Origin of the sequence: Paenibacillus whitsoniae, assembly GCF_003955665.1 — a bacterium.
Classification (GTDB): Bacteria; Bacillota; Bacilli; order Paenibacillales; family NBRC-103111; genus Paenibacillus_E; species Paenibacillus_E whitsoniae.
In genome coordinates this window covers 1-57,671 of the sequence record NZ_RXHU01000110.1, presented here as the reverse complement: position 1 = coordinate 57,671, position 57,671 = coordinate 1, and the positions used below count along the sequence as shown (strand labels likewise).

The 57,671-nt window shown below is 53.4% G+C and carries 43 protein-coding genes (1 of these 43 running past the window's edge); 34 read left to right on the top strand and 9 right to left on the bottom strand.

Features of this window, described 5'->3' with window-relative positions:
• The 9 genes from EJQ19_RS28890 to murI all read left to right on the top strand — a co-directional run.
• Positions 1-201, top strand: partial view of a response regulator gene (locus tag EJQ19_RS28890; RefSeq protein ID WP_126144700.1) — the 3' portion only. Its footprint begins 1,398 nt before the window's first position; only the last 201 of its 1,599 coding nucleotides appear in the window; its start codon lies beyond the left edge, outside the window; its stop codon occupies positions 199-201.
• A 106-nt stretch (positions 202-307) separates the two neighbouring features.
• Positions 308-1,732 (top strand): ABC transporter substrate-binding protein, encoded by a 1,425-nt coding sequence (locus tag EJQ19_RS28885; RefSeq protein WP_126144699.1) that lies wholly within the window; start codon positions 308-310, stop codon positions 1,730-1,732.
• Positions 1,733-1,838: 106 nt separating this feature from the next.
• The gene (locus EJQ19_RS28880; protein ID WP_126144698.1) at positions 1,839-2,741 is read left to right on the top strand and encodes a carbohydrate ABC transporter permease; all 903 of its coding nucleotides are present in this window, start codon (positions 1,839-1,841) and stop codon (positions 2,739-2,741) included.
• Positions 2,742-2,753: 12 nt separating this feature from the next.
• Positions 2,754-3,653: a carbohydrate ABC transporter permease gene (locus tag EJQ19_RS28875; RefSeq protein WP_126144697.1), complete on the top strand. Its 900-nt coding sequence runs from the start codon at positions 2,754-2,756 to the stop codon at positions 3,651-3,653.
• Positions 3,654-3,661: 8 nt separating this feature from the next.
• Positions 3,662-5,560, top strand: coding sequence for an alginate lyase family protein (locus EJQ19_RS28870; protein ID WP_126144696.1), 1,899 nt, complete (start codon positions 3,662-3,664; stop codon positions 5,558-5,560).
• Positions 5,561-5,671: 111 nt separating this feature from the next.
• Positions 5,672-9,349, top strand: a complete 3,678-nt coding sequence (locus tag EJQ19_RS28865; RefSeq protein WP_126144695.1) for a 3-keto-alpha-glucoside-1,2-lyase-like domain-containing protein — start codon at positions 5,672-5,674, stop codon at positions 9,347-9,349.
• A 164-nt stretch (positions 9,350-9,513) separates the two neighbouring features.
• A complete protein-coding gene (locus EJQ19_RS28860; protein ID WP_126144694.1) occupies positions 9,514-10,044 on the top strand; it encodes an ATP-dependent Clp protease proteolytic subunit in 531 nt (176 codons plus the stop codon).
• 138 nt (positions 10,045-10,182) lie between these two features.
• A complete protein-coding gene (locus EJQ19_RS28855) occupies positions 10,183-10,953 on the top strand; it encodes a Cof-type HAD-IIB family hydrolase (RefSeq protein ID WP_126144693.1) in 771 nt (256 codons plus the stop codon).
• Between the two features lie 31 nt (positions 10,954-10,984).
• Entirely contained in the window at positions 10,985-11,767 is a 783-nt protein-coding gene (gene murI, locus EJQ19_RS28850; protein WP_126144692.1) for a glutamate racemase, read from the top strand.
• 71 nt (positions 11,768-11,838) lie between these two features.
• On the opposite strand, the gene greA is transcribed toward murI, so the two are convergent.
• Positions 11,839-12,309, bottom strand: coding sequence for a transcription elongation factor GreA (gene greA, locus EJQ19_RS28845; protein WP_126144691.1), 471 nt, complete (start codon positions 12,307-12,309; stop codon positions 11,839-11,841).
• Positions 12,310-12,555: 246 nt separating this feature from the next.
• Between greA and EJQ19_RS28840 the strand changes: the two genes are divergently transcribed.
• The 6 genes from EJQ19_RS28840 to cysI all read left to right on the top strand — a co-directional run bounded on the left by EJQ19_RS28840 (position 12,556) and on the right by cysI (position 19,074).
• The gene (locus EJQ19_RS28840; protein WP_126144690.1) at positions 12,556-14,301 is read left to right on the top strand and encodes a sensor histidine kinase; all 1,746 of its coding nucleotides are present in this window, start codon (positions 12,556-12,558) and stop codon (positions 14,299-14,301) included.
• A 79-nt stretch (positions 14,302-14,380) separates the two neighbouring features.
• Positions 14,381-14,647 carry a late competence development ComFB family protein gene (locus EJQ19_RS28835; protein ID WP_126144689.1) on the top strand — a complete coding sequence of 89 codons (267 nt, stop codon included), beginning with the start codon at positions 14,381-14,383 and terminating at the stop codon, positions 14,645-14,647.
• A 240-nt stretch (positions 14,648-14,887) separates the two neighbouring features.
• A complete protein-coding gene (locus EJQ19_RS32055; protein ID WP_164716792.1) occupies positions 14,888-15,055 on the top strand; it encodes a hypothetical protein in 168 nt (55 codons plus the stop codon).
• Positions 15,048-15,215, top strand: a complete 168-nt coding sequence (gene sda / locus EJQ19_RS28830; protein ID WP_126144688.1) for a sporulation histidine kinase inhibitor Sda — start codon at positions 15,048-15,050, stop codon at positions 15,213-15,215. Before EJQ19_RS32055 ends, sda begins: the two co-directional genes overlap by 8 nt.
• 261 nt (positions 15,216-15,476) lie before the next feature.
• Complete coding sequence (locus EJQ19_RS28825) at positions 15,477-17,306, top strand: assimilatory sulfite reductase (NADPH) flavoprotein subunit (RefSeq protein WP_126144687.1); 1,830 nt, start codon at positions 15,477-15,479, stop codon at positions 17,304-17,306.
• Positions 17,307-17,352: 46 nt separating this feature from the next.
• Positions 17,353-19,074 (top strand): assimilatory sulfite reductase (NADPH) hemoprotein subunit, encoded by a 1,722-nt coding sequence (cysI, locus tag EJQ19_RS28820; protein ID WP_126144686.1) that lies wholly within the window; start codon positions 17,353-17,355, stop codon positions 19,072-19,074.
• A 422-nt stretch (positions 19,075-19,496) separates the two neighbouring features.
• Here the strand turns inward: cysI and EJQ19_RS28815 are convergent, their stop codons facing one another.
• A complete protein-coding gene (locus EJQ19_RS28815; protein ID WP_126144685.1) occupies positions 19,497-20,789 on the bottom strand; it encodes a PASTA domain-containing protein in 1,293 nt (430 codons plus the stop codon).
• Positions 20,790-21,021: 232 nt separating this feature from the next.
• Between EJQ19_RS28815 and EJQ19_RS28810 the strand changes: the two genes are divergently transcribed.
• The 6 genes from EJQ19_RS28810 (at position 21,022) to EJQ19_RS28785 (ending at position 34,212) form a co-directional block, all read left to right on the top strand.
• Positions 21,022-23,163 (top strand): methyl-accepting chemotaxis protein, encoded by a 2,142-nt coding sequence (locus EJQ19_RS28810; protein ID WP_126144684.1) that lies wholly within the window; start codon positions 21,022-21,024, stop codon positions 23,161-23,163.
• A gap of 168 nt (positions 23,164-23,331) precedes the next feature.
• Positions 23,332-24,975: a hydroxysqualene dehydroxylase gene (locus EJQ19_RS28805; RefSeq protein ID WP_241243127.1), complete on the top strand. Its 1,644-nt coding sequence runs from the start codon at positions 23,332-23,334 to the stop codon at positions 24,973-24,975.
• A 38-nt stretch (positions 24,976-25,013) separates the two neighbouring features.
• Positions 25,014-30,209, top strand: a complete 5,196-nt coding sequence (locus EJQ19_RS28800; RefSeq protein ID WP_126144682.1) for an AAA family ATPase — start codon at positions 25,014-25,016, stop codon at positions 30,207-30,209.
• A gap of 166 nt (positions 30,210-30,375) precedes the next feature.
• Positions 30,376-31,542 carry an iron-containing alcohol dehydrogenase gene (locus EJQ19_RS28795; protein WP_126144681.1) on the top strand — a complete coding sequence of 389 codons (1,167 nt, stop codon included), beginning with the start codon at positions 30,376-30,378 and terminating at the stop codon, positions 31,540-31,542.
• Between the two features lie 11 nt (positions 31,543-31,553).
• Positions 31,554-32,483, top strand: coding sequence for an EamA family transporter (locus tag EJQ19_RS28790; RefSeq protein ID WP_241243126.1), 930 nt, complete (start codon positions 31,554-31,556; stop codon positions 32,481-32,483).
• Positions 32,484-32,742: 259 nt separating this feature from the next.
• On the top strand, positions 32,743-34,212 hold the full coding sequence (locus EJQ19_RS28785) for an RICIN domain-containing protein (RefSeq protein ID WP_241243125.1): 1,470 nt from the start codon (positions 32,743-32,745) through the stop codon (positions 34,210-34,212).
• Positions 34,213-34,276: 64 nt separating this feature from the next.
• Here the strand turns inward: EJQ19_RS28785 and EJQ19_RS28780 are convergent, their stop codons facing one another.
• Positions 34,277-34,696, bottom strand: a complete 420-nt coding sequence (locus EJQ19_RS28780) for a hypothetical protein (RefSeq protein ID WP_126144680.1) — start codon at positions 34,694-34,696, stop codon at positions 34,277-34,279.
• 472 nt (positions 34,697-35,168) lie between these two features.
• Between EJQ19_RS28780 and EJQ19_RS28775 the strand changes: the two genes are divergently transcribed.
• Together EJQ19_RS28775 and EJQ19_RS28770 are read left to right on the top strand one after the other, a co-directional pair.
• The gene (locus tag EJQ19_RS28775) at positions 35,169-36,974 is read left to right on the top strand and encodes a CBM96 family carbohydrate-binding protein (protein WP_206438502.1); all 1,806 of its coding nucleotides are present in this window, start codon (positions 35,169-35,171) and stop codon (positions 36,972-36,974) included.
• 261 nt (positions 36,975-37,235) lie between these two features.
• On the top strand, positions 37,236-38,024 hold the full coding sequence (locus EJQ19_RS28770) for a pentapeptide repeat-containing protein (protein WP_338143352.1): 789 nt from the start codon (positions 37,236-37,238) through the stop codon (positions 38,022-38,024).
• Between the two features lie 50 nt (positions 38,025-38,074).
• On the opposite strand, the gene EJQ19_RS28765 is transcribed toward EJQ19_RS28770, so the two are convergent.
• The gene (locus tag EJQ19_RS28765; RefSeq protein WP_126144678.1) at positions 38,075-38,659 is read right to left on the bottom strand and encodes a GNAT family N-acetyltransferase; all 585 of its coding nucleotides are present in this window, start codon (positions 38,657-38,659) and stop codon (positions 38,075-38,077) included.
• Positions 38,660-38,857: 198 nt separating this feature from the next.
• On the opposite strand from EJQ19_RS28765, the gene EJQ19_RS28760 reads away from it, so the two are divergent.
• On the top strand, positions 38,858-39,367 hold the full coding sequence (locus tag EJQ19_RS28760; protein WP_126144677.1) for a methyltransferase: 510 nt from the start codon (positions 38,858-38,860) through the stop codon (positions 39,365-39,367).
• Between the two features lie 67 nt (positions 39,368-39,434).
• On the opposite strand, the gene EJQ19_RS28755 is transcribed toward EJQ19_RS28760, so the two are convergent.
• Entirely contained in the window at positions 39,435-40,508 is a 1,074-nt protein-coding gene (locus EJQ19_RS28755; RefSeq protein WP_126144676.1) for a bifunctional 3-deoxy-7-phosphoheptulonate synthase/chorismate mutase, read from the bottom strand.
• 531 nt (positions 40,509-41,039) lie between these two features.
• A complete protein-coding gene (locus EJQ19_RS28750) occupies positions 41,040-41,927 on the bottom strand; it encodes an AraC family transcriptional regulator (RefSeq protein ID WP_126144675.1) in 888 nt (295 codons plus the stop codon).
• Between the two features lie 189 nt (positions 41,928-42,116).
• Here EJQ19_RS28750 and EJQ19_RS28745 point away from each other — a divergent pair, with 189 nt between their 5' ends.
• On the top strand, positions 42,117-44,828 hold the full coding sequence (locus EJQ19_RS28745; protein WP_126144674.1) for an alpha-L-rhamnosidase: 2,712 nt from the start codon (positions 42,117-42,119) through the stop codon (positions 44,826-44,828).
• Between the two features lie 175 nt (positions 44,829-45,003).
• On the opposite strand, the gene EJQ19_RS28740 is transcribed toward EJQ19_RS28745, so the two are convergent.
• Together EJQ19_RS28740 and EJQ19_RS28735 are read right to left on the bottom strand one after the other, a co-directional pair.
• Positions 45,004-45,315, bottom strand: a complete 312-nt coding sequence (locus tag EJQ19_RS28740; RefSeq protein ID WP_126144673.1) for a hypothetical protein — start codon at positions 45,313-45,315, stop codon at positions 45,004-45,006.
• Positions 45,299-46,336, bottom strand: a complete 1,038-nt coding sequence (locus tag EJQ19_RS28735; protein WP_126144672.1) for a LacI family DNA-binding transcriptional regulator — start codon at positions 46,334-46,336, stop codon at positions 45,299-45,301. Before EJQ19_RS28735 ends, EJQ19_RS28740 begins: the two co-directional genes overlap by 17 nt.
• A 126-nt stretch (positions 46,337-46,462) precedes the next feature.
• On the opposite strand from EJQ19_RS28735, the gene fucU reads away from it, so the two are divergent.
• The 7 genes from fucU (at position 46,463) to EJQ19_RS28700 (ending at position 55,668) form a co-directional block, all read left to right on the top strand.
• Positions 46,463-46,888 carry an L-fucose mutarotase gene (gene fucU / locus EJQ19_RS28730; protein ID WP_126144671.1) on the top strand — a complete coding sequence of 142 codons (426 nt, stop codon included), beginning with the start codon at positions 46,463-46,465 and terminating at the stop codon, positions 46,886-46,888.
• Between the two features lie 81 nt (positions 46,889-46,969).
• Positions 46,970-48,760 carry an L-fucose isomerase gene (locus tag EJQ19_RS28725; RefSeq protein ID WP_126144670.1) on the top strand — a complete coding sequence of 597 codons (1,791 nt, stop codon included), beginning with the start codon at positions 46,970-46,972 and terminating at the stop codon, positions 48,758-48,760.
• Positions 48,761-48,976: 216 nt separating this feature from the next.
• The gene (locus tag EJQ19_RS28720) at positions 48,977-50,302 is read left to right on the top strand and encodes a response regulator (protein ID WP_164716790.1); all 1,326 of its coding nucleotides are present in this window, start codon (positions 48,977-48,979) and stop codon (positions 50,300-50,302) included.
• Positions 50,303-50,413: 111 nt separating this feature from the next.
• On the top strand, positions 50,414-51,844 hold the full coding sequence (locus EJQ19_RS28715) for an ABC transporter substrate-binding protein (protein WP_241243124.1): 1,431 nt from the start codon (positions 50,414-50,416) through the stop codon (positions 51,842-51,844).
• 114 nt (positions 51,845-51,958) lie between these two features.
• A complete protein-coding gene (locus EJQ19_RS28710; protein WP_126144668.1) occupies positions 51,959-52,870 on the top strand; it encodes a carbohydrate ABC transporter permease in 912 nt (303 codons plus the stop codon).
• The gene (locus EJQ19_RS28705; protein ID WP_126144667.1) at positions 52,867-53,748 is read left to right on the top strand and encodes a carbohydrate ABC transporter permease; all 882 of its coding nucleotides are present in this window, start codon (positions 52,867-52,869) and stop codon (positions 53,746-53,748) included. The genes EJQ19_RS28710 and EJQ19_RS28705 overlap by 4 nt, the downstream gene beginning before the upstream one ends.
• 147 nt (positions 53,749-53,895) lie before the next feature.
• Positions 53,896-55,668 (top strand): sensor histidine kinase, encoded by a 1,773-nt coding sequence (locus EJQ19_RS28700; protein ID WP_126144666.1) that lies wholly within the window; start codon positions 53,896-53,898, stop codon positions 55,666-55,668.
• A 59-nt stretch (positions 55,669-55,727) separates the two neighbouring features.
• Here the strand turns inward: EJQ19_RS28700 and EJQ19_RS28695 are convergent, their stop codons facing one another.
• The gene (locus EJQ19_RS28695; protein WP_126144665.1) at positions 55,728-55,922 is read right to left on the bottom strand and encodes a hypothetical protein; all 195 of its coding nucleotides are present in this window, start codon (positions 55,920-55,922) and stop codon (positions 55,728-55,730) included.
• A 174-nt stretch (positions 55,923-56,096) separates the two neighbouring features.
• Between EJQ19_RS28695 and EJQ19_RS28690 the strand changes: the two genes are divergently transcribed.
• Both EJQ19_RS28690 and EJQ19_RS28685 read left to right on the top strand, forming a co-directional pair.
• Positions 56,097-57,101, top strand: a complete 1,005-nt coding sequence (locus EJQ19_RS28690; RefSeq protein ID WP_126144664.1) for an LLM class flavin-dependent oxidoreductase — start codon at positions 56,097-56,099, stop codon at positions 57,099-57,101.
• A 393-nt stretch (positions 57,102-57,494) separates the two neighbouring features.
• Positions 57,495-57,671, top strand: a 177-nt coding sequence (locus EJQ19_RS28685; protein WP_164716788.1) for a heme-binding protein, incomplete at its 3' end; no start/stop codon positions are given.

The window sequence follows — 57,671 nt, the reverse complement described above, 5'->3', positions numbered from 1 at the left end:
AAAAAAGTGACAGGCACAACCCTCATTCATTACATGACCGGGCTGCGGATCGATAAAGCCAAGGAGATGCTGCTGGGGGACAAGCAGGTGCAGGAAGTGGCAACGGCGCTCGGCTATGAGGACCGTTCTTATTTTACCGACGTGTTCAAAAAGCATACCGGCATGACGCCGTCCGAATTTAAAGGCGCCTATAGACCGTAAGATTTTCCTCTCCGAAAGTTGTTTTGCCCTCCTCTCATCCATTCTGAATTCGCTTACACTTAGGGTGTCACCAAATGGCACGATATAAAAGGGAGGCTCCTCAACAATGCAAAAGAAACCGTTCCATCTTCTACTGTCGGCGGCTTTGCTGACAACGTTATCCGCTTGCGGCAGCGGCGCGTCGGACACAACCTCAGGTTCACCGGTTCCATCCGCTCCAGCCTCGCCGGCTGCGAACGCTTCGGCTGCTCCTGCGGCAGCGACAGGCGCCAAAACCAAGCTTACTTACTGGACGAACGATCGCGGGGCAGCAGATCATATCAAGGCGGAAGTCGCCAAGTATAACGCTGAGAACAAAGACAATATCGAAGTCGAAGTCACGATTATGGCTGACAATTACGAGCAGTCGCTCGACGTCGCGTTCGCTTCCAATCAAGCACCGGATATCATCAGGACGTCAGGCGGAAACTTTGCGCAGTTTGTCAAAAAAGGCTATCTGGAATCCTTAGACAGCTACATGACACCGGAGTTCAAGAAAAGATTTGAGAAGCTGATTGTGGACGACGGCAATCGCATCGATGGCAAAATCTACTCCCTGCCGAATTACGGCATCACCTGGCGGCTGATTTACAACGTCGATTTGTTCCAAAAAGCGGGCATCACAGAACCGCCAAAAACGTTAAATGAATTGGTCGAAGACGCGAAAAAAATTACCGCTGCAGGCAAGGACATCGGCGCTTATGGCTTTGCCGGCAGCTTCAAGAACAACGGAGGCTTCTCGAGAACCGCTGATTCAATTAGCGCGCTAAGCACGGGCATGCTAGCCGGCTTCAATTTCAAAACGGGTAAATTCGACTTCACCAGCCAAATCCCGATGCTGGAAGCGCTGCGGAAAATGAAGCAGGACGGCAGCTTGATCCCAGGCTTCGAACTGCTGGACATCGATCCGCTGCGCGCCCAATTTGCTGAGGGCAAGATCGGCATGTACATCAATCACGCGAGTGAACCCGGTGTCTACAAGAACCAGTTCCCCGCAAAAATCAAGTGGAGCGCAGCGCCGGTGCCGACGGCTGACGGCACGATTAATGGCGCGTCTCCGTTCTTGAACGCCACAGTCTTTCTGGCGCTCAGCTCGAAATCGCAGGTTAAAGCGAAAGCTTATAAATTCCTGGAATACATGTATTCGCCGGATGTGCTTAAAACGTATCAGGAAGACAGCGTGGGCATCTCGGCTGTACCAGATGTCATCGCGGTTGCCAAGAAGCCGAGCTTTCCGAATATGGATCTCTTCGTTCCGAACAAATACGATGCATTGTATCCAGTAGTACCGGCCGTAACACCGGAGGGCAAGAATCTTGGGGATACCGCACTGAAGTACATCTTGGAAGGCGGCGATGCGAACAAACTCATGACCGAATTATCGGACCGTTATAACGCCGCTCTCGATAAAGCCAGACAAGCGGGAACGACCACGAATAAACCAATGCCGGATTTTGATGCGAAAAAGTTGCAAGGCAGCATGGTCAAATAGGGTAACGGCAGAATGAGGAAGCCGCCCGGTTCAGCGTAAGGCGAGCACGGGCGGCTTTTCATTATTAAATCCTAGAGAGATTGTGTCTTCGGAAAGGAGCTTCGTCATGAGAAAAAGCAAGGATGCCTTGGCACCGTATGTATTAACGTTTCCCAGTCTGATACTGACACTCGTGCTCAGCATATACCCGCTGCTTTGGGCGATGCGGTATATGTTCTACAGTTATCCGGGGTACGGCAAGATGACGTTTATCGGCTTTGACAACTTTAAGCGCTTGGCGACAGATGAGGTCTATTGGCATTCCGTCCTCAACACCTTGGTCTATGCAGGGGGCAAAATCGCGCTGACGCTGCCGATTTCCTTGGTGCTGGCCGTCATTTTGAATCAAAGCTTGCGTGGCCGCAATCTGCTGCGCGCCATTTATTTTCTGCCGACGGTCATTTCCACTGCGGTCATGTCGGTTGTGTTCTATGTCATTTTCAACTCGTATAACGGCATTCTGAATCAATATTTGGTCAAATACGGGATTGCCTCCTCGAATATTGATTGGCTGGGCACGAAATTCGCTATGCTGACCATGATTATTATTGCGGTATGGGGGGCAATCGGCAATTACATGCTGCTGTTCCTCGCCGGTTTGCAAAATATTCCGCGTGACGTCTACGAAAGCGCTGCGCTCGACGGCGCCAGCGGTTGGCAGAAATTCGTCTATATTACGGTTCCCATGCTCGGCACCGTGCTTCAAATGATCGTGCTGCTCGCGATTACGGCGGCGCTCAAGGGCTATGAGAGCATCATGGTGCTGACGGAAGGCGGTCCGATTGGCAAAACAGAGGTTATGTATCTGTATGTGTATAAGCTGTTCTTCCCGATTTCGTCGGCAGGCGGGGCTGTGCAGCAGCAGATCGGTTACGGCAGTGCCGTAGGCTTCGTGTCCGCCCTCATCGTCGGCGCCGTTACGCTGGGTTATTTCTACATGTCACGTCGCTTAAACCACTTACAAGGCTAGGAGGAACAACGGATGAATTCAGCACCAACTACAATATCAACACGCAAAACAGCTTCCCATCCGGGCAGCGTCTCCCTCTGGATCGGCAAGCTTGCCGGGGGCCTTGTGTTGTGGGCATTTCTGCTGATTATCGTTTTGTTTACGCTATTTCCGGTCGTGATGGCGGTTCTAGGTTCCTTCAAAACGAACGCGGAAGTCACGACAGGCGCGACGTTCTGGCCGTCGGTCTGGCAGTTCCAGAACTATGTGAAGGCTTGGAAGGGAGCGAATTTCGCGCAGTTTACGTTCAACAGCTTATTTGTCGCGACCGTCACGACGGTCGGCGCTTTGCTGGTCGCTTCCTTGGCGGCTTATGCGGTAGATCGGCGAGAGTTTGCGGGGAAAAAGCTCTTCGTCTCGCTGCTCGCTTCCACAATGTTCATTTCCATCGGCGCTGTGGTGCTGCGCCCGCAATTTGAGCTGATGGTGCATCTCAATCTGCAAAAGTCGCTGTGGGGCGTGATCATCATTTTGATCAGCGGGCATGCGGCAACGTTTTTTACCTTGATAGGTTTTTTCAAAGGCATACCAAAAGAGCTTGACGAGGCGGCGATGATCGACGGCTGCTCGGTATATGGCATCTACTGGCGGATCGTATTGCCTCTGTTGACGCCGGGGCTTGGTGTTGCTGGGCTCTTCGTCTTCCGGAACGCTTGGAACGAATACATTCTGCCTCTCGTGTTCACAATGACGAAGCCTACGCTGCAGACACTGACGGTCGGGCTTGCGAGCTTGCGCTACGGGACTTCGGCTGCGGCTGAAACGCACATTATGATGGCAGGCGCATGTATGTCCATCATTCCGATCCTCGTCGTCTATGCGCTCGCGAACAAGTCGTTCATCAGCGTGACATCAGGTTCAGTGAAAGGATGATGTGACCGATGGCGACCCGTTTTTATATAACCAACGAGCAGTTGCAAGAAGCATCCGTCTTGTTTGGGCAGCGCTTCCCTGAGCGGGTGCAGCAAGTGATCGAGACGGCGGAAAATGCGTGGCAGGGAAGATTCAAGCTTCCCTACACGATGGCCGCCGATCGCTGGGTCGAGCACGGAAGTCCGCCGGATTGGCTGTATAATCCCACAGAGGATCTGGAATATACCTGGATTTTGAATCGTCACTGGCATTTACGCGACCTTGGCATCGCCTATCTGCTTACGAAGGATGAGCGCTGTGTGCAGACGTTTCAAGCGCATGTCCGATCCTGGATCAGGCAAAATCCGGCGCCGACCGACCTCTCCTATGATGAGGCGGTTTATTTTCAGCGTCCGGGACCATGGCGTCTGCTTGAGGTCGGCTTGCGCGTGCAGTCCTGGGTCTGGGGCTATATGCTGATGTGCCACAGCGCTGAGCTGGAGCTGGCCTTCTTGGAGGAGCTGGAGGCTAGCCTTGCCGAGCAAGCAGCGTATTTATCGCGTTATTTGGGTGAGACGACGATCAATCACGCGACGATGCATATGCAAGGCCTTTTTACGGTCGGCACGTTCCTGGAAGACCATCTCGCTGCACCGTATTGGAGGCAGCTCGCTAGAGAGCGTCTGCTGTTGTGTCTGCAAGAGCAGATTCGGCCTGATGGCATCCAGGAAGAACTGACGCCGCATTATCATACCGGCTCGCTGGAAATGTTCGGCACGCCGTTCTGGCTGGCGAAGCAGACGGGACGCGACTTCCCGCCCCGTTATGAAGCGAAGCTGCGCGAAATGGTGGCGTTCAGCCTGGCGACGATCCGGCCGGATGGCACATCGCTTCCGCTGGCGGATTCGGACAGTTCGCTGGATGTGCCAGCGAAAGTGGGCTTCATCGGCGCGATTGTCGGCGACGTGGGAATCGTTCGGCAAGGCGAGATGAGCGATTCGCTGCTGTGGCTGCTCGGGAAGGATGCGTATCTGCGTCTGCTTGAAGAGGTAGAGGAAGCTGCGCGTGACGGGCAGCTGTCCTCGGTGCATTTTCCCGATTCCGGCTATTATGCGCTCAGAGATCGAGACAACTATGTTTTCTTGGATGCGGCTCCGCTTGGCGGCGCCCACGGACATGCGGACGCGCTGCATGTGGAGTGGATGTACAAGCGGCAGCTGATCTTCGGCGATTGCGGCCGGTATACGTATCAGGAAGGGGCGTGGCGGCGCTATTTTAAGGGCACGGCTGGGCACAATACGGTGCTTATCGATGAAGAGGATCAGACGCCTTATGTGGCTACGCAAAAGTGGGGGACGACAGAGGCGGAGGTCACAGTGCACCGTCGCATCGATGATGAGGCGGTGGAGTTGGTTGACGCCTCGCATAACGGCTACCTTCGTCTAACTGATCCGGTCATGCATCGCCGGTGGTTAGTTAAGGGCAAGAACGTGCCGTTTTTGCTGCTCGTGGATTGGCTGGACGGGGAGGGCACGCATCAGGCGGAGCAGCTTTTTCATCTTGCGGCGGGGGCGGATGTTGATCAGTCTCAGCAGGCGGGCAAGCAAGCGCTCGTGCAGGCGGGCGCTGAGTCGGTCCGGTTTCATTGGGGAAGCACCGGGCTTCATGATGTGACGCTGAGAATCAAGGAGGGCTGGCGTTCAGCCTCCTATGGATCGAAGCAGGCGATTCCGGTGCTCGTCTGCCAAGGGGCTTTTACTGATCGTGCTGTGATAGCAACGGTTTGCATGCCAGAGGGTGCAGGCTGGAAAGTTGAGCGGATCGAGGTGCTGCAGGAGCAGCGGACAGTGAAGGTTTATTTGTCCCGTGCTCGAGGAGAATCGGCGATCATTGAGGTAGATGAGGAGCGGATTGATTTTCGGCTGTAAGCCTAAGGAAGGCAAGTCAACTTACGTGTGGAAAGGGGGGATTCTTTACAAGATTTCATCGAAGGCACGAAGAAGGATGGCTAGTCGAATTCATTTTAAGGAGGATGTTAGATGGGATTGCAAGGAGTAGGGAATCGGTTGCGCATGAAGCATGTCGTCGTGATGGTGATGCTTCTATTCATGGCGACGCTGCTGTTAACTCGTACTGCCCATGCGGATACGAGCCGGGAGCAGGTATCGCTGAACGGCGTGTGGGACTTTTACCCGAGCGGAGGAACAACAAGGTACGACATTACCGTGCCTTCCTTATGGGACGGGGCGGGATTCGGTTATTCATCAGCTTGGGCGACACTTTCCTATGGTGTATATAAAAGAAATTTCACGGTTCCGTCTTCGATGAACGGCAAGGAAATTTTCCTGTCTTTTTCCAATGTTGCCCCGCTTGCGAAGGTATTTGTGAATGGTACGCAGCTTGCGACGGAAACCGACGGGTATTTAATGACGCGTCTGCCTTATAAGCTGGACGTCACCTCTCTCGTAAACGTCGGAAGCTCCAATACGCTGGAGGTGCGTGTCTGGGGCTACGGCTCATTGCCAGCTGATGCTTTGGACTCCAGCGGCAAATCGCTCTATCCCCTCGGGATTGACAATCAAACGTTTGGTCAAGGTCGCGGCATAACCGACGATGTCGCGCTCGTGGCATCTCCGAAGGTTTTTATTTCCGATACACAGGTGATCACGAATTTGAAAAATAATACCGATCCCTCGGATGATGAGATTACTCTGAAAATTACGGTAACGAACGCGACGGCCGCGAGCCAAACGGTAACGGTGACAAACAGTGCGCAGCTCGTTGGCGGCACCACGGAAAAGACGTTCTCAGACCAGCCAGTCACACTAGCCGCCAATAGTTCACAACAGGTTACGTTGTCCTCCGTTTCGTGGACCAATGCCAAGTACTGGTGGACGCACGATCCAAAACTGTATGATCTTCAAACATCGCTGACCCAGACGGGTACGACCATCGACAGCTTGTCAACCCGATTCGGCTTCCGGCAATTCACGGTCACCTCGAACTACTTCCAGCTTAACGGCATTAAGACTAATCTTCGCGGCGATGCACTGCAGTTTAATTGGCACACGGGAAGTGTGCATGGCCCTGGACCCAGCGCTTCACAGTCCTTTGCCAACTCCTCAATTGCCGAGCTCAAAAAAACGATGGATGCATGGAAGACGACCTACAATGTTGCCAGAACACACCTTAAGGGCGATGTGAAGGAATTTTACGATTATGCGGACCAAATCGGGCTGCTGGTTATTGACGAGACGCCTTTCTGGCAGTATCAGACCGTACATAGTTACAATACCGTCGCCATGGATCACGTGAGCAAATGGGTAAAGCAATGGGTTGGTGCGAGTAAAAATCATGCGGGCATTGTCATTTGGAGCGGAGGGAATGAAAACTGGGTTTCGGCGACTACCTTGAATTCAACAGTCTTACATCCGACGATCGAAGCGGCCATTACTTCCATCGATTCAACGAGGCCGATCATCCAGGACGATTTTACGACGACGTATGAAGAAAATCATCATTATACAGGCGGGTATCCGATCTCCTGGCTAAATAACAGTAATCTGTACGGTCTTTACACGAATAACAGCACCAAACCGAAAGGCGAGGGAGAAGCGTTTACGCCTTCGGGTGGTTTTCCTACGTTAAATGCCGATGGGACGTACAACGCGACATTATCCAAAGATTTGTATAACGATAATTTGGTGTCCCAAGCGGTCTGGCACCGGGCTGCGGACCGAATGACGCGCGCGATGCGCTATGCCGGACTTGCGGATATCCGTTATTACGCGAACTGGATATATTCCTATGAACCGATTGAAGATACGATTCGCCCTATTTGGACGGATTTGACAGCGCCAGGGCTTAAGCCGGTTGAAATCAACCGTCCTGTTTTCAACGCCTATGATGCCTCCAAGCCGAGCTCGATCCCTTCGGATTCTTACATGTACACGCAGAATACTTACTCTCCTGTGGCGGCGTTTGATAAAGATGGAGATAAAAACAATCTGATCGGTGTCAATCCGCCCGTGTTTCCGGCAGGTGCTGCTACAACCAGAACGATAATTGTATATAACGATGAGCAGCGCGATGGTACCAGTATCGATGTGGGTTGGGAAGCAGGCTATGTAGATCCTGCTACGCAAACCTACACCAGCTTCCAGACGGGTACGTTCAATGTCATGGTTCCGTATGGCAACAAGGTGGAGCAAACGATTTCCTTTAACGTGCCGAACGGCGTTTCCGCGAAATGGCTGCAGCTAACGCTGACGGCGAAGAAAGGGACGACGGTGAAATTTCAAGAGAAAAATCAATTGGGCGCCATAGGCAGTTTCCCGGCACCGCAGATCGACGTTCCGGCAACCATTAACGTCGGTATGAAGAATCTTTCGAACAGCAGCCAGTTACACAAGCTAAAAATCGTCAACCGAGGAGGCGGGCTCAGTACGAGCTGGAGCGTATCCGGGCAAGGCGACTGGCTGTCGCTGACACAAACGTCCGGCAATTTAAGGGGCGAACGAGAGATTTATTTTACCGTGAATCCCATGGGCTTAGCGCCGAACACCAACTATTCCAAAACGTTGACCTTCACCGAAGCTGGCGGCTCAACAGATACGGTGATCATCTCCTTCCAAACCGATAGTAATCCGGGGACGGGGGGATCTGGAAACGTGAAGCTGCTCAGCGACGATTTTGAATCGGGCGCGGCGAGCGGATGGACAGCGGCAAGCGGCACTTGGTCCGTCGTCACGGATGGCAGTACCAAAGTGTACAATCAATCGAGTACGGCGACGGGCGGGGCGACAGCTTATATCGGAGACAGCGCGTGGCAGCATTACGCGGTTTCGGCCAAGGTCAAAGCGGACGCTTTTGACGCCGGCAATTATGCAGGTGTGGGTGTTTTGGCGCGGTATCAAGACAGTAGTAATTATTACGCTTTTATGTACTACAAACTCACCAATACATTGAAAATTGTCAAAGTGGCAGGCGGTGTTGCAGGCGATCTCATCACGGCGCCGTATACGATGAGTCTTGGCACTTGGTATGATCTGAAGGGCGTCGTGAATGGTCCGACACTTGAATTATGGATGAATGGCACGAAGCTGCTCACGACGACGGATACGACGCTGACGTCGGGTAAAGTAGGTTTGTATGCGCATCGTGCAAATGCCAAGTTCGACAATGTCAGTGTGACGCCAATGTTCGGGGACGATTTTGAATCAGGCACGGCGGCAAGCTGGGCGAATACGGGCGGCACTTGGGGAGTCGTCACTGACGGTACCCAAGTTTTCAGTCAATCCGACAATACGGCGGCAAACTTGTCCGCTTACGCCGGGCTAGCCTCATGGCAAAATTATACCGTATCGGCCAAACTCAAAGCCGACAGCTTTAATAGCGGGAATTATGCTGGAATTGGGCTGGTCGCAAGACGTGTCGACAGCAACAATTATTATAGTTTCACGTACTACAAATTGACGAATTCGCTTAAAATCGGCAAAGTTGCTGGGGGAACATCTACGGATCTCATTACTGTACCGTATACACTGAACACCGGCACCTGGTATGACTTTAAAGCCGTTGTCAACGGCTCCACGCTGGAGCTGTGGGTGAACGGCACGAAGCAGCTGACAGCAACGGACAGCGCCTTCGCAGCCGGTCAGATCGGTCTCTACTCGCATCGAGCGAATTCGAAATTCGATAATATCAGCGTATACTAAGCGATAGAACGAGAGTCATTCCGGCTAGGCTCAGCGCCTGCGGGACGGCTCTTTTTCTTTTGCCCGAACAAAATATGAAAAAAAAGCGGTTTACGGGTTACAAACGTCCTTAGCCCAGAATAAACTAACTGTAACAATGGGCCATACGGACAGGAGGCATCCCAATGAACGACCGTACTTTGTATCTATTCGATGGCGTGCATAAAAACTCCGTGAAACCAATCGTGGAACAAATTATGAAAATCAACCTGTTTGACGAAGACAAGGACAAGAAGGAAAAAGACTATAAGCGCGTGCCGATCGATTTGATTATCAACAGCAACGGAGGCAGCGTCTATGACGGGCTGGGCCTGATCAACGTGATGGAAAACAGCAAAACACCGCTCCACACCTACGTCTACGGTCTTGCCGCCAGCATGAGCCTGCTGATTGCCGCCAGCGGACATAAACGCTACTCAGGCCGCTACAGCACGTTTATGTATCACTCGGTCTCGACGCACATCGACGGTCAGTTGGCATATATCCGCAATCGGGTTGAAGAAACGCAGCGCCTGCAAGAGATTTACGACGAATGTCTGCTCGCCAAGACGAGCCTGCAGGCGGAAGACCTGCATCGCGTGAAGGAGCATCAGCGGAACTGGTACATGAATCCGGAGGAGGCGCTTGCCTGCGGGATCATTGATGGGATTGTCTAGCTTTGTTGTGGCAAGCAGCGCGGAGAAGCCTGAGGGATTCTCTTTTTCTTTTTGTCTTTTCTCCTCGTTTGGTGTTTAATTGAGAGTAGGAGAGAAGGAGCAGCCGAACTGCCTCCATCAGAAAAGGAGACCCGCACTGTGTACAAAATTGTATTCTTTGATATTGACGGCACCCTCGTGAACGAGGAGAAACAAGTGCCGGAAAGTACGGTCAAGGCCGTTCATCAGCTTAAGCAAAAGGGAATCGAGCCGGTCATCGCGACAGGACGAGCTCCCTATTTTATTAAACCGCTGGCGGAGCTGCTCGGCATCGATTCGTATGTCTGCCTGAACGGAGGCTTTGCGGTATATAAAGGAGAGCCTTTGTACCGCCGCGTCATCGACAAAAACGCGATTGCGTCGTTGGTGAGTCTGGCCGCAGCGCACGGGCACTCGCTCGTGTTTGAAGGCGAGCGCGAATATTACACGGACACGGCGGACCATCCGTCTATGCTGTCCTCCGTCAATTCGCTGAAGGTGGATTTACCAGGCGTGGACCCCGATTTCTGGCGGACGAACGATATTTATCAGATTTTTCTGCACTGCGAAGCGAAAGATGAGCATTTGTATGAAGGGCTGCTGGGCGATTTCAAATTGATTCGCTGGCACCAGCATGCGATGGATGTGCTGCCGGCCGGCGGCTCCAAAGCGCAAGGGATTGCCGCGCTGCTGGAACTGGTCGGACTGAAGCCGGAAGAAGCGGTTGCCTTCGGCGACGGTTTGAACGACATGGAAATGCTGTCGTATGTTGGATTTGGCATTGCGATGGGTAACTCGCATCAGGATTTGCTGCCGTTTGCCGACCACGTGACGACGCATGTGGACGAGGAAGGCATTCGGAACGGGCTTGTCACAGCAGGCCTGCTGTAGCGTTACATACGATTTTCTTAGGGTGAGGCAGATGAAAATTGGTGTTTTTGATTCCGGCATCGGCGGCATCACGGTCTTGCATGAGGCGATGAGACGACTGCCCCGGGAAGATTTCATATATTTCGCCGACACGCTTCATGTCCCGTACGGGACGAAGCCGAAGGAGGACGTGCTGCAATTTGTGAAGGCATCCGCCGAGACGATTGTGCAACATGACGTGAAGGCGCTGGTGATCGCCTGCAACACGGCAACGTCGATCGCCATTAATGCCCTGCGGCAGCACTACGCGCTGCCGATTGTCGGCATGGAGCCGGCGGTGAAGCCGGCGATTGAAATGAACCGCGCCTCCGGGAAGCGCGTGCTTGTGTTTGCGACGCCGCTGACGCTCAAGGAGTCGAAGTACAAAGCGCTCGTCTCCCGCGTCGACGACGCCGGCATGGTCGACTCCATCCCGCTGCCGGATTTGGTGCGGTACTGTGAGTCCCTGGTCTTCGAAGGCCCAGCGATCCGCGACTACTTCGCAGGCATCCTGCAGGACGTGGATCTATCCGTTTACGGCACAGTCGTGCTGGGCTGCACGCACTATCCGTTTTACCGAAAGCTGCTCAGCGAGCTGCTGCCGGGCCATATCCAGATCGTCGACGGCAGCAAAGGGACCGTAAATCGGCTTATTCAATTGCTGCAGGAGCGCGGTGCACTGGGGCAAGGAGGAAGCACCGACGTCACTTGGCTGTGCTCGGACAACTCGCCGGCGTACTTGCGCAAAATGCCTGAAGCGCTGGCTATGCTGCAGCGCATGGAGGCACAAAGATAAAAAAAGCAATCTCCGTTCAGGGCGATTCCTGTCCGGGGATTGCTTTTTTTATTCGCTTCTCTTTTGCTGTCTTACAGCTTGATCTCAAGAAGCTTGTACTCGATCACGCCCATCGGCGCATTGACACTGATCACGTCGCCGACCTTCCGGTTCATAAGCGCCTGGCCCAGCGGGCTTTCGTAGGAAATTTTATTCTCGTTGACGTCGGCTTCGGCGGCGCCTACGATTTTGTACTCGATTTTTTCGGCAAATTCAATATCGTTGAGCACGACGGTCATACCGACTTGCACTTTCGATGTGTCCATGTTTGTCACGACTTTCGCTCTTTTCAACATCTGCTCGATCGTGAGAATACGCGTCTCCATGAAGGCTTGCTCTTCTTTGGCGGAGTGATACTCGCTGTTTTCCTTCAAATCGCCGTAGGAAATAGCGGTTTTGATCCGGGAAGCCAGCTCTCTGCGACGAGGTCCTTTGAGCTCTTCCAGCTCCTGCTCCAAATTTCGCAGACCCTCCGGGGTTAAGATAATTTCATCATTGGACATTAGCGGCAACTCCTCATTTGTACAGTACTTGTTCTATAGTACTAAAGTAAGAAGGGCAAGTAAAGCCGATGGACTTTGCGGGGAGGCGGAGGCTGTATAATTCTGTCATAGACAACGCTTTCCTTCCCATCTATACTACTATGTTAGAAGAAAGCAAGTTCGCGCTCTACAGGGAATATTGCGAATGGCTACATAGCTGTGGAGTTCGTAATATTTAACATACAACAAAGGACTGTTGATTACTTCATGAGAACGAACAGAAGCGTCATTTATGTCACCTTCATTATCGTGATTTTACTACTGATCACCAACAATACGTCGTATTACTGGTACACCAAATCGCTATTGACGCAAGCGTTGGCGGACCGGATGGAATCTACGGCGAATCAAATTCGAACGTCCATCGAGCAGGCGGAGGAAGGATCGTTTTTCGTTGAGGATATGATCGGCGAGCAGCTGCGATCCGCGGCTATTTTTGCGAAAAGCCAGCTCAATCCCGATTGGCACAACGTGACGAACGAGCAGCTAGCCGCGCTGGCCAAAGAAGCCGACGTGAGCGGTTATTCGCTCATGACGCGCAGCGGCAAGGGGGACGACATTATGGTCGGCAGGTCGTCAGAGCCCAAAGAGCTCACGATTACGAGCACGATTGCGTTCGGTTATTGGTTTACCGCTTTTGACCAGCTGCTGAAGAATCATCAGGTGACGATTCCCGAAGGTCAGAAGCTGCCCAATTTCTGGTCGGGCATTTATGAAGTGCCGGCATCCGGCTCAAGCGATGTCAGCAAATTCGGTTATTTTTACGATGGGACCGGCAATTATTTGATCTGTGTCTTTGTGAACGCGGATAAAATTCAAACGTTCAAAAATATCGTCGGCGCCGATACGGTGATGAAAAAAACGCTTGCGAACAACCCGGACATCTTGGAAATCGCTGGCCTCAACGGCGTAACCTTCGGTACAGAGCCGAAGGAGTATAAGGGTATAGACGGCGCGACATTTATTTCTGTCTACGACCGCCCGGTGCTGTACGGCACCTACACGATGCCAACGCCGGACGATCAGGCCAATTATCGGAAGTCGATTGATACGGGCAAGCCGGTGAGCGTGGTCGAGCATTGGAACGGCAAGCCGATCCTCAAAACTTTCGTCTACGTCCCTGTCAAAAAAGTAATGGAAGTCCAGCGTGAAATGCCTTTTGTCATCTCCATCGTAACGGACTATCAGTCCATTGAGAATACGCTCCAAAAACAATTGATCCAATTGGCTTTGCTCATCATCTTTTTCACGCTGTTCAGTTTGGCGCTTCTTTATTTCATCTTCCGCTTCGTTGCGAAAAGCCGCGAAACGGCCGTTCAAACCACGCAAGAGATGTATATTCAAAATGTGGATCTGATGTTTGCGACGATACGCAGCCAGCGTCACGATTTCTTGAATCACGTGCAGACGCTGTACGCCATGATTTCAAAGGGGAAAAAGGAAGATCAGATGCGGTATATGAAAGAGTTGATCGAAGAGATCAATGAGGTGAACGACATTATCCGGATCGGGCAACCGGCGATTGCTGCGCTGATTCAAGCGAAAATCGCAATTGCGATGCACACGAAAACGGTGTTCAACTATCAATTTACGGGCATGGACGAGCTCTCGCTCGGCGTAAAATCGGTGGATATTGTGAAAATTTTGGGCAATCTCATCGACAATGCGTTTGACGAAACGGCGATGTTCCCTGTGGAAGATCGGATCGTTGCCGTGCACGGATGGACGGAGGACGGCTTTATGAAATTTTCCGTGTCGAATCCGATTAGACCGAATCATGCCCCGGATGTCAAACAGCTGTTTGCGATCGGTTACAGCTCCAAAGGCGGCGGCGATCATCAGGGGTTAGGTCTTCCGGTCGTGAAAGAGCGCGTTGAATACTACCGCGGATCGATCGACGTCTCGATTGAAGACGGCTATATCGTCTTTCAGATTTCAATACCGATGCAGTAATCCTTTTATGTCGGCTTTTTCTATCTTGTGGTTTCGGGTATAATGAATCGTAAATGTTCCTAGAAGGGGCTGGATAATCGTGGTCGTCTACAATGCTATGGAAACGGTAGTGAACCGGATGTTTGAAGAGTTTCAGAAAACGTATGAAATGTCCTGTGACTGCCAAATTTGCCGCGAGGATGTGCTGGCGATTGCGCTTAACAAGCTCCCTCCGAGGTATACTTCGAGTGACAAAGGCCTTTTGTTTGTAAAAGGCGAGTATATCAGCCCGCAGCTGCAGTCTGACATTATGCGGGAATTGCTGGCGGCAGCGACCGTCGTTGCGCAGAATCGGCATCATGTCTAATGCGGAGATTTAACCTGAAAACCTTCTGTCGTTTGCTGTCAAACGGCCGGAAGGTTTTTGTTTTTCGATCAGGACGATAGAGGCTTCGGACCTAATCTTGGGAGAATGCAAAAAAAATACACATGTTTGAAACGGAAGCAGGGAAGGAATGCAAAAAAAATTGCGCTGTTATTCCGCTCTCTTCACGTTAAGATAGAGATAACCAATTTTCCAGATTAATGAAATTCAGGAGGGAATCATGTGAAAACGGAACAGTTAAACAGCTTTATTGATTCGGTTTTACCTGAAGTTGTTCTGCAAACTTATGGGAATATAAGCTTGCCCTCCGATGAACAAATTCAGCAATCGATGAAAAAAATGATGTTCATGCTCGAATCCAAACAGAAATGGAATATGCGCAATGAATGATCAGGACAATCTCAAATCGTTTAGCACGGACACACTTGTCGACGCTTATATAAATGCAAGTCGAATGAACATGAGCAAAGAGTTTTTAACGCTGCTGCTGGATGAGATTCAAGCCCGCAAATCGAGCTTTTTTCAGGAGAGTCTGGACGGGACCTCTTAATTGCGAGGAGATGAGGGCAAAAATTCCAAACATAAGCCTTTACTAAGAGCAAACAGGCAGTCTGTTTGTTCGATTGTGAAGGTTTTTTTCTTTTTTCTGGAAAAATAAAGCGTATTCGTCTATATATCAATAACCCTTATAAGTCTCATAAGACGAATCTAATTGACCTGCCAGTCGCACTGTGTTAGTTTTCATAAGAAGAATAAAATTGTGCGCGAAATATGTCAATTCTATCACTACATGCTAATGAGGTGGATTTTGTTGGAACTTCAAGTCGTAAACAGCCCTTTTACCCAAGAGCAAGTCGAATTGCTCAATCGTCTTCTACCTACACTAACCGACAATCAACGCAGTTGGCTTAGCGGATATTTGACCGCTACGCAAGGAGCGCAAGTCCCATCGGCGTCAGGCACAGTTCCAGCTGCGATCCCGACACCGGCAAGTGCGCCGACAGCCGTTTCCAAGGACGTCACGATTCTCTTCGGGTCCCAGACTGGAAACTCGCACGGTTTAGCGAAGAAGCTGGCGAAGAAACTGCAAGATCAATCATTCCAAGTGACGCTCTCCTCCATGAGCGATTTCAAAACGAACCTTTTGAAAAAAGTGACGAATCTGCTGATGGTCGTCTCCACGCATGGGGAAGGCGAACCGCCGGATAATGCGATTTCGTTCTATGAATTTCTGCACAGCAAGCGCGCTCCGCAATTGGAAGGCACACGCTACGCGGTGCTGTCCCTTGGCGATACGTCCTACGAATTCTTCTGCCAGACGGGCAAAGATTTCGATAAACGTCTTCAAGAGCTTGGCGCGAAGCCGCTCACGGAGCGCGTCGATTGCGACGTCGACTTCGACGAGCCGGCAGCGGCTTGGATGGGCAGCGTATTGAACGCTCTGCAATCCGCATCGGCATCCGGTGCTTCCGTTTCCGGCGGCGCAACCGCAGCAGCCGAAAGCACAGGGGAATCCGAGTATTCCAGAACGAACCCGTTCCAAGCGGAAATTTTGGAAAACTTGAACTTGAACGGCCGCGGCTCCGACCGTGAAACCCGCCACGTAGAAATTTCCCTCGAGGGCTCTGGCCTGCAATATGAGCCAGGCGACAGCCTTGGCGTGTATCCGGAAAATCATCCTCGTCTTGTCGAAGAGATCATCCAGGCGATGGGCTACAACGCAGACGAGCAAGTCACGGTGAAAAACGGCGAGACGCGCTCACTGCGCGAAGCGCTGCTCCGCAACTTTGAAATCACCGTGCTGACGAAGCCGCTGCTTGAGCAGCTTGCGAAGCTGTCGGGCAACAGTGACTTGCAAGAGTTGGTTGCTGCCGGCAACGAGCACGAGCTCAAAGCTTATACGACGAATCGCGATCTGCTCGATCTCGTGCAGGATTACCCGCTTACCGGCGTGAAAGTCGCCGATTTCGTAGCAGCGCTCCGCAAAATGCCGGCGCGTCTGTACTCGATCTCCAGCTCTTCGAAGGCTTCGCCGGATGAAGTGCATATCACGGTTCGCGCTGTACGCTACGAAGCGAACGGACGCAACCGATACGGCGTCGCTTCGGTTCACCTGGCCGAGCGCGTGCAGGCAGGGTCGACGGTTCCGGTGTATATCCAAAACAACCCGAACTTCAAGCTGCCGGCTGACGGCGAGACGCCGCTGATTATGATCGGACCTGGTACGGGCGTAGCACCGTTCAGATCGTTCCTCGCTGAGCGCGAAGAAACGGGAGCGGAAGGCAAAACTTGGCTGTTCTACGGAGACCAGCATTTCTCCACGGACTTCTTATATCAAATCGAATGGCAGCGCTGGCTCAAAGACGGTGTCTTGACGAAGCTGGATGTTGCATTCTCGCGCGATACGGATCAAAAAGTATACGTTCAGCACCGCATGCTGGAAAACAGCCGCGAGCTGTATGAATGGCTGGAAGCGGGCGCAGCGGTTTACATTTGCGGCGACGAGAAGAAGATGGCGCACGATGTACACGCAGCCCTGCTGACGATCATTGAAAAAGAAGGCGGCAAGAGCAAGGAAGAGGCCGCTGCCTACATGGCTGCGCTGCAGCAGCAAAAACGTTACCAACGCGATGTTTACTAGGTAGGGCTTTAAGGGTAGCCCCGAGGGTACGAGAGGAGAAGGCAACATGTCAGAGAACAATTTACTATCGAAGAACAGCGCGCCGCACAGCGATGTCGAAGCCATTAAAATTCGCAGCAACTACTTGCGCGGCAGCTTGGAAGAAACGCTTCAAGACCGTATCACAGGTTCGATTCCGGAGGATGACAACCGGTTGATGAAATTCCATGGCAGCTACATGCAGGATGATCGTGACTTGCGGAACGAGCGTCAGAAGCAGAAGCTTGAACCTGCGTATCAATTCATGCTGCGTGTACGCGCGGCTGGCGGGGTTGTAACATCGGATCAATGGCTGATGATGGACCGCATTGCGCAGCGTTATGCGAACGGCACGATTCGTTTGACAACGCGACAATCGTTCCAATTGCACGGCGTTCTGAAATGGAACATGAAGAAGACGATTCAAGAAGTGAACGCCTCTTTGCTGAGTACGCTCGCCGCTTGCGGTGACGTGAACCGTAACGTCATGTGCAACCCGAATCCTCACCAATCCGAGATTCACGGCGAAGTGTACGAATGGGCGAGCAAAATCAGCGCCCATCTCGATCCGCACACGAGAGCGTATCATGAAATCTGGCTGGACGAAGAGAAAGTGATCGACAGCCGTTCCGAAGAAGAACAAGAGCCGATCTACGGCAAAGTGTACCTGCCGCGGAAGTTTAAAATCGGAATTGCTGTCCCTCCATCGAACGATGTTGACGTGTTCTCGCAGGATCTGGGCTATATCGCCATCGTCGAGAACGGCAAGCTGATCGGCTTCAACGTAAGCGTTGGCGGTGGTATGGGGATGTCCCACGGAGACACCAAAACGTATCCGCAAGTGGCTCAAGTCATCGGCTTCTGTACACCGGAGCAAGTGATTGACGTTGCGGAGAAGACAGTTACGATTCAGCGCGATTACGGAGATCGCTCTGTACGTAAACATGCGCGTTTCAAATATACGATTGACGATCGCGGTATCGACTGGTTCATCGGCGAGCTGCATGCGCGCCTTGGCTGGAAGCTGGAAGCGCCTCGCGCGTACCACTTCGACAACAACGGCGACCGTTACGGTTGGGTGAAGGGCGTGGGTGGCAAATGGCACTTCACGCTGTTCATCCAGAACGGCCGTGTCAAAGATGAAGGCAGCTACCGCTTGATGACGGGTCTGCGCGAAATCGCGAAAATCCATAACGGGGATTTCCGTCTGACGTCCAACCAGAACTTGATCATCGGCAACGTCAGCGCTCAGAAGAAAAAGAAAATCGAAGAGATGATTGCTGAGTACGGCTTGACGGACGGCATGCACTACTCTGCGCTGCGCAGAAGCTCGATGGCTTGCGTCGCCCTGCCGACTTGCGGTCTCGCCATGGCCGAATCCGAGCGCTACCTGCCTTCGCTGATCGACAAAATCGAGCCGCTGCTCGAAGAAAACGGTCTCCGCGACGAAGAAATCGTCATTCGGATGACCGGCTGCCCGAACGGGTGCGCGCGTCCGATGCTGGCGGAACTTTCGTTCATCGGCAAAGCCGCAGGCAAATACAACATGTACCTCGGCGGCGCCCACAACGGAAGCCGTTTGAACAAAATGTATAAAGAAAATATCGGTGAAGCGGAAATTATGGATTCCCTGCGCACGATTATTCCTCACTATGCGAAAGAGCGCAACAAAGGCGAACACTTCGGTGACTTTGTAATTCGCGCCGGCTATGTGAAAGAAGTGCGTTCCGGTCAAGATTTCCACGCTTAAACGCCAAGAAGCCTTGCCGCCCCTTCGGGGGAGGCAAGGCTTCTTTTTTGTCCGGACGTATGACGCGCGCCCGCTCACATTCGGAATCTCCGACCGGTGCCCAGCCTCGATCTGGCCTCGTGACAAAGCGCTTCCCGCGCACAGCTCAACTGGAATTTCTCCATTACGTTTCGCACCAATAGCGACTTTCACCGTCATAAACTGGAAAAATTCCAGTTTATATCATCCATTTCCACCCATATCGGGCAAAATCGTATAAATGAGTTGGAGAAATTCCAGTTCATATGTCTCCTGCCGCGAAAAAGTTGGTCATGAACGGGAGGAATTCCAGTTGAACCAACCCGGTGGAACGAAGTTCCCTCGTAACATGGCCAAAAAGCCTGCATAAAATCATGCAGGCTTTGCTGATAAGAACGCTCCTTCTACGGGCTGCCCTTGCTTACCCAGAAGATGACGTTGTCGCCCTGGAAGCCGTCGGTGCCTGGCTGCGGGTCTTGCCGGATGACCGTCCCTTGCGGCTTGGCGTCATCGACAAGGAAGTACTTATAATGCAGCCCGGCCTGCAGTGCCAGCTCCTCGGCGCCTGCTTGCATCTGGCCGACGAGGTTCGGCACAATCGTTTTGTCGCCGGGCTGCTTGACGGAGGCTTCGCTCGCCTTCGGCGTCGGCGTTGCCGAAGGCGTGATCGCGACCGTCGCCGCTGTCGCTTTCGGCTGCGGGGGGATGGTCTTGTCGCTTTTCTCCGAAGCGGAAGGCCACACCGCCCACACGGCTGCGGCGCTGACGAGAAAAGCGGCCGCCGAGACGGCGCCGACCTTCCACCCGGCGCGCGACGGCGCCTCGCTGCGGGCCGGCTCCGGTGCAGCCGTGCGCCGCGGCAGGCCGCGCACAATCGTCCGATGCTCGTCATCCTCGTCATCGTCCTCGTGCTGCGCGGCGGCCGCTTGCGCCGGCATCACGGGCACCATGCGCCGCGGTGCGCTGTCGGCAGCCGCTGCGGCCGGCATTGCCGCATTCTCCGCCTGCTGCGCTCCCGGCAGATTGCGCAGCCCAAAGACGAGCGAGGAGAGCGATGCCTGGCTCTGGCAGATGTGCTTCACAAGGCGCACGAGTTCTGCTTTCTGCTCGGTCGTCGCACTCGGGATGTGGGCGCGCTCAAGATTTGTGTGCAGCACTTCGTAAGCGTCCGAACCGGTCGCGTCCCGCGTCAGCAAGCTGACCATCAGGCGGCACAAGCCGATGGCGCCTTGATCCAGCAGCTCTTCCTCGTTCCAATAATTCAGGACGGAGAGCTTGCCGCTTTCCGACAGCCATAGATTGTCCGCCCGGACGGAGAAGCCGGTAATCCGTTCTTCCAACGCGTCGAGCAGAGAGACGCCGAGATCGCTGATCATGGCTGTGACGACCTGATATGTCCAGCGTTTGTGCCCGATTTGCGAAGACAGCAGCGAGCCGTTTCTGGCTTGGAGCACGATCTTGACGGCATGCTCGGAAACGGACGTGTCCAATATATGATGAAAGCCGTCGTGAATAAAGGCAGCTTTATGGTGAAGCGTTTGTATGTAATCTACGCCGCGGCTCCCAGTGGGAAGCGTGATGTGGTAGAGCAGCACAGTGCGATTCAGATAAACATCCTCACCATATTGAAGAGTTCCATGAGGGAGCGTGGCGATATGCTCGCGCGTCACGTACCGCGTTTCCAACTGATCTGGCATGGAAAGTTCATCCTCTCTTTTTAGCAGGTTAGGAAATCCCCTTTATTATATAGGATTCGAAGGGAATAAGGAATTTCAGGAACGCAATTAGGTAAAATGACATAAGACAGCGAATTTTTTGTTGAAAATGATCAAAATGGTTCGAATCGACGGTAATTTTCCCGATTTCATAGTAAGATGTTGCCATTATCGCATATAGAGAGAAGCGTTGCGCATAAGGGAGAGGATCGAGATGAAATCGAAGCCATTTACAACAGATAGGCTGCTGCCGTTGTTCAAGCCTGCCGTTCATGTGATGAACAAGCTGCGTTATTTGCAAAAATTTCTCGTGATTGGCTGTATGTTTCTCATTCCCCTGATCTGGCTCGCCCAGCAAGTCCTCTCGGAGACGCGAACGGAACTGCGTGCTGCCGATTTGGAAATGCAGGGGCTCCGCGTGCAGCGGGATCTAGGTGAACTATTAATTGGACTTGATCAATATGGACAAATGCTTCCATCTGCCGAAGGCGTGCCTGCGCCGAAAGGATGGGACACCGGCGAAATCCGGGCGCGTATCCAGGGCATATTGGCCGAGCTGCAGCAAGGAGCTGCCGTACAAGGTACGGTTGCGGAGAGTGAGCAGATTTCCGCCATCGCGGAGCAGTGGAAAGCGATTCAAACGAGCGGAGAGGGAATGAGTCAAAATTATTACGAACTGCAGCATCAGCAATTGGAACTGCAGATTCAAACTCTCATCGGCCTTGTGGAAAAAAATAGCAAATTGGATTTGGATCCTGAAGAGATAAGCTCAAACCTTATTCACTTTACTGTACACTACTTCCCGCAATTTTGGAATCTTCTTGAGAAATTGGAGACGAAAGGCGTTCAGGTTGCGGCCCGACGGCAAATTAAAAATCCGGAGGAACAGGAAGAGCTGATCCGAATCAGCGGAGAATCGCAATCGCTTCTTGCAGAAATGGCTGCAACTGCAGCGCAAATGAAAGAGCAAGCCCCCGCGCTCATGGGAGTGCTTCAGACGTCGTTGGATAATAGCCAACAGACGGCGCTGGCGGCCGTTGCAGCCCTGAATGAGAAGCTGGTGAACACCGGTGTCATTCAAATCCAAGCGACGGAATACGCGGAACTGGCACGCGCAGCGAAGACGGCGGCAACTGCGGCCTACGTCAAACAGATAGAAGAGTTGGAGTCGCTCCTGCAAGCTCGGATTGACAGTTATCGCTCGCACATGATTGTCGACGTGAGCATTGTGATCGTCATGCTGCTGCTCGCCGCATATCTGTTTATGGCCTTCTATGTAGCCGTCAAACAAAGCATTGATCGGCTTGCTGCAGCCTCCAGAAGGCTCGTACAAGGCGATATGACCGCCAGGGTCGAGGCGGACTCCAAGGATGAGTTTACGCAGGTTGTACAGGCTTTTAACCAAATTGCCGACAGCTTCGCCCAGGTGATCGGCCAGAGCCGGCTTGTGGTGGAGCGCGCCTTCGCTTCTTCGGAGCAGCTGCAAGCGAGCGTGCGGGTGACGGCTGAGGACTCAGCGGCCATTCAAGCGATCATGGTTGAAATGGCACAGGGCTCGCAAGTGCTGCTTCGGGGCTCGGTTGAGACGGCGGCCGCGATGAACGAGGTGTCCATGGGCGTGTCCCGCATCGCGGAAACGTCTTCCGTCGTAGCTGCAGCGGCGGGCGACGCCGCCGAGCAGGCGCGCCAGGGCTTTGCCGCGATGGGCGCCGCGTTAGAGCAGATGGCGTCGATCAAGGGCCAAGCGGCGGAAACGGCCGGCACCATTTCCGCGCTTGTGGAAGTCTCGGCTAAGATTGACGCAATGCTGAACGTCATCACCGATATTTCCGCGCAGACCCGGCTGCTGGCGCTGAACGCCTCCATCGAGGCGGCGCGCGCCGGCGAGCACGGACGGGGGTTCCAGGTGGTGGCGGCCGAGGTACGGAAGCTGGCCGACGAGTCCGGCGAATCCGCGAAGGGCATCGCCGAGCTCGTCGCCTTGATCAAAAACAGCTCGAGATCGGCGACGGCAAAGGCGCAAACGGAAATTCTCGAGGTAGAAAAAGGCAGCCGACTGATGAACGATGCTGGCGAAGCGTTCGAGGCCATTCTGCACGCGGTCGATCGCGTAGCCGAACAGATTCAGGAAGTGTCGGCTGCGTCCGAGGAAATTACGGCGAGCACGCAAGAAGTAGCCGCTTCCATGGAAGACAGCGTGAATATTTCCCGCAAAGCTTCCTCCTATACAGAACAGGTGACGTCTTCGCTGCACAAGCAGGAGGCGTCGACCCGCGAGACGGCGGCTTCCTCCGAACGGCTGAACCTCATTTCCAACGAGCTGCTTCAAGCTTTGTCCCGGTTTCGGCTTGGGTAATAAGGATTACATATTCCCAGTAACGCACGCTACCTTCCATATCCGTCACGGGATATGGAAGGTATTTTTCTATCTTTTTACCCGGCATATCTATGATTCGATAGTACTGAATGGTATGATAGATTCAGTTATTTTTACAAAAAGCACCAATTCGAAAGGGGGATTCTGTTGAAAAAAGTCGCAATTTTAGGTGGCGGGGTTGCTGGATTAAGTGCAGCGCACGAGCTTATTACGAGAGGGTACGACGTATCGGTTTACGAGTTTAAGAGCATACCGGGCGGCAAGGCACGGAGCATGCCTTATACGGGAAGCGGTGTGGGCGGCCGCCGGGATTTGCCGGGCGAGCACGGCTTCCGATTGTTTCCGCGATTTTATCGCCATGTCATTGATACGTTAAAAAATATTCCCTACGGGGACGGAACCGTGTATGATAATTTACAGGAAGTGACACGTTTGGATATTGCGACGTATACGGCTCCGCTCCTGCCGCTGCTGGCCAAGGTCGAGTTCAGCATCGAGAATTTCCTGGTCGTGCTGAAGGATATTTTTGATAACGGCTTAGGTCTTACAAGCAGCGACATGGAACAGTACGGCAAGAAGCTGTGGCAGATTATGACGAGCTGCGATGAGCGGATTCGCGAAGAGTACAACGACATCGACTGGTGGACGTTTATTCAGGCGGAACAACAGTCGGAGGCGTTTCAGAAAATTTTTGCCGGCTTTACCAAGACGCTTGTCGCCTGCCAATCCAAAGTGGCGAATACGCAAACTGTCGGCCCGGTCGCGACGCAGATGACGTTCGATATTACGACGCCGGGTACGTCTTTTGTACGATTGCTGAACGGTCCGACGAACGACAAATGGATTTATCCGTGGTTGACGTTCTTGCAGGATCGGGGCGTGAAGTATCATCTGAATGCCAAAGTTGAGCGTATTACGTGCGAAAGCGGCATGATTCAAAGTGCGACAATTACAAAAGACGGCGAAACGTTCGATGTTGAAGCCGATTACTATATTTGCGCTTTCCCGGTGGAAGTGATGGGCACGTTCATTACTGACAGCATGTTGGAGGCGGCTCCGTCGCTGAAGGGCGTTCGGCAATTGATGGATTCCGTGGCTTGGATGAACGGGATTCAGTTCTACATGAACAAAGACGTAACGATTACGCACGGCCATGTGATTTATTTGGACGCGCCGTGGTCCTTAACGTCGGTTTCGCAAAAGCAGTTCTGGCCGAACGTGAACCTCAGCGATTACGGAGACGGCTTGGTCAAAGGCATTTTGTCCGTCGATATTTCAGATTGGAATACGCCTGGCATCCTGTACGGCAAGCCGGCCATGTACTGTACGCCTGAAGAAATTAAAGAAGAAGTCTGGGCGCAAATGAAGAAAAGCCTCAATGTGGACGGTGTGGTCATTTTGGAGGACAGCGTTCTTCATTCCTGGTTCCTGGATACCGATATACAATTTAGCAATCCAGAGGGCGCATGCTCCAACATGGAACCGCTGCTGATCAACCGCGTCGGCACGTGGGATCTTCGCCCCGAAGCGTATACCGAGATTCCGAACCTGTTCCTGGCGGCGGACTACGTTCGCACGAACACGAACCTGGCGACGATGGAAGGCGCGAACGAAGCGGCCAGACGAGCGGTCAATGCGATTCTGAAGAAGGATGATTCCAAGGAGAAGCCTTGTGAAATCTGGGAGATGTACCAATTCGACAAAGGGCTGCTGACAGCCTTGAAATTATATAAACACCATGACAAGAAGCGATTTGAGAAAGGTCTTCCTTGGAACGGAGAACTCCTCTAACGCTATGTGCGGCAGCAAGATTTCAGTAGGAGGGTTTTATGTTAATTTTGCCGGAATACGAGCTGATCAGACAACTCTATCAGGGCGAGCGTACGGTTATTTATCGCGCTGTACATAAGGTTACGCAGGAAAAAGTCATTGTCAAAACGTTCCGTTCCGATTATCCGCTCGCAGCCGATCTGGCGAGATTGAAGCGCGAGTTTGAGATTGGCACTATGCTTGATATTCCCGGCGTCGTCAAACCGATTGCGCTGCCCAAATATCAAAATAATATGGCGCTGGTCTTGGAGGATATGGAAGGCGAACCGTTAACTGCGTATTTGCCTTCGTTCCGGCAGTCGCTCACGGCATTCTTGACGGCTGCGATCCAGCTTGCCAAAATCGTCGGGGATATTCATCAACGCTATGTCATTCATAAAGATATTAAGCCAAGCAATATCATTTACAACCGCGACAAGCAGCTGCTCAAGCTGGGCGATTTCAGCATTTCTTCCCTGACGCGCGAACGTCAGGAGATGCTGGACCCGATGCTGCTCGAAGGAACGCTCAGCTACATGTCCCCGGAGCAGACGGGCCGCATGAACCGGATCATCGATTACCGGACGGATTACTATTCGCTCGGCGTTACGTTCTATGAGATGCTGACGGGCCGGCTGCCTTTTCAGACGGAAGATCCGGTGGAGCTGATCCACTGCCATTTTGCCGTGACGCCAGCGCCGCCGGCGAGCCTTCGCATGGGGATTCCAAAGCCTGTCTCGGATATCGTGATGAAGCTGTTGGCGAAGAATGCCGAGGACCGCTATCAGAGCGCCTACGGCATCATTCAGGATCTTGAGCACTGCCTGATGCTGGTGAACGCCGGCGAGGAATTGCAAGAATTCACAGTGGGTCTCTATGATATGACCGACATGTTCCAGATTCCGCAGGGCTTGATCGGGCGTTCCTCCGAGATCGATAAGCTGATGCAGGCGTACGGCCGGTCCGTTCATGGCCCGTTGGAAGCCGTCTGGGTGACGGGGGAGTCCGGCTTCGGCAAAACGTTTCTGATCGCCGAGACGATGAAGACGCTGATGAAAGACAGCGGTTGGTTCATTTCCGGCCGGTTCGAGCCGAATAAGCAGCATGTGTCCTACCATGCGCTGACAAGAGCGCTGCGGGAGCTAGCGCGCCAACTGCTGACGAGCAAGGATCAGCAGCTCGCGGAGTACCGCTCTTTGCTGCTCAAGGCGATCGGAACCAGCGGCAGGGTACTGACCGATCTGATTCCGGAGCTGGAGCTGCTGATCGGTGAGCAGCCGCCGGCCAAGCAGCTCCCTCCGCAGGAGACACAGAATCGGCTGCACTTTTTGCTGCAGCAGTTTTTGCAAGTTTTTTGCGGAAAAGATCGGCCGCTCGTGCTGTTCCTCGACGATTTGCAGTGGGCGGACGCGGCTTCGCTGCATTTCCTCGATTTGCTTTTGAACGATGCGCAAATGAAGCACTTCCTGTTCATCGGGTCTTATCGCCGGGAATACGATACGAATGTACTGTCCACGCTTCGTGTGCAGCTGCTGGATAAGCTGCCGGAGCGATTGGTGCGAGAGCGGATTGCGCTGGAAGCCTGGAAAATCGAAGATGTCGGCCAACTCGTGGCGGAATCGCTGAAAGCGGAGACGGGGCAAGTGACCGAACTGGCCCAGCTTATCTTGCAAAAGACGGGCGGCAATCCGTTTTTTGTGAAACAGTTTTTGACCGATCTGTATGAACAAGAACTCCTGACGTTCAACTATGAAGCGAATCGTTGGATGTGGGATATGGACGAAATTGAGAAGCTGCGCATTACGGACAATCTCATGTTCCTGCTCGCGGAAAAGCTGGAACGGATGCCGGCGGGCACGCAGTATATGCTGCGGATCGCGGCGTGTCTCGGCGTCTACTTTGACTTGGAGGCGCTCGGACTTGTGATGCGGAAGCCGTTCGATGCTTTGCTGCAAGAGCTTGAGATTCCGATTCAGCACGGGCTGATCATCCCGGTAGGGACGGCGTATAAGTTCTTTAACGAGGGCGCGGGCCAGGCGGCGGCACGGGACATTCGCTTCAACTTCGTGCACGATTCGATTCAGGAAGCGGTGTACGGCTCGATTGAAGAGGCGAAGCTTGCGGAGATGCATTTGAACATCGCCAGGACGCTGTTGGATCAGTATTCGGAAGAGCAGATCGAGCAGCGGCTGTTTGAAATCGTGAACCATATGAATATGGGCTCGGATCTCGTCACGGAAGGGCAGGAGCTGCTGCAGCTGCTGGAGTACAACTACGGCGCGGGCCGCAAGGCGAAAGCGTCCAATGCGTATCGTTCGGCCATTCAGTACTTTAATAAAGCGTTGGCATTGCTGGTGCAAGTGAACCATAGGGAACTGGCCGATCTCAGCTTCGCGATGCGTTTGGATAAATCCGAAGCGCTGTATTTGAACGGTCAAGCCGATGAGGCGGAGACGCTTTACGATCAGCTGCTTCTGGAGGCGAAAACGGATGAGATGCGGCTTGAGGTCTATCACCTGCTTGTCGTCCTGTATACCAATGTCGGGCAACAGCACAAAAGCGTTAAGGTGGGGCTAAAAGCGCTCGCGGAGTTTGGCATCCGGCTGCCGGAATCGCCGAATTCGCTGAACATTTTTGCTGCCTATCTGAATGTAAAACATAAAATCGGCCGCAGAAACACGCTGCAGCTGTACGATTTGCCGATTATGGAAGATAGCTATCGCGCTCAAATTACGAAATTGATGATGAGCGTGGCGATTTCAGCTTATTTTGTCAATACGAACTTATTCGTCTTGTTTATGATCCAATTGACGCGGCGTGCGCTCAAGTACGGCAATACGCCGGCGATGGCTTACGTATACGGTGCGTACGGGCTGATTCTCGGCTCGGGCTTTGGCGATTATCAACAAGGTTACCAGTACGGCCAGCTCGGCAATCGGATGAACAATCGGTTTCAGGCACCGGAGTATCGGTCCAAAAGCTATTTTTCGTTCGGCCTGTTCGTGACGCCGTGGGTGAAGCCGCTTCAGGTTTCGCTGGAGCATCTCCAAGAGTCGTTCCGCAGCGGAATCGAGGACGGGGATCTGGTTTTTGCCGGCTATGCGCTGACATATCAGGTGCTAGTGAAGGATTTGCAGGGCGTTGCGCTTGGAGAAGTCCAGGAGGACCTCGCCAAGCACTACCGGATTCTGGAGCAGACGAACCATCAGGACACGCTGTTCATGCTGGAAATGCTCAGGGAAGTGATTCGGAGTCTCGAGGGAAAATCGCTGAATCCGACGGTCATCGGGAATTCCGATGAGGAGGAGAAGGCGCTCGTCCGCAAGCTGGAGGTTCATCCGAATCAGGTGATTCTGCATGTGTACCATGTCAAAAAAATGATGCTGAACGTGCTGTTCGGCGATTACGCGGAAGCCGTTCGCTTCGGCCAAGCCGCTGAATCACTGCAAAGTGTTTCCTTCGGGTTGTTCCATATTCCGGAGCATTATTTGTACTACACGCTGGCGCTGGCGGCCATGTATGAAGAAGCGACGCCGTCCAGCAAGCGATGGTTTGCCAAGCAAGTGAAGAAGATGCAGCGCAAAATGGATAAATGGGCCGTAAATTGCCCGGCCAACTACCTGCACATGAGCCTGCTGATGCAGGCCGAGTGGCATCGCGTGACAGGGCATACGCTGAAGGCGGAGCAGGACTTTGAGGCTGCGATTCGGCAGGCACGCGAGATGGGCTTTATCCAGCACGAGGCGCTGGCATGCGAGCTGGCCGGCAAGCATTACCGGACGGCGGGGCGCGAGAAAATCGCCAAAACGTATTTGCTTGACGCCTATTTCGGTTACCGTCACTGGGGCGCGAAGTCGAAGGCGGACGATCTCATGCTGCGCTACCCGGGCTATTTGACCGGTGTGACGGAAGAGCAGGAGTGGAGCACGACGAAGATCAGCGATTACTCGCTGCACGCGCTTGATTTTATGACGATTATGAATACGTCGCGTTCGCTTTCCAGTGAAGTCAATTTGGAGCAGTTGATCAAGCGGTTGATGGAAATTGTTACGTACTCGTCGGGCGCCGAGCGCAGCTTACTCGTGCTCAAGGATAAGGACACTTTGTACGTGGAAGCGGAAATGCTGGCCAGCAGCGGGAAGGAGTCGTGTATCGTCAGTCCGGTGGAGTTGACGACGCGGGAGGATCTTCCGGCTTCGGTCATCCAGTATGTCGCAAGGCTTAAAGAGGGTGTCGTGCTCGACGATGCCGAGAATGAGGGAATGTTCACGCAAGATCCATACATTCGACTAACGGAAAGCAAGTCTATTTTCTGCGAGCCGATTCTGCATCAAGGTAATTTGGTGGGCGTGTTCTATCTGGAAAATAATCTGATTCGGAACGCTTTTACGTCGGATCGTCTCGATATTATCAAGCTGTTGTCCGCGCAGGCAGCCATCTCGATTGAGAACGCACGTCTTTATAATGACTTGGAGTCGAAAGTCAAGGAGCGGACGAACGAGCTTATCTTGATGGAAACGTCGCGCCGAGATTTGCTCTCGAACATTTCCCATGATTTGGGAACGCCACTGACGTCGATTCAAGGCTATGTGGAGGCGATTCTGGACGGCGTCATTCAGGAGCCGGAGGAGCAGCGCAAATATTTGTCGGTTGTGCATATGCGGATCGTCGGCATCCAACGGTTGATTACGGACTTGTATCAGCTCAGCCGGATGGAGACGAAGCAGTTCCACTTCCAACTGGCGCCGACCTCCTGGCTCACGATGGTACGCCAGCTGTTTGCGAAGTATGAGCTCGATACCGCGAATGCAGGCATCACGTATACGCTGGACATTGTGCCGACGCAGGGTGAGGATCTGCTGCTGACGGTCGACGCTGACCGGATCGAGCAGGTCTATGCGAATATTATCTATAATGCGATCAAGTTTTCACCGAGCGGAGGTTTTATCGATGTTCGCGTAGAAATCCGTGACGAGCCGTGCGAGCTCTTGATTCGCGTGACGGATACCGGCGTCGGGATCAGCGAGGAGGATTTGCCGCATATTTTCGAGCGGTTCTACAAAGTGTCGAAGTCGCGCAGCAACTCGGGCGGCAGCGGGCTCGGCCTGGCGATCGCCAAGGAGATTGTCCAGTACCACGGCGGACAGATCTGGGCGGAAAGCCGCCTGGGCAAAGGCTGCAGTATTTCGTTTTCGCTGCCGCTGCACCGCGTGTAGGATAGATGTGTTCGTCCCCAGTCATGTGAATGGCTGGGGATGTTTTTTTGCGCGGGGAGGCGGGCAGTGAGGTGCTCTCTTTACTGTGGTAACGCACCCGCTTAGTAATTTACACAAGTTATGATATACTGCTGTAGAATCAGTCATCGAAGGAGTTAGACGTACCATGCAATCTTTTCTGCAATATAATCCCACCAAACTTTGGTTCGGACTGGGACAGATCGAACGGCTGCAGCAGGAGCTTGGCACACCAGGCAAACGCGTGCTGCTGGTTTATGGCGGCGGCAGCATCAAGCAAAACGGTGTTTACGACGCTGTGATGGAGCAGCTTGAATGGATGAAAGCACATGTGGTTGAGCTTTCCGGGGTGGAGTCAAACCCTCGTTTGACCACTGTTCAAAAAGGCATTGCTCTTTGTCGCGAAGAGGGCATTGAGCTTATTCTGGCCGTCGGCGGAGGCAGTGTCATCGACTGCGCCAAGGCGATTTCGGTCGGCGTCTATTATGAAGGCGACGTGTGGGATATTATCACACGCAAAGCCGAGGCGACGCGCGCGCTGCCGCTCGGCACCGTGCTGACGCTGGCGGCAACCGGCTCGGAAATGAACAATATCTCCGTGATTACCCACTGGGATAAAAACGAAAAGCGTGGCTGGAGCTCGCCGCTGGCCTATCCGGCTTTTTCGATCCTCGACCCGATGTATACGACAACTGTTCCGCTAGATCAGACGATTTACGGCATTGTAGATATGATGTCCCATGTGCTGGAGCAATATTTTCACCGGACTGACAATGCACCGATGATCGACCGCTACATGGAAGCGACGCTCCTGACGATTATCGAAGCGGCGCCTAAATTGATTGCCGACCTGCAAAGCTACGAGCTGCGCGAGACGATCATGTACGCCGGGACGATGGCGTTCAATGGGCAGCTCTCCTGCGGAACGGACGGCGGGGATTGGGCTTCGCATCAAATCGAGCACGGCTTGTCGGCCGTCTATGACATTCCACACGGCGGCGGTCTGGCGGTCTTGTTCCCGAACTGGATGCAGCACTGCGCAGAGGAGGATCCTTCGCGCATGGCGAAGCTTGCCAAGGCGGTTTTCGCCATTCAACCGGAAGGCAAGACGGAGGCGGAGATCGCTTTCGAGGGCATTCGTAGGCTGCGCGATTTTTGGAACTCGCTGGGGGCACCGAGTCGACTTGCGGATTTCCAGATCAACGACAGCCGCATCGAGGAGCTGGTGCATAAATCGTTTATGAAACCGTCCGTTGGGCAATATAAAATCATGACAAGGGAGTCAGTCAGAGACATTCTGACGCGCTCGCTATGATGAAATATTACATGTACGTGCTAGCCGCGGCGTGCAGCTTCGGTTTGTTGTCTACGTTTGTAAAAAAGGCGTACGATGCGGGCTATCACGTCGGCGATGTGGTAGGCGGTCAATGTTTATTCGGCGTCATCATGCTTTGGCTGCTGGTGCTGGTCGTTTCCAAATCGGATCGCGGCGCCAAGGCGGAGTCGTCCGCTGCTTACCGCGCTAAGCCGCGGCAAGTGCTGACGCTGATGGCGATGGGCACGACGTCCGGCTTAACGGGGATTTTTTATTATGGCGCTTTGCAGTATATTCCCGCTTCATTTGCCATTGTACTGCTGTTCCAGTTCACCTGGATCGGGATTGTACTTGAGGCGATTATGGGGAGAAAGCGGCCGGGTTCGGACAAAGTTCTTTCGCTCGTTGTCCTGTTTGCCGGAATTCTGATGGCGAGCGGATATTTAAAAGGGGGCCTCGAAGCACCGTCACTCTTGGGGACGATGCTAGGTTTGCTGTCAGCCTTGACCTACTCGCTGTACATCGTCGTGAGCGGAAAAGCAGCAACCACGGTAGCGCCGATTACGCGAAGCGCGCTGATGCAGACCGGCTCGCTCGTGCTCGTCATGCTCGTGTACCCGCCGCATTTCCTCTGGAACGGCTCGCTGCATGAGCAGCTTCTGCCGTGGGCGTTGCTGCTGGCAGTTTTCGGCGTGGTCATTCCGCCGCTTTTTTTCTCGCTGGGCGTGCCGCGCATCGGCGGCGGCATGGCGACCATTATGGGCGCGGCCGAGCTGCCGACAGCGGTCACGATGTCGTTTGTCGTCTTGCATGAGTCTGTATCCGCCCTGCAGTGGGTTGGTGTCATCATTACCATGATCGGCATTGCCGTTCCGGAACTGATCAAACGAAAACGAAGGGACGCGCCGTTCGGCGGTCATACAGGTGGATTTTCCTCGTAAGATGAGGGAGATCCATTTTTTTTGTATGGGCGTTTGCATCGTGGGCGGTGAACCGTTGCATGCGGAAGCGGGAAGTTGAGAAAGTTCATAGTTCACGACGGATTGTTCAGTAGCGGAGAACTCGGAGAATTCGCTAATGTGAAGGTAAAGGAGGTGGTGGCGCGAGCAGTGAAGTAACCGCTTTCAGCAGCACGAAGCACGATGGTCAGACAGAAGGGTATCACGCAAGACCAAACCGCACGGGAAAGGATGGATGTCAATGATGATAAGACCTGTCCGAGGTCGCACATGGGGGATCATACTGACCTTTTTGCTGGCGTTTGTGGTGGCATGTGCATGTTTCTTGGTTCCAAGCTCACAGGCAGCCGCTGTCACGATCCAAAATGGCATTCAATTCAAAGATACGAACGGCAACATCATTCACGCGCACGGCGGCGGGGTGATCAAGGTAGGCAGCTACTTTTACTGGTTCGGGGAAAACCGCAACGACGACGGCACGTTCAAGGCGGTATCCTGTTACCGGTCTACGGACTTGAAGACGTGGGAATTCCGCAACGACATCCTGACGAAAAATTCGGCGGCAGAACTGAATGTTTCCAATATCGAGCGGCCGAAGGTCATTTATAATGCGTCGACGGGCAAATATGTGCTCTGGATGCACTGGGAAAATGGGTCGGACTACGGTCAGGCACGCACAGCCGTCGCCTATTCCAGCACAGTAGACGGCAATTACACGTACCAAGGCAGCTTCCGTCCGCTCGGGTACGATTCCCGCGATATGACGGTGTACAACGATAACGGAACCGCCTATCTGATTTCGGCGACAAGCGTCAATGCGAATTTGAACATCTACAAGCTGACGAACGATTTCCTTGGGGTGGATTCGCTTGTCACGACCTTATGGTCAGGCCAATACCGCGAAGCGCCGGCAATGTTCAAGCGGGGCAGCACGTACTTCCTCGTGACGTCGGGAGCAACCGGCTGGGATCCGAACCAGGCCAAATACGCGACAGCGTCCAGCATCACGGGCACGTGGAGCGGGCTGACGAACTTTGGGGATTCGACGACGTTTGATTCGCAAAGTGCGTATATTTTGCCGGTTGAAGGCTCAAGCACAACCAGCTATTTGTACATGGGCGACCGTTGGGCGGGCGCCTGGAGCGGCAAAGTGATGGAATCGCGTTATGTGTGGCTGCCGCTGACGTTCCCGACAAACACCTCGCTCTCGATGAGCTGGGGCAGCAATGTGACGATTGATGCGGCCATGGGCAGTATTTCCGCTTCTTCGCCGGCGATCGATACGAGCGCGTATTATTTGCTTGAAAACCGCAACAGCGGGAAAGATCTCAATGTCGTGGGGCAAGGGACGGCGAGCGGTGATAACCTGGAGCAGTATATTGACAGCGGCTGGACCAGCCAGCAGTGGAAATTTATCAGCGCCGGCAGCGGATATTACAAGATTCAGAACCGGGGCAGCGGTCTGATCATCGGCGTGGAGAGCGGCTCGACCGCTGACGGTGCGGTGATCGAGCAATGGACGGACGGCGGCTGGAGCAGCCAGCAATGGCAAGTCGTCGACAACGGCGGCGGCAATGTCAAGCTGAAAAATCGAGCGACCGGCAAGCTGATCGATATTTCCGGCGGGTCCAAAGCGAATGGCGGCGCAGCCATTCAATGGACGGACAACGGCGGTAAGAATCAGCAGTGGCGCCTGCTGAAAGTGCAATAAAAAGAAGAAGCCGCAAGTCCTGCCCCAGACAGGATTTGCGGCTTTCTATATGTAAGCGCTGCGGTTAGGCATGCGCGAATTGTTGCGCAGATGCGGGCAGATTGCCTCCATTCAGCAGCTCGAGCAGCTCAGGTGCCGAAAAATGGGCGGCTAATCGGCGCAGCCGCATGTAGATGGTTCGCAGCATGGCCGAATCCATGTCGGTGATCAAGCAGCGATTCGCCACATAATCAGCTAAGGTGAGTTTGATCAGCCGGCCGCTTTCACGCAGCGTCGCAATTGAGGCTTTGGCAAGCCGGGCGGCGGGAATCTCGTAGTGGGTCTGATCGATGGCCGCTTGGTAGAGGTCCATGCAGGCGAGTGAGACGTGGTGCTGTTTTATGGTGCCGCAGCCATCTGTGTAGGTCAGTTTTCGGCTCGGAACTTGGAGCGAATGGCGGCGAAGCTGGAGCATATCCTGCGGCGTTAAGCCTTCCAGCAGCAAACGGATAATAATGGCATCTTGCGGATTGGAGCACTGGCTCTCCAGATAGAGTACTTTCGACAGCGTAAGAATACGAAATCAACATCCTTCCATTGGGCATCGAATTTGGGGAGCTGGTCTTTCCGTTTTTCTGTAAATTTCAGAAAGCTTTTCAGAAAAGATCAACATTACATGGTATGACGGGGATCTGGCAGTTATGCCTAGTTCCATCCAAAACGTGCGCAAGCAGCCGGGGATTATTTTTTGATCAGCGGGCGGGAACAGGATTTTTTTTCCAAAGAAAACACATGAATACCCTAAAATTATACAATTCGCTTATTCGGCGAAGTGGTAAGCTTGGTTTGTAAGCGCAACCAAATGATTTTTGAGAGAAAGGGGGCAGGGAGGACGAGAAGGCAGCAAGCAGTAGGTTTCGGCAGATGAGGTTGGCTTTGTGAAATCGTAATCTATTTGAAAACCTGGAGGAATGTTGATGAAAAAGCAGTATGATCCCAAGAGAAGCAGAACGAGCCTGTTGGTTCTCCTATCGTCCTTGCTGGTGTTGGCGGTTCCATCTGTGGCCGGCGCCGCCACTTCGACGCTCACCCCTTCCGACGATGCTTATGTCCATGAAGGGAATCCGACGAGTAATTATGGGACAGCCACTTCGCTGTATGTGAAAAACGACCCAGGTGCCTCCCGCTATTCGTTTTTGAAATTTAGCCTGGCAGGTATTTCGGGTGTCACGAGCGCGAAGCTGCGTATTTATGGCAGCGCTTCCTCCAACACGGAGCTCTCTGCCTACAAGACGACGGACAGCTGGACGCAGTCGGCCATTACGTGGAATACGAAGCCGACGGTTGGCGCCTCCGCAGGCAGTATCCCGATCAATACGACCAACATGTATAACGAAATCGACGTCACGTCGTATGTTACAGCGGAAGCTGGGGGTGACGGCCTGGTATCTTTCGCGTTGCAGGAAAGCGTAGGGAAGTATACGACGCTGAACAGCAAGGAAAATGCCTCCAACAAGCCGCAGCTTGTGATCGAGAGCGGCGGCAGCGGCGGGGGAGGTGGCGATACACAGGCACCTTCGACGCCGACCGGGCTTACTGGCACGGCGGCTTCGTCCTCGCAGATCAATTTGAGCTGGTCCGCATCGACCGACAATGTCGGAGTCACCGGTTATGAGATATACCGGAACGGCTCGTTTCTCAAAACGGTGACCGGCACATCTACCAGCGACACCGGCCTGTCAGCCTCCACCACCTACAGCTATGCCATCAAAGCGAAGGATGCTGCCGGCAATGCCTCCGGTCAAAGCTCCACGATTAACGTGACGACGAGCGCAGGCTCTTCCGGCTCGAGCTGCTCCGGGGCACTGAGTTCGACAACGGCGATTCAGAACGCAATGAAAAATGCGACGGCGGGTACGGTTATTTTGCTTGCACCGGGCACGTATGTCGGGAATCGCTCGACCAGCGGCGATCCGGGCGGTCAAGGCTTGTTCTACTCCGGAGCGAACGGTACGTCGGGGAGTCCGATCGTGTTGAAAAGCTGCGATTCCTCGAACCCGGCAGTTCTGAAAGGCTCGGCTGTGAATGACGGGTCTTACGGCATTCATTTGACCGGCGATTATTGGCAAATTCGCGATGTTGAAATCACCACGGCGCAAAAAGGCATCATCATCGACAACGGCAATCGTAACCTCCTGAACAATGTTGAGGTCCACAACGTTGGCGACGAGGGCGTTCATTTCCGTGACGGCAGCTCCTATAACACGCTAGAGTACTCTTTGATTTATGATACAGGCAAATACCAGTCAGGGTACGGAGAAGGCGCCTATATCGGATCTGACTCCAGCTCGAATTACGAACACGTCGTGACGGGAAATGTCATCAGCCACACGAATTTCAACGGCGGCATTACGGCGGAGCATATTGATGTCAAAGAGGGCGCGACCGGTACGATCATCGAGTACTGCACCTTCAATGGCACAGGCATCAGCGGAGATAACAGCGCAGACAGCTTTATCGATATAAAAGGCGTAAATACCATTGTTCGCTATAATCAAGGCTATCGCAACGGCAATACGAAAATACTGGACGCCTTCCAGGTTCGCACGCATGGCACCGACTACGCAACAGGCATGAACAACTCGTTTAACAATAACACGGTAAATTTGGATAATTCGGCAGGTTACGTTGTCTTTGCAACGAGCCAGGCGACGGGCACAACCGCTGCGAACGATACGCGCACAGGCGGCGGCAATTTGTACAACTCCAATGTGAATCAGTAAGTGAGAGAATTCCGCCAATCCTTGCGGCTGTGAGGGTTGGCGGTTTCTTTTTGGCAGGAGGTAGGAAGGCTTGTATTGAATCATTGGCGTGAAGGCGGTATCATAAAGCACATCATGAAAAAGGAATTATCAACAATCGGGAGCAAGGAGGACTGGCCTGTGGCTCAAGAATCTCAAGAATCTCTAAAATCAAACCTCGTTTCGAAGCCATCTTTAACATCCCTGCAGGCAGATTGCGGTGCATGTTTTGGGTTATGCTGTGTGGCTTTATATTTCTCGGCATCAGACGGCTTTCCAGACGATAAGCATGCGGGGCAGCCTTGCCTTCATTTGCAGACGGATCATCGTTGTCGTGTTCACGATCAGCTTTCCGAGAAAGGGTTGAAAGGCTGTATAACGTTTGACTGCTTTGGTGCAGGGCAGAAAGTATCCGGGGAAACCTACGGCGGTAAAGATTGGCGGGAATCGCCGGAATCCGCTAATGAGATGTATGACGTATTTCGTGTGATGATGCAGCTGCACGAATTGTTGTGGTATTTGACGGAAGCGCTCGGCTTGCAAGTGGCGGCGCCTCTCCATGATGAGCTTCGCCGGCTGCTGGAGGAGACCGAACGGATGACGTCGCTCCGCCCGCAAGAGCTTCTGAACCTGGATATCGGTCTGCACCGGGCATCCATCAACAGCTTGCTCGTGAAGACAAGCGAGCTTGTCCGGGCGGCAGCGACCGCTGGGCAAGAAACTCGCCCGAATGACAAAGGGCGGTCTTTGCGTCACAAGCTTGGTCGCGGTGCCGATCTGATGGGCGCCGACCTGCGGACTGCGAATCTGCGAGGCGCTCACCTGCGGGGAGCTTTTCTGATTGCGGCCGATCTAAGAGGCGTCGAGCTGTCGGGAGCCGACTTGATCGGCGCAGATTTCCGGGATGCGGATCTACGGGGGGCCGATCTGTCTGCGAGTCTGTTTGTGACGCAAGCCCAGCTTAACGCAGCTAAGGGAGATTTGCACACGAAGGTGCCGCCTAGGTTAAAGCGGCCGGCGCATTGGGGGTAAGTCAAGTTTCGCTTGCAGCTCGGAAGCCTCTTGACCTCTTGAGCGATCCTTTAGAACTCGGTCCCGCGCACCTTGGCAAAAACCAGCGTATTACGGAGCTCTCCATTCACGTCGCAGCGATCGCTGCGAAGCGTGCCTTCCAACGTATAACCGGCGCGAAGCGCTACGGCTGCACTGCGCGTATTTTGTGCATCGCAGCGAATTTCGATGCGGTTCGCTTGTAATTCGTCGATAGCGAATTGAGTAATCGCGTTGACCGCTTCGGTGACGAAGCCTTGTTTGGCGCAGGAAGTGCGGATCCAATAGCCGATTTCGAACCTGCGAACTTGCCAATCTATGCGGTGCAGTCCGCTGCTGCCGACAAGCGCACCGGTTTCTTTGGAGATAAGCATTAATCGCAAATCCGAACGGGCCAGAAATTTGAGCCTTGCGTCCCGAATGTTGGCTTCGGAATCTTCCGGTGCAGGCAGGGTTTGTGCCCAAGGCATCCAGGGGCGAAGCTCTTCCAAGCTTTCGGCGACAGCTTCATTGAGCGGGGCGCCGTCTCCCCATAAAGGTGCTCGGATCAACAAGCGGGAGCTTTCGAAACTCTCTGGAAATTCGATTAATATCGGGTTTGCAGCAAATACAGGCATGGGACCACTCCTCTGGGAATTTATGTAAAGTTTTGGTGTGAGATTAAGTATACGCGAAAGCGATGACATCTGCACCTTGTGCATCCTTCCCGCGTATCGACATTCGCCGCAATTTATGGGATGATGGAGCAATGAGCGAAAGCGCCTGCGGCCTGCAGGCCACAGGAAGGTTCGCATTATAGTCAAGGAGTGAACGGCATGTCTCGCAAGTGGGAACGAATGGTCAGAAAAAATTCTAAGCAAATTAACAAAACGAGAGCGAAACAGGGGAAGGCGCCAATATCGACTGACCCGGACCGTGCGGAGGTGTTCAAAGGCAGGAGCCTGCTGCTGTCCGGCTTTTTTATCGTTGTCGCCCTGTTCCTGCTGTTTACGTTGACGCGAGCGGAAGGGGATAACATGTACTGGTTTACGACGCTCAGCTATCTGGTAGTCGGCATCTTTATTTTCTTTCTGAGGCGTCCTTATCTGCGAGTCAGCAAAACGACGTTGTCCAAACGCGGTCTAGCGCGGGAACTGAACGTCACGGCAGAGAACATTAAGGAAATTGTGGTTCAGTCGAATCAGGTTGTCATTGAGATGAACGGCAAAACGCCGCGCTGGGTATATACGAAAATGCTGAACCGCTTCGATGTCGACGCGATGGCGGTCCGATTGAAAAAGTACGCAGACCAGAACAATGTTGCGTTTATCGATAAAACGGTATAGGCGGCGTCTGTCTGAAAGACAAGCCCTCCGTCCTTCTCTTAAGAGTCGGGCGGGGGGCTTTTGCATGCTAAAAAACGATACCGTTCTTATTCACTTCCGTATAGAAACGATTGAATTCCTCGATCGTGAGCTGCTGCGCCGCATCCGACAGGGCGGTTGGCGGGTCGGGGTGCACCTCGACCATGATACCGTCGGCCCCTGCCGCCAGCGCAGCCTTTGCGCACGGCGCAAAAATGTCCTTGCGACCGGTCGAATGGGTGACATCGACAAGCACCGGCAGGTGGCTTTCCTGCTTAAGAATCGGTACGGCCGAGATGTCAAGCGTGTTGCGCGTTGCCTTCTCGTATGTGCGGATGCCCCGCTCAATCAGCATGACTTGCGAGTTGCCGCGGGAGAGGATGTATTCTGCCGCATGCAGGAATTCGTCAATCGTCGCCGCGAGCCCGCGCTTCAGGAGTATCGGCGTGCGCACTTCGCCGGCTGCTTTGAGCAGCTCGAAGTTTTGCATGTTCCGCGCGCCGATCTGGATAACGTCGATGTACTGACCGGCAAGCTCAATATGCGCGGGATCGACGATTTCGCTGATCGTTTTCAGGCCGAATTCAGATGCAACCTCTTTCAACATGCGTAACCCTTCAATCCCGAGCCCCTGAAAATCATAGGGGGACGTCCGCGGTTTGAACGCGCCGCCGCGCATGACGTGCACGCCGGCCTGCTTCAAGGAGGCAGCAACCGTTCGCAGCTGCTCATAGCTTTCAACCGAGCAGGGGCCGGCGACCATGATCGGCTTCGTGCCCCCAACCGTAACCGGACCGAGCGTGATGACGGTATCCTCTTTCTTCTGCTTTCGTGAGACGAGCAGCTGCTTTTTGTGATCGTTTTGCTGCAGATTCAGGGACGCTTGGAAAATTTGCTTGAACAGATGCCGGATCGCATCGGTATCGAAAGGCCCGTTGTTGCGGGCAACAAGCGCTTCGAGCATCTCTTTCTCGCGAATCGGATCATGCTTGGGTACGCCTTGTTTTTCTTTCTCCTGGCCAATTTCCTGGGCAATCGCCGCCCGTTCGGAAAGCAGCTCCAGCAATAGCAGATTAATCTCATCTATGCGTCCTCGCAGCGCATCCAGTTTAGCATTTGTCATGGATAATTCCTCCTCGATTTCGATAAAAGCATACAAAAAGACCCCTCGCCGCAAGGGACGAGGAGCCGTGGTACCACCCTAATTCAGAAGCTTTCAGCCGCATGCGCATACGGGGAAATGCTTCATCTTGAGCCCTTTAACGCAGGGAGACGGGCGAACCTACTTGCGCGGCAAGCGAATTGTCGCGGTTCAGCAGCCTGCTCGGGAATGAACTTCAATGGGGCATGACTTCGCGCGCTCTCAGTCGGTGGCGCCGCGTCCCTGGCAAGTCATGAATCTCATTTACTCTTTCCGTCATCGCATTCTGATTATGTTTCGTTTCGATCGATTGAATTATTAGGTATTGTAAGTCAGAATTTTCTGACTTGCAAATATGAGCTTTAAAGCGCGTCTGCTTTACCGCAGTGCAGGGCTGGGGCTCTCGGCACGACCGGTAACTTTTCGCCGCCTGATTATTGATAATGTATGACGGCAGGATCAATTTGCCCGGGCATTACGCTAAAATCCGCTCGTTGAACAAGCCCGCGCAAGTTATTTAAGAGCAGGCGCTTCATTTGTACGATTTCGAAATTGTCCTGGCGTAATCCCGGTCTTCTTCTTGAACAGCCTGTGAAAAAATTTCATGTCGGCATATCCAACGGAAGCGGCCACTTCGCTCACGCTGCTGCGGCTGCCGATGAGCAGTTTGCAAGCGGCCTCGATGCGGATGCTCTGTAAATAGTCGGTGAAACTCATTCCGGTTTGGCTTTTGAAGAGGCGCCTGAACTGCCGTTCACTGAGGTTGCTTCGCGCTGCAAGCTCCCCAAGCCGGATGTCGGTGCTGTAATGCCGATCAACGTAAGAGATGGCTTCCTCGAGGGTTAGCCATAACGGCTTTTCCGCGGCAGGTGCGTCAATTTGAAGCTGATGCCGATATAAGCCGGTAAGGATTCGAATGATGAGAGAAGTGAGTACAGCCAAGTAGCCTGGCGGTTTGGTGGAGAACTCCCGGTATAACTCCCTGAATATGGCTTGGTATTCGCCGGACGAATCGTTCATGGTGAACCAATGGAGACTGCTGTCAGCAAATATGCCGCAAATGCCGGAGGCTTGTGGAAAGCCGCTGCCGAGCTCCGTCAAGTAAGCTGTGCGGATGAGACAATTATAGACGATCAGCGGCCGGTCTTTTTCCGGCGTTTTGGGCCGGAATACATGCCGGCACCCTACCGGTATGAAAAAGAGTGTCCCATGCAGGGCCGGTACGGCCTCGTCGGCAATGTAATGCACACCGGCGCCTTCGCTGACGTAGGTAATTTCAATAAATTCATGGGAGTGCTCGGATGACTCAAAGGATTCATAAGCCCGGTTCACATAGATAGGCACACCCGGATGAAAAAAACTGTCCTCCAACATCACAAAGCTGTGGCGTCTAATGCTCATAGGCATGCTCCTTCCGTTCTTTAGGAATCCTGATGCTATCTTACAAATACGCGTTGTGATTGTCCAGATCAACCTATAATATTGTCCGAATTATCCCCTAAGAGGAATGGGAATCCCCTTTACAATTAAACGTAACGGCGCCAATGACAGATGGCGCACGAATTCATAGTGAAAAGGTGAATGTGTACGATGACCTTATTCGAAGTTACACGCTTGCGATGCGAGAGCCTGCACAACCCGGTTGGACTCGGCGTCACAATTCCCCGTTTCAGTTGGCAGCTAAAGTCGGATGGCGTTCATGTGATACAGCGAGCGTATCGTCTGCAAGTAGGCTTTGATTCGGAAGATTTTAACGAGAACGCCTTGGTCTGGGATACCGGTATCGTGCAATCGGAGCGTTCTGTAGGGGTGGAGTATGAAGGCACAACGCTTGAGTCTCGCCGTCAATACCAATATCGCGTAAAAGTATGGGATCAGCACGGCCGGGAATCGGCTTGGAGCGAGACGGCCTATCTAGAAATGGGGCTGCTTCATGCCGAGGATTGGTCAGCGGCTTTTATTACACCTGACCCAGCATCGATCGATTCGCAGGTCGAGGATATATTTCTGCTGCGCAAACCATTTTCTGTCCGCTCGGGCGTGAGAAGGGCTACGATTTATGCGACGTCGCTCGGTTTGTATGAACTGGAGCTGGACGGTGAGCGCGTCGGCGATTGGCAGTATACCCCAGGCTGGACGAGTTACCGCAACCGCCTTCAGGTTCAAGCCTACGATGTGACGAATCGCATTTGCTCCGGCGTCAACCACGCGATCGGCGCATCGCTTGGGAACGGATGGTACAAAGGGAATCTAGCCTGGCAGGATCAGCGCAACATTTTTGGTGACACGCGGGCGCTTCTCCTGCAGCTCCATATCGATTATGCCGATGGTACGACAGATATTGTCGGCACGGATGGGACTTGGCGAGCTTCAACGGGGCCAATTCTCATGTCGGAGCTGTATCACGGAGAAACTTATGACGCTCGTCAGGAAAAGGCGGGGTGGACGACAGCGGCATACGACGACGAGAACTGGAGTGCTGTCAGCGAAGTGAAGCATGCGATGGACATTTTGGTCATGCAGGAAAATGAACCCTCACGGATCACGGAGCGGCTGAAGCCGGTTGCGCTGTTGCGGACGCCTGCCGGCGAAACGGTGATCGACATGGGCCAAAACATGGTTGGCCGCTTGCATCTCCGATTGAATCTTCCGGAAGGCACGGAGGTTACGCTCCAGCATGCCGAAGTGTTGGATCGAGATGGCAATTTTTATATCGGCAATTTGCGCACTGCGAAGCAGACGGTCAGGTACACGTGCAAGGGAGGCGGAGAGGAATATGAACCTCATTTTTCATTTCAGGGGTTCCGGTATGTAAAGGTTGTTGGCTGGCCCGAAGAGACGCCGCTTGAATTGGAGCGCTTCACAGGACACGTCATTCATACGGACATGGAACCTAGCGGAACGTTCGAGTGCTCGCACCCGCTTCTGAATCGGCTGCAGCAGAATATCGTTTGGGGGCAGAGAGGGAACTTTCTTGACGTGCCGACCGATTGTCCACAGCGGGATGAGAGGCTAGGCTGGACCGGCGATGCGCAAGTGTTCATTCGGACGGCGGCGTTCAATTACGGCGTGGACGCTTTCTTTGCCAAGTGGCTGCGCGATCTGAAGGCTGATCAACGCAGCGACGGCGGCGTACCGTTCGTGGTGCCGCATGTGTTGGATGAGAAGGCGTACGCCTCTGCGGCCTGGGGGGATGCGGCTGTCATTTGCCCATGGACGTTGTATATCTGTTACGGAGAGCGGCGTGTTCTTGAAGAGCAGTACGAGAGCATGAAAGCCTGGATTGACTACATCCGCGCGCAAGGGGATGACGAGAATCTCTGGAATACCGGCTTCCATTTCGGGGATTGGCTTGGACTGGATGCCAAAGAAGGCAGTTATATCGGTGCAACACCCAAAGATCTCATCGCGACGTGCTTCTATGCGTATTCTACCGGCTTATTCGTTAAGACGGCAAAAGTACTTGGCCGCCATGAGGATTCGGAGCAGTATGCTACGCTGTATGAGCAGATCGTCGCTGCATTTGAACGAGAGTTTGTGACGGCCAGCGGGCGGCTTGCAGCACATACGCAGACGGCGCATGTGCTGCCTCTCATTTTTGGATTAGTCCAAGGTCCTGTGCGTGAGCGCGTGGCGCGGACACTGGCCGCTTATGTGGAGGAGAATAACTGCCACTTGACGACAGGATTCGTCGGAACGCCTTATTTGTGCCATGCCTTGTCCGAGAATGGCTATCATGAGTTGGCCGTGAAATTGGTGCAGCAGGAGGGTTATCCGTCTTGGCTCTATGCGATCCACCAGGGGGCCACAACGATCTGGGAGCATTGGGACGGCATTAAACCGGACGGCACATTTTGGAGCGACGATATGAATTCGTACAATCACTATGCCTACGGTTCCATTGGGGATTGGCTGTATCGGTTCGTGGCCGGCCTTGATCTGGACGAGACGGGGCCGGGTTATCAGCGTATTCGCTTCCAACCGCGTCCGGATTCAGGCTTGACCTACGCGAAGGCAGCTTATCAGTCTGCCTACGGGTTGATCCGCAGTGAGTGGCGGCTTGGCGAAGGTGAAGGCGAAGTCGGTGGTACGGTCCTCTACGAGTTTGAGCTTCCGCCTAATACGACGGCCGAAGTGAGGCTGCCGGGCAGCGCAATGGAGAAAGTCATTGTCAATGATGTAGGTGTGGGGCAGGCAGACGGCGTCTTGTCCGCTCAGCAGCTGGGAGATGCCCTCGTGCTGGAACTGGGCTCCGGGACGTATCGAATCTTCATTGCGGCTTCGCCGAACGAGAAGGAGTAAGATGAGTGGGAGGTTGCGCCGTCGGCGCAGCCTCTTTGTCAGTAGATTTTCCTGCAAACTCAGGGAATTATGCGAATCAAGCGGTAAATGGATGGAAACCTGTATCACCTACAGGTTAATTCCGGCATTACGTCTCTTTCGGGTTGGAATCGGGCGGGAAAGTGTTCCCGGTCCCTTAATCGTACCGGTCCTCTTCCTCTCGAATGAAATCATCGAGAATCAGTTCGGCTTCCGTCTCGAAGTTCAAGTGAAGCGGGGCAGGGAGCAGGTCCATGATTTCCTCCACATCAGGCAGCGCCATAAATGCATCTAACGATTCAGGCGCTGATTGCATCCCCTGAACCCATTCGCGAACTGCTTCAATCCATACGTAAAATGACGATTGAAAGTGGTCAGCTGCGCCTTCCTGGTCCTCTTCATCCGCGCTCGCCATTGCGTTCCAATGCTGTATGCAAGCGCGCAGCGTTTCTTCAACCTTCCGCTCCATCATTTGTCTCCTTTCGTTGCAATTCTCGCGTCGACGATCGGATGATCAAGTCGGAGGGCAGCATGATTTTACGCGGGGGCTGCGCAGCTTCGGCTTCAATGCGTTCGATCAGAAGCTGCATGCCAAGCAGCCCGAACTGGTAAGCCGGTTGAGCCGCCACCGTGAGAAACGGATTGATCATCTCGGCGGGCCCGATGTCGTCGAAACAGGCGACGGAGATGTCCTCCGGCACCTGCAGTCCGCGCTCGCGCAAGGATTGGATGATGCCGACGGCGAGCAGGTTGTTTGCTGCGAAGATCGCCGTCGGCGGGTCTTTCAGTGTGAGCAGCGCGTCCAACGCAGCATCCTCGTGAAACACGCGGAAGCCGAGGTGCACAACCAGCTCGTCGTCCATGGGCAAGCCGCTGAGCACCAGCGCTTCCCGGTAACCGGTGTACCGCAGCCTTGCGGTGGAAACGTCCGGCGAGCCGTTGATCATAGCGATGCGGCGATGTCCGAGGGAGACGAGGTGCTCAACGAGCGTCTTCGCGCCTTCCTTGCTGTCGCCGAGTACAATATCGGCTTCGATTCCGGGCACTTCACGGTCCAGGATGACGAGCGGAATCTGGTGCTGGAGCAGGCGATTCAAGTTATCCACCGAGAGATCCCCGGTTGGGGCGAAGAGAACGCCGTCGACGCGTGTGGACAGCATCATGTCGACGTAATCTTTTTCCTTCGCATAATTTTCGTCACTGTTGGCAAAAAGCAGTCGATACCCAGCCTTCTTGGCGGCATCTTCCGCCCCGCGGGCAAGTGTAGTATAAAACGGATTCGTAATATCCGCTATGAGCAGCGACAAGATATTCGTTTTCTGGGAAACGAGGCTGCGTGCGGCGCTGTTGGGGATATAGTTCAACTCCTCCATCACCTTGCGAACCCGTTTACGTGTATCCTCGCTGATACGGCCGGTATTATTGATCACCCGGGATACGGTCATCGCCGATACGCCGGCTTTTTCAGCGATGTCATAGATTGTTATCACGAGCTTGATCACCTTTCATCCCAATTCTATTTGTCTATTGTATAGAAAATAAGGATTGACAGCAAGGCACAAACTTGTTATTTTTGGGTTATCGGTAACACAGCTTAAAACTAGGAGATGTTTTGGATGCTTAAAGGGATACCTTCGATTCTGACGCCAGAGCTTTTAAAAGTGTTAATGGAGATGGGGCATGGGGATGAGATCGTGCTGGGCGACGGCAATTTTCCCGCAGCCAGCCATGCGCAGCGGCTGATTCGTTGTGACGGTCATGCGGTGCCTGAATTATTGAAAGCGATTTTATTGCTATTCCCGCTGGATACTTACTGTGAGCAGCCTGTTGCGCTTATGGCGAAAGTGCCGGGGGATCCGGTTGAAACGCCGATCTGGGGCGAATATGAAACCATTATCGGGGAGCACATGCAGCCTGCGATTGAGCACGTTGAGCGCTTTGCATTTTACGAAAGGGCGAAACGCGCTTACGCCATCGTTGCGACTGGCGAGAAGGCGCTTTATGCGAATGTGATTTTGAAAAAAGGCGTTGTAGTCGAGTAGTTAGGTTTATCGGTAACCCCGAAATTCGACAAGATCGTGCTCGATTGCGAAGCTCACCAATACCAAGGAAGGTGAATAGTCATGACGATTGAGAATAGCCGCTGGAGTCAGGAGTTTCCGAAAATCGGAATTCGCCCGACGATCGACGGCAGAAGAAAAGGCATTCGCGAATCGTTGGAAGAGCAGACGATGAACATGGCGAAAGCGGTTGCGGCGCTCCTGAGCGAAACGCTGAAATACCCGAACGGCGCGCCGATTGAGTGTGTCATCGCTGACACCTGCATCGGCGGTGTAGCGGAAGCTGCAGCAGCGGCGACGAAGTTTGCCAAATCCTGCGTTGGTGTATCCATTACAGTTACGCCATGCTGGTGTTACGGGACGGAGACGATGGATATGGACCCATCCACGCCGAAGGCGATCTGGGGCTTCAACGGCACCGAGCGCCCTGGCGCGGTATATTTGGCGGCAGTGCTCTCGGGCCATGCACAGAAAGGCATTCCGGCATTTGGCATCTACGGCCAGGAGGTGCAGGATGCGGGCACGACGGACATTCCGCACGATGTGCAGGAGAAGCTGGTTCGTTTTGCCAAGGCTGGGCTGGCTGTTGCGCAAATGAAAGGCAAATCGTACCTGTCCGTCGGATCGGTCTCCATGGGGATCGCAGGCTCCATTGTCAACGAAGAGCTGTTCCAGAACTACCTAGGTATGCGCAATGAATATGTCGACATGTCGGAGCTGGTGCGCCGTATTGACGAGGTGATCTACGATCCGGCGGAATACGAGCTTGCGATGAGCTGGGTGAAAGAAAACTGCGTGGAAGGTCCGGACAATAATCCGGCCAGTATCCAAACGTCCCGCGAGAAGAAAGATCAGGATTGGGAAACGGTTGTCAAAATGTCCCTGATCGTCCGCGACTTAATGGTCGGCAATCCGCGTCTGAACGAGCTCGGCTTCGGTGAGGAAGCGCTGGGTCACAATGCGATCCTGTCCGGTTTCCAAGGGCAGCGCCAGTGGACGGATCACTTCCCGAACGGCGATTTCATGGAAGCGATCCTGAACACTTCGTTTGACTGGAATGGCAAGCGCGCACCATACTTGGTCGCCACAGAGAACGACAGCTTGAACGGCGTCGCGATGCTGTTCGGCCATCTGTTGACGAATACGGCGCAGATTTTTGCAGATGTGCGTACGTACTGGAGCCCTGACGCGGTGAAACGCGTAACCGGACATACACTCGAAGGCGCTGCGGCCAACGGGATCTTGCACCTGATCAACTCCGGTCCGGCTGCGTTGGACGGTACAGGCGAGCAGTCGCGTGACGGTCAGCCGGTCATGAAGCCGCACTGGGAAATCACCGACGACGAAGTGGAGAAATGCCTGGAAGCCACATCCTGGCGCCCAGCATCCTTGGAATATTTCCGTGGCGGCGGCTTCTCCTCCGACTTCCTGACCAGAGGCGGCATGCCGGTCACGATGTCCCGCATTAACCTGGTGAAAGGACTAGGCCCTGTGCTGCAGTTGGCAGAAGGCTACACTGTCGATCTTCCTGCCGATGTGCACAAAACGCTCGACGATCGCACCGACTCCACTTGGCCAACAACATGGTTTGCTCCGATTTTGACCGGTGAAGGCTCGTTCACGGATGTGTATTCGGTGATGGATAATTGGGGTTCGAACCACGGCGCTATCTCTTACGGCCATATCGGAGCTGATCTGATAACGTTGGCTGCGATGCTGCGCATTCCGGTTTCCATGCACAACGTGGCGAAAGATCAAATCTTCCGTCCGCGTGTCTGGAGCAATTTTGGTACATCCGATCCGGAAGGCGCTGACTACCGGGCATGCACGAACTTCGGACCGCTTTATAAGTAAGTGGCTTGCGCACCTGTTCCCGCTGATGAAGCGGGGCGGGTGTTTTTTGGTAGTGGTGACCAGCTTCATTCCGCCCCGTGCCACCACCTGCTCACCACGCAACCGATCATCCATTTCCCCAACGATCCCACACGATGTCCGTAATAAAAATCATGTTCAATCCCGCGGTTTCCGACTAGAATGAAGGGGATGCAGCAAATAGAACGAGGTGGCAGGATGGTTAACGTACTGATTGTCGATGACGAACCGATGATTTGCAAAGGCGTTGCTGCGATTCTGAAGCAGTCAAAGCTGGGCATTAACGAAGTGTTTATCGCGAATAACGGATTTGAAGCACTGGACTTTATTCACTTGGAGAAGATCGATCTCGTGTTCACCGATATTCAAATGGATCAAATGAACGGTATCGAGCTCATGGAGAACATTTTTACGCATGATCCGTCCATACCGGTTGTCATTTTATCGGCCCACGGTGAATTTGAATACGCGCAGAAAGCGATTCGGTTTGGCGCGAAGGAGTATTTGGTCAAGCCGATTACGCCGCCGCACCTCATTTCGGTCGTAAGCAAAATTCTGAAAGATAAAGAAGAGAAGGGGCAGCGCTTCTCGCAGGGTGACGGTGTGCGTTCGCTTCCCACGCATATGTCGCATGAAATCAACTACTACTTGAACGAGTTGGTAACGAGTACGATTCAGCCGTCGGAAGTGGCTTCGATCCTCGAGCAGCTCGACCATCGCATGAACGGGACACATTACAGCATGATGACGATCAAGCTGGCGCTGGAGCGGGGCGGGCGCAACGATGAAGAAATCATGAGCCTGAAAGACCGCAGCCTGCTGAAGTATGCGGCGATGAACGTGGTGGAGGAGACGGCCGCCCAGTGGCAGCATCTGCTTTTCGACAATCATCATTCCCGCTTTACGCTGCTGCTCCAACTCACGGAAGAGGAGAAACGCGGTTCTTCCAGCGTCAATCAATTGCAAATGATCGCGCAAATGATTCATACGAATTTGCAGCGCTACTTGCATGTGAAGAGCCAGTTCGGGATTTCCCGCATCCGGGAGGGGGTAACCGCGTGGCCGGTGCTGTACCGGGAAGCGATGGAGAGCCTGGCGTACTGCGAGAAGCATCAGGATCATTATATGCTTTACATTGAAGATATTGGCGATGGGACGAACCGGGCAAATATGACCGAAACGCAGGTGGATGAAGCCAATCACCGGATCGTGTACGAGACGAAGCTGTATATCGAACAGCATTTCCGCTTGAAAGGGCTTAAGCTCCAGGATATCGCCGACAGCGTGCACCTCAGCCCGAATTATCTCAGCTATCTTTTTAAAAAAGTGATGGGTATCAATCTGTGGGATTACGTGACGAAGCTGCGGATGGAAGAGGGCAAACGGCTCATCTTGACGACGGACAAACGGCGATACGAGATTTCGGAGGACATCGGGTATGAGTCGCCGGAGCATTTCAGCAAGCTGTTCAAGAAACATTTCGGGATGAACATTTCGGATGTGAAGCAAACGGCAGGACCGTAATATGTGACACGAAGAACGTAACACGGCACATCGTCGTTTGAGGCGGCTCCCTCTATAATCAGAAATGTACCAACCAAATGCGAGAAATGATTGGAAAGGGGAACCACAACGATGAAGATGAAAAAAGCGTCTACCTTGGGAGCAGGGGCGGTTGCGCTAACGGTTTTATTGGCTGGCTGCGGGTCCAATACGACAACGACGAGCACGGTCAGTCCGAATACAGCAGCAACGGCAGCTTCTACGGCTGCGGCAAGCACGGCTCCAGCGAAAAAAGTAACCATTACTGCGGAAAGCTTCAAGGCTGACCAGAAAGAGAAGAACGACCAGCTCGATCAGCGGATTGCGCGCTTCAAAGCGAAGTATCCGAATGTCGAGTTCAAAAAAGATGATTGGCAGTACAATCCGCTGGAAATCGGGATTAAAATGGCATCGAACAGCGCGCCGACGGAGTATACGACCTACGCGACGGAAGGCAAAGTGCTGGTCGACAAAAAATGGATCGCGGACATCACCGATTCCATGAACGCTTGGGAGCACGCCAAAGATATGAACGACCTCCTGTCGAAGCCTTTCGTCGTGAACGGCAGAACATATGGGGTGCCGATTGACGGGTACGTCATGACGATTACATTGAATAAAAAACTGTTTAAGGAAAAAGGCGTTCCGCTGCCTCCGATGGACTGGACATGGGACGATCTGCTGGATGCGGCACGTAAAATCAACGATCCGGCAAAAGGCATCGCAGGCTTTATTCCGATGGGCAAAGGGCCGGAAGCGGGCTGGAACTGGACGAATTTCCTCTATGCCGCTGGCGGTGACGTGCAAAAGCTGGATAACGGGAAAGTTGTGTCCCTCTTTGACTCTGAGGCTGGATTGCAAGCGCTTCAATTCTATAAAAAGCTGAAAGACGAGAACCTGATTCCGCAAAACTGGGCGTTAGGATACGGGGATGCCCTGAACGCCTTCGCGCAAGGACGCGGTGCGATGGTCATGTGCGGCAGCGGCAACGCAGCTGATACGGCGATTAACGAAGGCGGCATTTCCAAGGACGATCTCGTCGTGTATCCGATGCCTTCCTTCACCAAGGGCGGCAAGCATACGGGCGTGCTCGGCGGCAACTACCGCGTCATCAATCCGAAGAGCGACAAAGATCAGCAGCAAATGGCGTTCAAATGGATTGTGGATGAATATTTCACCGACGATTTCCTGAAATCCACGCAAAAAGAAATCGAAGACCGCAAAACGAAAAACCGCGTCTACATTCCGCAGCCGATCAACTACTGGAAAGATTCATCGGACTTCGGCAAAAAGTACACCGATCTGTTAGCAAAGTACGACAACGTGTTCAAATACGATCCGCAATTGCTGGCGCTCTGGGACGGCAAACCGGAAGCGCAGTACGAAGCGCAAAAATTCTACACCGAAATGGCGAACGTCATTCAAAAAGTGTTCACGACCAAAGATGTGGATCTGAAAAAGCTGCTCACCGATACGTCCACGAAAGTGCAAACCGAAGTGTTTGACAAAGTAAAGGTTGAATAGCCTCAGGGAATAATCCTCGGATCTAGCGGGCTGCGAGGAAATCAGCCAATTTGATTTCCTCGCGGTCTCTATGCCCTGAGCGGCCAGATCCGACTTCATAAGGGAGTGTTACGAATGGATGCGGAGCTTCGCACAGAACCGGCTGTTGCCGTTAGAGGCCTCAAGAAGAGACGGAACCTGTATGTGTGGGGGACGCTGTTCATTTTGCCGGAAGTGATTTTGTTTCTGATTTTTTTATGGGTGCCGATTGTAAAAGGCATCTTTTACAGCTTCTACACGGTTGATTTCGTTGGCGGGAATCATTTCACAGGGCTTGCCAACTACGTTTCCGTACTTAAGGACGATCTGCTGCTGACGTCGATTAAAAATACGCTGCTTTACATCGGCCTCGGCATTGTCATCGGCTTCTGGGTGCCGCCGCTTGTGGCAATCGCCGTATCCGAGCTCCGCTGGTTCCAAGGCGCTGCGCGCATTGTCAGCTATTTGCCCAGCGCTGTTCCCGCCATCGTGCTCTACGGCATGTGGATGTGGTTTTTCGATGCGGTAGGGCCGATCAATTCCTTTTTGCAATCGCTGAGCCTTCCTCAGCTTTCCTTCTTCTCGCCGCATCTGGCGATGCCCTCCATCGTCTTTATGGAGACATGGCAAAGCTTCGGCAGCGCCACGCTGATCTACATTGCAGCCATCGTCAGCATTCCGAAGGATTGGTACGAAGCGGCTGAAATCGACTGCGCCTCTGTCTGGCAGCGCATTCGCTTCATCACCCTGCCGAGCATCAAGACCCTGATGCTGCTCCTTTTGCTGCTGCAGGTGATCACGACATCGCAAGGGTTTCAAGCGCAGCTTTCGATGACGGACGGCGGTCCGAACAATGCCACATTGACCTATTTGCTCTGGTTGAACCACACGGCGTTCCGCGATTTGGACTTCGGCAAAGCGAGCGCGATGGGCAGTTTGATGTTCTTTGTGCTCATTCTATTATCCGTGGCTTACAATATCATGCAGCGTAGGAGTGAACGGACATGAAGCAAGGCGATCGCGGGATTATTTCCCTCTATGATTTCAAAAAAAGCACGGTAAAAATCGGCTACGCCGGGATGGTGCTCGTCATTGTCGCCATTGCCGTTACGATGATTTATCCGTTTTTAAATACATTTTTCGGATCGCTCAAGACACGCGAGGAGTTCTTCACATTCCCGCCGACTTTTTTCCCGAAGCACTGGATCTGGCAAAATTATGACGATGCCTTCCATGCCTTCGACCTGCCGTTATTTACGTTTCTTAAAAATACAATCTTTATCTACCTCGGCAATACGGTATTCTCGCTGCTTTTTCTCGGGCTGGCTGCCTTTGCGCTGTCGCATTTGCACATCCCGCTGAAAAGGTGGGTGACGTTGTTCTTCTTCTCGACGCTGCTCATTCCGCCGGCGAGTTATATCGTACCCAACTTCCTGAACTTGAAAAGCCTGGGGCTGATCAACACGTACTGGGCGTTCTGGCTGCCGGCTGCGGCGAATGCGTATTACATGCTGCTGCTCAAAAACTTTTTTGACGGCATCCACAAAGAAATTCTGGAAGCGGCCCGCATCGACGGCGCCAGTGAATTCAAGTCGTTTCTCACGATCGCCGTGCCGCTCTCGACGCCGATTATCGGGACGCTTCTCATGCTGTCGTTCTCGACAACGTGGAACGATTTCTATTGGCCGAACATCGTGATGACCGAAAAGAGCATGTACCCAATCGCAACAGGGATCTATCGCTACGTTGTGTATCAGAACTCGGTCATTCCCTGGAGCGTCCGTTTCGCCGTGCTGACGATGGCCATGCTGCCGCCGGTTGTTTTCTTCCTTATTTTCCAAAAATTCATTATCCGCGGACTCTCGGTTTCGAGTGTCAAGGGTTAAGGCGCGAAGCGTCGATCAGAATGCTGTTCTGGCGGCGTTTTTTGCGCTGTAGACGGTGTGACTTGTCGTCCCAGTGTGTAGAGGAGTAACGGGAGGCAGCGGCGAACTTAACACTCATAAGCTAATGAATAAAGGGCGGTCACTCCCATGCGAAAAATGTTTCAAAATATGAATTTGATGAGAAAACTCATTCTGCTGCTGATTGTGTTCGTTGTCATTCCGATCCTCGTGCTCGATTTTGGCGTTGCCAAGAAGTTGGAAACGATTACGGAAGTGCAGGTCGGCAGCGCACTTTTGCAGCTTGTGGAGGGCAGCCACCTGACACTGGATCGCGAAAGCAGCGATTTTGACGAAAAGACCGAAAAAATCATGATCTCGCAGGAGATACAGCAGCTCAATAATATTTCCTCCTCTTCCGAATATGAGCGGTTTGAAGTGTTTAAAGCGCTTGATAAATATTTAAGCAATTATTCCAATAATGCGATTACGTACTCGCTATTTTTTTCGGACCGCAATCAACTGTATTCCTTCGTCCCGAACCCCGATCTGCTGAAAAGCGGCGTCTTCTACTCCACAAATCTGGATGAGCTGCCGTGGTTCAAGGAGGTGAGCAGCGCCAAAGGGAAGGGCATTATCCGCGTCATCGACAAATTCGGCTTTAATTCGTCCGGCGTCCAGACGGTTGCCTATATGCGGCAGTTGAACAGCATTTATAATGGCGAATCGGTCATCGGCTATTTGGTCGTGTCCGGGATTGAGACGCCGCTGCAGAGCGATTTCGAGCCGTTCCGCAAGTACGAGGAAGCGCAGGTGCTGCTGCTTGATAACCGCAATACAGTGATCGCGACAAATACGCCGGCGTATGCGATCGGAGCGAAGGCCAATGTACCGGCCAATCAGGTGGAGGGCGTGTTCCGGCATCAGGAGGGGAGCATCGAGATGATGTCGGTCATTCATACGAGCGAGGCGACGAATACGCGGCTTGTGATGCGGGTGCCCGTACAGTCGATCATCCGCGACCATATTTTGGTCCAGCGGCTTGTGCACTGGATTATGATCGGGTATTTTTTCATTTTAATCCTGGCGAGCATGTATTTCATCCAATCCATTCTGAAGCCGATCTCGCGGCTGGCGCGCATCACGAACTCATACCATCCCGGAAGGCCGTTAGGCATTTCGCTGCACGCCGAGAGCAAGAACGAAATCGTGCTGCTCAGCAACCATTTTATCCGCATGACGAACCGTCTTAACCAGACGATCTACGACCAATACGAGCTGGAGCTGAAAAATAAAGAAGTGGAGCTGTCGATCCTGCATGCGCAGATCAATCCGCATTTGCTGTACAATACGCTGGAGTCGGTGTATTGGCATACGCTTATGGAAGGGGCAAATGAATCGGCTGAAATGATTAAGGATCTGTCGCTGATTATGCGGATCGGCCTCAGCAAAGGCAAGCTGCTTATTCCGGTGATGGAGGAAATCAACCACGCGGAGGCCTATGTCCGACTGCAGTTGTTCCGGTATGAGTATGCGTTCCAGGTGCACTGGGAGGTTGAGGAAGTAGCGAAGACGTACATTGTGCCGAAGGTCGTCCTGCAGCCGATCATCGAGAATGCGATTTTGCACGGCATCAAGCAAATGGATCAGGACGGGCTGCTGTGGATTCGCGTGAACGTGGAAGCGGGCCGACTGGTCATTCGAGTCGAGGACAACGGCTACAGGGCCGTGGATGTGGGGCGGCTGAACAGCGTCTTGCAGGGAAATGAGAGCAGCAAAGGCTACGGTATGATCAATGTGCAAAAGCGGATCGAGCTGCACTTCGGGGCGGGGTACGGCCTGCATTACGAGCAGCGGGCGGAGCAAGGCGTCCGGGCGGTCATTATGATTCCGGCGATCGAGGACGAGAGTGAGCTGAAGTAACGAAGCGGCAGCGTACCCTGGAAAGGGCGCTGCCATTCGGTGCTGGGGCGCAAGCTATATCAACTCTGCGGATAGCTGGTAGACTCGTCCGTTTGGAGGGCGTTCAACTGGGAATCAATATAGGAATCAATCGTATCCAGGACTTGGCTGAGCGGCGATTGGTTCATAATAATGCAGTTGGAATGAATGGCCGTGTAGCTGTTGTCGTCCTTATTGATTTTAAAGCCTCGGTAATTTTCATAGATCGTTCTCATGACAATCTCTCCTTCTGCTTCGGTGTATAGTCTAAAATAGCATGAATTCAGCAAGTTTGATAGAGGTGTAAATTGAGAGAGATTGTCTAGTTTTGACGGTAAAAATGTTGTCGATTTCTCCTACTTTGCTATTCTGTTTCTATTTGTGTTACAGTTAGAGGGAGGTGAAGCTGCATGTTAAAATTGGGGGTTCTTGACCAATCGCAAATAGGAGAAGGCCGCGATGCGGCCCAGACGCTGGCGGAGACGACAGCGCTCGCGCAGGAAGCCGAGAAGCTCGGCTACACGCGCTTTTGGATGTCGGAGCACCACGCTTCGCAGGCGCTTGCGCATTCGAGTCCGGAGGTGCTGATTGCACACGTCGCGGCATTAACAGAGCGCATCCGCGTGGGCTCAGGCGGCATTATGCTGCCGCATTACAGCGCGTATAAGGTGGCGGAGAACTTCCGCCTGTTGGAGGCGCTGCACCCTGGCCGGATCGACGTCGGCCTGGGGCGCGCGCCGGGCGGCATGCCGATTTCGACACGTGCGCTGCAGGAAGGCAAGTACGTGAATGTCGTGGATCAGTACCCGCAGCAGGTGGCCGACCTGACCGGGTACTTGCACGATACGCAGCCCGCGGGGCACCGCTTCCCGGGGCTGCGCGCGGCGCCGATTATCCCGACGGCGCCGGAGATTTGGCTGCTGGGCTCGTCGTACGACAGCGCCCGGCTTGCGGCCGAACAGGGTACCGCGTTCGGGTTCGCGCAGTTTTTCGGTAATGCGGACTGCGCGGAAGCGCTGCGCATTTACCGGGAGCATTTCACGGCTTCGAGTCTAAACGAGAAGCCGTATTCCTTGGCCGCCGTGCTCGCGATTTGCGCGGACTCGGAAGAAGAGGCGAATGAACTGGCGCTGAGCACGGATCTGTTCTTCTTGTCGCTGGGGCAAGGCCGGCTGCTGCCGTTCTTCCCGTCCGTGGACACGGCGAAGCATTATCCGTACACGGTGAATGACTACGCGCTGATTCGCGGCAGACAGCATCAGCGCATTGTCGGCACGCCGGACAGCGTGAAGGCGCAGATTCTGGCCTTGAACGAGGCGTACCAGGCCGATGAGATTATGGTCGTCTCGCCGATCCATAACGTGGAGGCGAGGCTGAAGTCGTACCGCCTGCTGGCGCAGGCGTTCGGGTTGTAAGGGCAGGCGGCTGACAGCTGCCGGTGTTCGGCAGTTGCCGCCAGCGTGGCTTCCAGCGTGTCCTCCCGCATGGCCGCTCCCGTGGTCGCCCGCAGGGTCGATTCCTGCCAAAAGGCAGGAATTTCCTCAGAAGAAGCTGTACAAACGGAAAAGCCTGCGAAAAAGCAGNNCTGCCTTTTTGCAGGCTTTTTCAGATTTCAGCTGAGCCATAAGGACGGTGGCGTGCGTTGCAACGTAAATGAAGTGAAGTAATGAATCTCTCCGTATGATTGCGTGCACGGTATTTTTTCTTCATTTAGCTTCCTTTCGACATATCCTGCCGGTCTGCCCATACATATGAAAAAGGCATTACCCAGAATGTGTTCGCTTTAGCGCTGAGGGAGGGACATCTTGATGAAATCTGTTTTGAAGCTCGAGCTTGCGGAAGCGAGAGCGATGATCGCGGGCGGCATAGCGGCCGCTCGAGCGCTTGGCGCCGCCGAGACGATCTGTATCGTCGACGACGGCGGCTATGTGCTGGCCATGGAGCGCATGGACGGAGCTCGGAATACGAGCCCGGAGCTGGCCATG

Excerpts from the sequence above, each read along its gene's own strand:
- EJQ19_RS28885 (WP_126144699.1), top strand. The coding sequence starts at position 308 with ATGCAAAAGAAACCGTTCCATCTTCTACTGTCGGCGGCTTTGCTGACA.
- EJQ19_RS28880 (WP_126144698.1), top strand. The coding sequence starts at position 1,839 with ATGAGAAAAAGCAAGGATGCCTTGGCACCGTATGTATTAACGTTTCCC.
- EJQ19_RS28875 (WP_126144697.1), top strand. The coding sequence starts at position 2,754 with ATGAATTCAGCACCAACTACAATATCAACACGCAAAACAGCTTCCCAT.
- EJQ19_RS28870 (WP_126144696.1), top strand. The coding sequence starts at position 3,662 with ATGGCGACCCGTTTTTATATAACCAACGAGCAGTTGCAAGAAGCATCC.
- EJQ19_RS28865 (WP_126144695.1), top strand. The coding sequence starts at position 5,672 with ATGGGATTGCAAGGAGTAGGGAATCGGTTGCGCATGAAGCATGTCGTC.
- EJQ19_RS28860 (WP_126144694.1), top strand. The coding sequence starts at position 9,514 with ATGAACGACCGTACTTTGTATCTATTCGATGGCGTGCATAAAAACTCC.
- murI (WP_126144692.1), top strand. The coding sequence starts at position 10,985 with ATGAAAATTGGTGTTTTTGATTCCGGCATCGGCGGCATCACGGTCTTG.
- greA (WP_126144691.1), bottom strand. The coding sequence starts at position 12,309 with ATGTCCAATGATGAAATTATCTTAACCCCGGAGGGTCTGCGAAATTTG.
- EJQ19_RS28840 (WP_126144690.1), top strand. The coding sequence starts at position 12,556 with ATGAGAACGAACAGAAGCGTCATTTATGTCACCTTCATTATCGTGATT.
- sda (WP_126144688.1), top strand. The coding sequence starts at position 15,048 with ATGAATGATCAGGACAATCTCAAATCGTTTAGCACGGACACACTTGTC.
- cysI (WP_126144686.1), top strand. The coding sequence starts at position 17,353 with ATGTCAGAGAACAATTTACTATCGAAGAACAGCGCGCCGCACAGCGAT.
- EJQ19_RS28815 (WP_126144685.1), bottom strand. The coding sequence starts at position 20,789 with ATGCCAGATCAGTTGGAAACGCGGTACGTGACGCGCGAGCATATCGCC.
- EJQ19_RS28810 (WP_126144684.1), top strand. The coding sequence starts at position 21,022 with ATGAAATCGAAGCCATTTACAACAGATAGGCTGCTGCCGTTGTTCAAG.
- EJQ19_RS28800 (WP_126144682.1), top strand. The coding sequence starts at position 25,014 with ATGTTAATTTTGCCGGAATACGAGCTGATCAGACAACTCTATCAGGGC.
- EJQ19_RS28795 (WP_126144681.1), top strand. The coding sequence starts at position 30,376 with ATGCAATCTTTTCTGCAATATAATCCCACCAAACTTTGGTTCGGACTG.
- EJQ19_RS28790 (WP_241243126.1), top strand. The coding sequence starts at position 31,554 with ATGTACGTGCTAGCCGCGGCGTGCAGCTTCGGTTTGTTGTCTACGTTT.
- EJQ19_RS28785 (WP_241243125.1), top strand. The coding sequence starts at position 32,743 with ATGATGATAAGACCTGTCCGAGGTCGCACATGGGGGATCATACTGACC.
- EJQ19_RS28775 (WP_206438502.1), top strand. The coding sequence starts at position 35,169 with ATGAAAAAGCAGTATGATCCCAAGAGAAGCAGAACGAGCCTGTTGGTT.
- EJQ19_RS28765 (WP_126144678.1), bottom strand. The coding sequence starts at position 38,659 with ATGCCTGTATTTGCTGCAAACCCGATATTAATCGAATTTCCAGAGAGT.
- EJQ19_RS28760 (WP_126144677.1), top strand. The coding sequence starts at position 38,858 with ATGTCTCGCAAGTGGGAACGAATGGTCAGAAAAAATTCTAAGCAAATT.
- EJQ19_RS28755 (WP_126144676.1), bottom strand. The coding sequence starts at position 40,508 with ATGACAAATGCTAAACTGGATGCGCTGCGAGGACGCATAGATGAGATT.
- EJQ19_RS28750 (WP_126144675.1), bottom strand. The coding sequence starts at position 41,927 with ATGAGCATTAGACGCCACAGCTTTGTGATGTTGGAGGACAGTTTTTTT.
- EJQ19_RS28745 (WP_126144674.1), top strand. The coding sequence starts at position 42,117 with ATGACCTTATTCGAAGTTACACGCTTGCGATGCGAGAGCCTGCACAAC.
- EJQ19_RS28740 (WP_126144673.1), bottom strand. The coding sequence starts at position 45,315 with ATGGAGCGGAAGGTTGAAGAAACGCTGCGCGCTTGCATACAGCATTGG.
- fucU (WP_126144671.1), top strand. The coding sequence starts at position 46,463 with ATGCTTAAAGGGATACCTTCGATTCTGACGCCAGAGCTTTTAAAAGTG.
- EJQ19_RS28725 (WP_126144670.1), top strand. The coding sequence starts at position 46,970 with ATGACGATTGAGAATAGCCGCTGGAGTCAGGAGTTTCCGAAAATCGGA.
- EJQ19_RS28720 (WP_164716790.1), top strand. The coding sequence starts at position 48,977 with ATGGTTAACGTACTGATTGTCGATGACGAACCGATGATTTGCAAAGGC.
- EJQ19_RS28715 (WP_241243124.1), top strand. The coding sequence starts at position 50,414 with ATGAAGATGAAAAAAGCGTCTACCTTGGGAGCAGGGGCGGTTGCGCTA.
- EJQ19_RS28710 (WP_126144668.1), top strand. The coding sequence starts at position 51,959 with ATGGATGCGGAGCTTCGCACAGAACCGGCTGTTGCCGTTAGAGGCCTC.
- EJQ19_RS28705 (WP_126144667.1), top strand. The coding sequence starts at position 52,867 with ATGAAGCAAGGCGATCGCGGGATTATTTCCCTCTATGATTTCAAAAAA.
- EJQ19_RS28700 (WP_126144666.1), top strand. The coding sequence starts at position 53,896 with ATGCGAAAAATGTTTCAAAATATGAATTTGATGAGAAAACTCATTCTG.
- EJQ19_RS28695 (WP_126144665.1), bottom strand. The coding sequence starts at position 55,922 with ATGAGAACGATCTATGAAAATTACCGAGGCTTTAAAATCAATAAGGAC.
- EJQ19_RS28690 (WP_126144664.1), top strand. The coding sequence starts at position 56,097 with ATGTTAAAATTGGGGGTTCTTGACCAATCGCAAATAGGAGAAGGCCGC.